General features: G+C 62.5%; 54 protein-coding genes and 1 other RNA gene (2 of these 55 cut by a window edge). 32 read left to right on the top strand and 23 right to left on the bottom strand.

The annotated features are described in order from the left end of the window. Positions 1 to 1098, top strand: the 3' portion of a protein-coding gene (locus tag QQJ96_RS20915; protein WP_284333963.1) for a TonB-dependent receptor domain-containing protein. Its footprint begins 1752 nt before the window's first position; 1098 of the gene's 2850 nt are visible here — the last part of the coding sequence; the start codon falls outside the window, past its left edge; it ends in the stop codon at positions 1096 to 1098. Positions 1099 to 1202: 104 nt separating this feature from the next. Here QQJ96_RS20915 and rpiA read toward each other — a convergent pair whose 3' ends face one another. After that, the gene (gene rpiA, locus QQJ96_RS20910) at positions 1203 to 1841 is read right to left on the bottom strand and encodes a ribose-5-phosphate isomerase RpiA (protein WP_284333962.1); all 639 of its coding nucleotides are present in this window, start codon (positions 1839 to 1841) and stop codon (positions 1203 to 1205) included. 197 nt (positions 1842 to 2038) lie between these two features. On the opposite strand from rpiA, the gene QQJ96_RS20905 reads away from it, so the two are divergent. Beyond that, a complete protein-coding gene (locus QQJ96_RS20905) occupies positions 2039 to 4378 on the top strand; it encodes a glycoside hydrolase family 31 protein (RefSeq protein WP_284333961.1) in 2340 nt (779 codons plus the stop codon). 81 nt (positions 4379 to 4459) lie between these two features. Here QQJ96_RS20905 and QQJ96_RS20900 read toward each other — a convergent pair whose 3' ends face one another. The 5 genes from QQJ96_RS20900 to QQJ96_RS20880 form a co-directional block, all read right to left on the bottom strand. Continuing rightward, a complete protein-coding gene (locus QQJ96_RS20900; protein WP_284333960.1) occupies positions 4460 to 4912 on the bottom strand; it encodes an EVE domain-containing protein in 453 nt (150 codons plus the stop codon). After that, positions 4909 to 5526: a 5-formyltetrahydrofolate cyclo-ligase gene (locus QQJ96_RS20895; protein ID WP_284334050.1), complete on the bottom strand. Its 618-nt coding sequence runs from the start codon at positions 5524 to 5526 to the stop codon at positions 4909 to 4911. Before QQJ96_RS20895 ends, QQJ96_RS20900 begins: the two co-directional genes overlap by 4 nt. Before the next feature lie 87 nt (positions 5527 to 5613). Next, positions 5614 to 5799, bottom strand: a non-coding RNA gene (gene ssrS, locus QQJ96_RS20890) — 6S RNA. Positions 5800 to 5806: 7 nt separating this feature from the next. Beyond that, positions 5807 to 6124 carry a cell division protein ZapA gene (locus QQJ96_RS20885; RefSeq protein ID WP_284333959.1) on the bottom strand — a complete coding sequence of 106 codons (318 nt, stop codon included), beginning with the start codon at positions 6122 to 6124 and terminating at the stop codon, positions 5807 to 5809. A gap of 10 nt (positions 6125 to 6134) precedes the next feature. Beyond that, entirely contained in the window at positions 6135 to 6356 is a 222-nt protein-coding gene (locus QQJ96_RS20880) for a TIGR02449 family protein (protein ID WP_284333958.1), read from the bottom strand. A 100-nt stretch (positions 6357 to 6456) separates the two neighbouring features. Here QQJ96_RS20880 and QQJ96_RS20875 point away from each other — a divergent pair, with 100 nt between their 5' ends. The 3 genes from QQJ96_RS20875 to QQJ96_RS20865 all read left to right on the top strand — a co-directional run bounded on the left by QQJ96_RS20875 (position 6457) and on the right by QQJ96_RS20865 (position 10571). Then, on the top strand, positions 6457 to 7020 hold the full coding sequence (locus QQJ96_RS20875; protein WP_284333957.1) for a UPF0149 family protein: 564 nt from the start codon (positions 6457 to 6459) through the stop codon (positions 7018 to 7020). Next, positions 6978 to 8327, top strand: coding sequence for an aminopeptidase P N-terminal domain-containing protein (locus QQJ96_RS20870; protein ID WP_284333956.1), 1350 nt, complete (start codon positions 6978 to 6980; stop codon positions 8325 to 8327). Before QQJ96_RS20875 ends, QQJ96_RS20870 begins: the two co-directional genes overlap by 43 nt. A 171-nt stretch (positions 8328 to 8498) precedes the next feature. Next, on the top strand, positions 8499 to 10571 hold the full coding sequence (locus QQJ96_RS20865; protein WP_284333955.1) for a phosphocholine-specific phospholipase C: 2073 nt from the start codon (positions 8499 to 8501) through the stop codon (positions 10569 to 10571). 32 nt (positions 10572 to 10603) lie between these two features. Here QQJ96_RS20865 and QQJ96_RS20860 read toward each other — a convergent pair whose 3' ends face one another. Further along, the gene (locus QQJ96_RS20860) at positions 10604 to 11443 is read right to left on the bottom strand and encodes a helix-turn-helix domain-containing protein (protein ID WP_284333954.1); all 840 of its coding nucleotides are present in this window, start codon (positions 11441 to 11443) and stop codon (positions 10604 to 10606) included. Positions 11444 to 11598: 155 nt separating this feature from the next. Here QQJ96_RS20860 and QQJ96_RS20855 point away from each other — a divergent pair, with 155 nt between their 5' ends. Continuing rightward, complete coding sequence (locus QQJ96_RS20855) at positions 11599 to 12567, top strand: alpha/beta fold hydrolase (RefSeq protein ID WP_284333953.1); 969 nt, start codon at positions 11599 to 11601, stop codon at positions 12565 to 12567. Positions 12568 to 12680: 113 nt separating this feature from the next. Here the strand turns inward: QQJ96_RS20855 and cydX are convergent, their stop codons facing one another. The 10 genes from cydX to rph all read right to left on the bottom strand — a co-directional run bounded on the left by cydX (position 12681) and on the right by rph (position 22596). Beyond that, entirely contained in the window at positions 12681 to 12806 is a 126-nt protein-coding gene (cydX, locus tag QQJ96_RS20850) for a cytochrome bd-I oxidase subunit CydX (RefSeq protein ID WP_284333952.1), read from the bottom strand. A gap of 10 nt (positions 12807 to 12816) precedes the next feature. Further along, entirely contained in the window at positions 12817 to 13938 is a 1122-nt protein-coding gene (gene cydB, locus QQJ96_RS20845) for a cytochrome d ubiquinol oxidase subunit II (protein ID WP_284334049.1), read from the bottom strand. Between the two features lie 20 nt (positions 13939 to 13958). After that, positions 13959 to 15530, bottom strand: coding sequence for a cytochrome ubiquinol oxidase subunit I (locus QQJ96_RS20840; RefSeq protein ID WP_284334048.1), 1572 nt, complete (start codon positions 15528 to 15530; stop codon positions 13959 to 13961). Then, positions 15530 to 15748 carry a hypothetical protein gene (locus QQJ96_RS20835; protein ID WP_284333951.1) on the bottom strand — a complete coding sequence of 73 codons (219 nt, stop codon included), beginning with the start codon at positions 15746 to 15748 and terminating at the stop codon, positions 15530 to 15532. Before QQJ96_RS20835 ends, QQJ96_RS20840 begins: the two co-directional genes overlap by 1 nt. A 168-nt stretch (positions 15749 to 15916) precedes the next feature. Next, positions 15917 to 17236 (bottom strand): Xaa-Pro dipeptidase, encoded by a 1320-nt coding sequence (gene pepQ / locus QQJ96_RS20830; RefSeq protein ID WP_284333950.1) that lies wholly within the window; start codon positions 17234 to 17236, stop codon positions 15917 to 15919. A gap of 66 nt (positions 17237 to 17302) precedes the next feature. Beyond that, on the bottom strand, positions 17303 to 17635 hold the full coding sequence (locus QQJ96_RS20825; protein WP_284333949.1) for a PilZ domain-containing protein: 333 nt from the start codon (positions 17633 to 17635) through the stop codon (positions 17303 to 17305). Beyond that, the gene (locus QQJ96_RS20820) at positions 17632 to 20007 is read right to left on the bottom strand and encodes a DUF1631 family protein (RefSeq protein ID WP_284333948.1); all 2376 of its coding nucleotides are present in this window, start codon (positions 20005 to 20007) and stop codon (positions 17632 to 17634) included. Before QQJ96_RS20820 ends, QQJ96_RS20825 begins: the two co-directional genes overlap by 4 nt. A gap of 97 nt (positions 20008 to 20104) precedes the next feature. Then, positions 20105 to 21268 carry a radical SAM family heme chaperone HemW gene (gene hemW / locus QQJ96_RS20815; protein ID WP_284333947.1) on the bottom strand — a complete coding sequence of 388 codons (1164 nt, stop codon included), beginning with the start codon at positions 21266 to 21268 and terminating at the stop codon, positions 20105 to 20107. Between the two features lies 1 nt (position 21269). After that, complete coding sequence (gene rdgB / locus QQJ96_RS20810) at positions 21270 to 21869, bottom strand: RdgB/HAM1 family non-canonical purine NTP pyrophosphatase (RefSeq protein ID WP_284333946.1); 600 nt, start codon at positions 21867 to 21869, stop codon at positions 21270 to 21272. Between the two features lies 1 nt (position 21870). Then, positions 21871 to 22596 carry a ribonuclease PH gene (gene rph, locus QQJ96_RS20805; RefSeq protein ID WP_284333945.1) on the bottom strand — a complete coding sequence of 242 codons (726 nt, stop codon included), beginning with the start codon at positions 22594 to 22596 and terminating at the stop codon, positions 21871 to 21873. Between the two features lie 76 nt (positions 22597 to 22672). On the opposite strand from rph, the gene QQJ96_RS20800 reads away from it, so the two are divergent. The 7 genes from QQJ96_RS20800 to QQJ96_RS20770 all read left to right on the top strand — a co-directional run bounded on the left by QQJ96_RS20800 (position 22673) and on the right by QQJ96_RS20770 (position 27786). Beyond that, complete coding sequence (locus tag QQJ96_RS20800) at positions 22673 to 23530, top strand: YicC/YloC family endoribonuclease (protein ID WP_284333944.1); 858 nt, start codon at positions 22673 to 22675, stop codon at positions 23528 to 23530. Next, the gene (gmk, locus tag QQJ96_RS20795) at positions 23527 to 24174 is read left to right on the top strand and encodes a guanylate kinase (RefSeq protein ID WP_284333943.1); all 648 of its coding nucleotides are present in this window, start codon (positions 23527 to 23529) and stop codon (positions 24172 to 24174) included. Before QQJ96_RS20800 ends, gmk begins: the two co-directional genes overlap by 4 nt. Before the next feature lie 87 nt (positions 24175 to 24261). Beyond that, positions 24262 to 25098, top strand: a complete 837-nt coding sequence (locus tag QQJ96_RS20790) for an ABC transporter ATP-binding protein (protein ID WP_284333942.1) — start codon at positions 24262 to 24264, stop codon at positions 25096 to 25098. Next, positions 25095 to 25868 (top strand): lipid asymmetry maintenance ABC transporter permease subunit MlaE, encoded by a 774-nt coding sequence (gene mlaE / locus QQJ96_RS20785; protein ID WP_284333941.1) that lies wholly within the window; start codon positions 25095 to 25097, stop codon positions 25866 to 25868. The genes QQJ96_RS20790 and mlaE overlap by 4 nt, the downstream gene beginning before the upstream one ends. A gap of 37 nt (positions 25869 to 25905) precedes the next feature. Further along, the gene (gene mlaD, locus QQJ96_RS20780; RefSeq protein ID WP_284333940.1) at positions 25906 to 26775 is read left to right on the top strand and encodes an outer membrane lipid asymmetry maintenance protein MlaD; all 870 of its coding nucleotides are present in this window, start codon (positions 25906 to 25908) and stop codon (positions 26773 to 26775) included. Between the two features lie 23 nt (positions 26776 to 26798). Beyond that, positions 26799 to 27491, top strand: coding sequence for an MlaC/ttg2D family ABC transporter substrate-binding protein (locus QQJ96_RS20775; RefSeq protein ID WP_284333939.1), 693 nt, complete (start codon positions 26799 to 26801; stop codon positions 27489 to 27491). Then, positions 27478 to 27786: an STAS domain-containing protein gene (locus QQJ96_RS20770; protein ID WP_284333938.1), complete on the top strand. Its 309-nt coding sequence runs from the start codon at positions 27478 to 27480 to the stop codon at positions 27784 to 27786. The genes QQJ96_RS20775 and QQJ96_RS20770 overlap by 14 nt, the downstream gene beginning before the upstream one ends. A 73-nt stretch (positions 27787 to 27859) precedes the next feature. Here the strand turns inward: QQJ96_RS20770 and QQJ96_RS20765 are convergent, their stop codons facing one another. Continuing rightward, positions 27860 to 28729, bottom strand: a complete 870-nt coding sequence (locus QQJ96_RS20765; protein WP_284333937.1) for an MlaA family lipoprotein — start codon at positions 28727 to 28729, stop codon at positions 27860 to 27862. A 345-nt stretch (positions 28730 to 29074) separates the two neighbouring features. On the opposite strand from QQJ96_RS20765, the gene rpoZ reads away from it, so the two are divergent. The 7 genes from rpoZ to QQJ96_RS20730 all read left to right on the top strand — a co-directional run bounded on the left by rpoZ (position 29075) and on the right by QQJ96_RS20730 (position 37235). Further along, positions 29075 to 29365, top strand: coding sequence for a DNA-directed RNA polymerase subunit omega (rpoZ, locus tag QQJ96_RS20760; protein WP_284333936.1), 291 nt, complete (start codon positions 29075 to 29077; stop codon positions 29363 to 29365). Positions 29366 to 29477: 112 nt separating this feature from the next. Beyond that, positions 29478 to 31670 carry a RelA/SpoT family protein gene (locus QQJ96_RS20755; protein WP_404649368.1) on the top strand — a complete coding sequence of 731 codons (2193 nt, stop codon included), beginning with the start codon at positions 29478 to 29480 and terminating at the stop codon, positions 31668 to 31670. 119 nt (positions 31671 to 31789) lie between these two features. Continuing rightward, positions 31790 to 32173: a RidA family protein gene (locus tag QQJ96_RS20750; protein WP_284333934.1), complete on the top strand. Its 384-nt coding sequence runs from the start codon at positions 31790 to 31792 to the stop codon at positions 32171 to 32173. A gap of 59 nt (positions 32174 to 32232) precedes the next feature. Beyond that, the gene (recG, locus tag QQJ96_RS20745) at positions 32233 to 34347 is read left to right on the top strand and encodes an ATP-dependent DNA helicase RecG (protein ID WP_284333933.1); all 2115 of its coding nucleotides are present in this window, start codon (positions 32233 to 32235) and stop codon (positions 34345 to 34347) included. Positions 34348 to 34393: 46 nt separating this feature from the next. Beyond that, the gene (locus QQJ96_RS20740; protein ID WP_284333932.1) at positions 34394 to 35326 is read left to right on the top strand and encodes a nucleoside hydrolase; all 933 of its coding nucleotides are present in this window, start codon (positions 34394 to 34396) and stop codon (positions 35324 to 35326) included. A gap of 125 nt (positions 35327 to 35451) precedes the next feature. Beyond that, entirely contained in the window at positions 35452 to 35697 is a 246-nt protein-coding gene (locus tag QQJ96_RS20735) for a type B 50S ribosomal protein L31 (RefSeq protein ID WP_284333931.1), read from the top strand. Between the two features lie 242 nt (positions 35698 to 35939). After that, positions 35940 to 37235, top strand: a complete 1296-nt coding sequence (locus QQJ96_RS20730; protein WP_284333930.1) for a citrate synthase — start codon at positions 35940 to 35942, stop codon at positions 37233 to 37235. A gap of 387 nt (positions 37236 to 37622) precedes the next feature. Here QQJ96_RS20730 and QQJ96_RS20725 read toward each other — a convergent pair whose 3' ends face one another. Beyond that, positions 37623 to 38306 (bottom strand): hypothetical protein, encoded by a 684-nt coding sequence (locus QQJ96_RS20725; RefSeq protein ID WP_284333929.1) that lies wholly within the window; start codon positions 38304 to 38306, stop codon positions 37623 to 37625. 45 nt (positions 38307 to 38351) lie between these two features. Next, positions 38352 to 40883 (bottom strand): penicillin-binding protein 1A, encoded by a 2532-nt coding sequence (locus tag QQJ96_RS20720; RefSeq protein ID WP_284333928.1) that lies wholly within the window; start codon positions 40881 to 40883, stop codon positions 38352 to 38354. 251 nt (positions 40884 to 41134) lie between these two features. Here QQJ96_RS20720 and QQJ96_RS20715 point away from each other — a divergent pair, with 251 nt between their 5' ends. From QQJ96_RS20715 to QQJ96_RS20665, 11 genes are all read left to right on the top strand, one after another. Further along, positions 41135 to 42193 carry a pilus assembly protein PilM gene (locus tag QQJ96_RS20715; RefSeq protein WP_284333927.1) on the top strand — a complete coding sequence of 353 codons (1059 nt, stop codon included), beginning with the start codon at positions 41135 to 41137 and terminating at the stop codon, positions 42191 to 42193. Next, positions 42193 to 42903: a PilN domain-containing protein gene (locus QQJ96_RS20710; protein WP_284333926.1), complete on the top strand. Its 711-nt coding sequence runs from the start codon at positions 42193 to 42195 to the stop codon at positions 42901 to 42903. The genes QQJ96_RS20715 and QQJ96_RS20710 overlap by 1 nt, the downstream gene beginning before the upstream one ends. A 2-nt stretch (positions 42904 to 42905) precedes the next feature. Then, a complete protein-coding gene (locus tag QQJ96_RS20705; protein WP_284333925.1) occupies positions 42906 to 43571 on the top strand; it encodes a type IV pilus inner membrane component PilO in 666 nt (221 codons plus the stop codon). Beyond that, positions 43568 to 44101 (top strand): pilus assembly protein PilP, encoded by a 534-nt coding sequence (locus QQJ96_RS20700; RefSeq protein WP_284333924.1) that lies wholly within the window; start codon positions 43568 to 43570, stop codon positions 44099 to 44101. The genes QQJ96_RS20705 and QQJ96_RS20700 overlap by 4 nt, the downstream gene beginning before the upstream one ends. 55 nt (positions 44102 to 44156) lie before the next feature. Beyond that, positions 44157 to 46319, top strand: a complete 2163-nt coding sequence (locus QQJ96_RS20695; protein WP_284333923.1) for a type IV pilus secretin PilQ — start codon at positions 44157 to 44159, stop codon at positions 46317 to 46319. Positions 46320 to 46563: 244 nt separating this feature from the next. Next, a complete protein-coding gene (locus QQJ96_RS20690; RefSeq protein WP_284333922.1) occupies positions 46564 to 47559 on the top strand; it encodes an AAA family ATPase in 996 nt (331 codons plus the stop codon). Further along, positions 47556 to 48488, top strand: coding sequence for a DUF58 domain-containing protein (locus tag QQJ96_RS20685; RefSeq protein ID WP_284333921.1), 933 nt, complete (start codon positions 47556 to 47558; stop codon positions 48486 to 48488). The genes QQJ96_RS20690 and QQJ96_RS20685 overlap by 4 nt, the downstream gene beginning before the upstream one ends. Beyond that, the gene (locus tag QQJ96_RS20680; protein WP_345782721.1) at positions 48485 to 48985 is read left to right on the top strand and encodes a DUF4381 domain-containing protein; all 501 of its coding nucleotides are present in this window, start codon (positions 48485 to 48487) and stop codon (positions 48983 to 48985) included. The genes QQJ96_RS20685 and QQJ96_RS20680 overlap by 4 nt, the downstream gene beginning before the upstream one ends. Then, a complete protein-coding gene (locus QQJ96_RS20675) occupies positions 48978 to 49955 on the top strand; it encodes a VWA domain-containing protein (RefSeq protein WP_284333920.1) in 978 nt (325 codons plus the stop codon). The genes QQJ96_RS20680 and QQJ96_RS20675 overlap by 8 nt, the downstream gene beginning before the upstream one ends. Further along, complete coding sequence (locus QQJ96_RS20670; RefSeq protein WP_284333919.1) at positions 49952 to 51892, top strand: tetratricopeptide repeat protein; 1941 nt, start codon at positions 49952 to 49954, stop codon at positions 51890 to 51892. Before QQJ96_RS20675 ends, QQJ96_RS20670 begins: the two co-directional genes overlap by 4 nt. Next, positions 51889 to 53625, top strand: coding sequence for a BatD family protein (locus QQJ96_RS20665; protein WP_345782720.1), 1737 nt, complete (start codon positions 51889 to 51891; stop codon positions 53623 to 53625). Before QQJ96_RS20670 ends, QQJ96_RS20665 begins: the two co-directional genes overlap by 4 nt. Here the strand turns inward: QQJ96_RS20665 and QQJ96_RS20660 are convergent. Then, positions 53612 to 54133, bottom strand: a complete 522-nt coding sequence (locus QQJ96_RS20660) for an O-acetyl-ADP-ribose deacetylase (protein ID WP_284333918.1) — start codon at positions 54131 to 54133, stop codon at positions 53612 to 53614. The genes QQJ96_RS20665 and QQJ96_RS20660 overlap by 14 nt on opposite strands. 44 nt (positions 54134 to 54177) lie before the next feature. On the opposite strand from QQJ96_RS20660, the gene QQJ96_RS20655 reads away from it, so the two are divergent. Next, complete coding sequence (locus tag QQJ96_RS20655) at positions 54178 to 54678, top strand: MarR family winged helix-turn-helix transcriptional regulator (protein WP_284333917.1); 501 nt, start codon at positions 54178 to 54180, stop codon at positions 54676 to 54678. 36 nt (positions 54679 to 54714) lie between these two features. Here the strand turns inward: QQJ96_RS20655 and QQJ96_RS20650 are convergent, their stop codons facing one another. Continuing rightward, a complete protein-coding gene (locus QQJ96_RS20650; protein ID WP_284333916.1) occupies positions 54715 to 56160 on the bottom strand; it encodes a M20/M25/M40 family metallo-hydrolase in 1446 nt (481 codons plus the stop codon). Positions 56161 to 56246: 86 nt separating this feature from the next. Further along, a protein-coding gene (gene mscL, locus QQJ96_RS20645) for a large-conductance mechanosensitive channel protein MscL (protein WP_284333915.1) crosses the window boundary here: on the bottom strand, positions 56247 to 56379 show its final stretch. It continues 269 nt past the right edge of the window; 133 of the gene's 402 nt are visible here — the last part of the coding sequence; the start codon falls outside the window, past its right edge — the gene reads right to left on this strand; the stop codon is at positions 56247 to 56249.

The raw sequence follows: 56379 nt of genomic DNA, 5'->3' as shown, positions 1-56379 counted from the left end.
TACGACGGTTATAACGTCGCCGGTGGTACCGTGAGCCACGCGACTTATAACCTTGGCGTTGAATTCCGCCCGTTTGGCGACCTGCTGCTGCTGCGCGGTACGTATGGTACGGCGTTCAAGGCGCCGACCTTGCCGGATGAGTTCCAGGGTCCCAGCGGCTCCTACGCGAGCACTCCCGACTACTACAACTGCGCAAAGCTTGGTTACAGTGCTGCCAATGTCGCTAACTGCCCGGGAATACTGAGCCAGGAAAGTTACTTCAGCCAGAACTCGGGAAACCCGAAGCTGCAGCCGATCATTGCCAAGACCTTCAGCTTGGGCTTCGTGCTCTCGCCATTCGAAGGATTCGCGCTGAAGTCGGATTACTATCACTACAACATCCGTAATGAAGTCGCGCCGCAGAATGCGGACTTCCTTGCACGGACCGAAGCCAACTGCCGCTTAGGCGCTCTCGATATCAACTCGCCGACTTGCCAGGAGGCATTGTCCAAGGTGATACGCACGGGTACTCCGATGCAGGCAGGCTTGCTGCCTCCGATTACCCAGATCAATACGCCGAAGGTCAATGTGGCGCGTGAGTATCTCAATGCGGTGATAACCGAATTGAGCTACAGCCATGGCATTGGTGCCTACGGCAGCATCAATGCGAAGACCTCCTGGAGCGACATCGTAACGCACCGGTCGCAGCAGTTTACGGGCGATCCCTACATCAATCTGCTGCGCTCGCCGTTCTACAGCACGGACTTCAAGAGCAGGGTCGATGGCTCGGTCTCCTGGCTCTCGCCGGCGCAAATGTGGGGCGTAACCGTCTATGGCATTCGGGATGGCGCTTCGCCGAACTACATAGCTACGCTGGACAACAATTACACCGGTCAGGGTGCGGGCAGGTTGGCGCCGTGGATCCGCTACAATATTTCGGCCAGCTATAGTCCGATCAAGAGCCTGGAACTGTCGTTGGAAATCGACAATGTCTTCAACAAGATGCCGCCGCTCGATCGCAGCTACCCGGGTACGCAGTCTCAACCGTATAACTCACTGAACTATAACGTCGAGGGCCGTGAGTTCATGGTGGAGGCGACCTACAAGTTCAACAAGTAAGCAAGAACGCGTGCACTAACAAAAAAAGCCCCGCTCATGGCGGGGTTTTTTTTGACATGATGTAGCAGGAATTCAGCCTGCGCCTGACGGCCAAACCAAAACCATCACATCAATTTATCGCCAATCAGCACCACGTCGGCCGGCCTTCGCGCAAACAAACCCACGGTGACAATGCCCGGAATCTGATTCAGCTCGACCTCCAGCGCTACAGGATCGGCGATCTGCCAGCCGTGTACGTCGATCACCCAGTTGCCGTTGTCCGTCACTACGCCATCGCGCCACACGGGGTTGCCGCCGCGCTTGACGATCTCGCGGCCGACCAGGCTGCGGGCCATGGGAATCACCTCGATCGGCAACGGAAATTTGCCCAGCAGGTTCACCCGCTTGCTGGAGTCGATGATGCAGACGAATTTCTGCGCGGCCTCGGCAATGATCTTCTCGCGCGTGAGCGCTGCGCCGCCGCCCTTGATCAGGCGCTTGTGCGGATCGCATTCGTCGGCGCCATCGACATACAGCGTGAGTGGGCCGGAGGCGTTGAGATCGAACACGGGGATGCCGTGCTTTTTCAGCTGGGCGGTGGATTGTTCGGAGCTGGAGACCACACCCTGGATGCGGTCCTTGATGCCGGCCAGCGCATCGATGAAGAATGCGACGGTGGAGCCGGTGCCGACGCCTACGATGGCACCGTCTTCGACGTATTGGATGGCGGCTTCGCCGGCTAGGCGCTTCTCATCGTTGCTCATGGCGGGGTCCTGGATGGCGAAAGGCGGAAATGATCGTTTATTTTGCGATTTTTCGCATCTTGCGCTGCGTTTTTGCAGGGAAACAACCATCGGCGTTGTGGCATGGCCTGCGGCTCGGGAAAAGTATGATAAATAGCCTCGTCGGCCGCCATTGAGGGTGGCCATGCAAAAGCCTGCCGTAGCAACCTTGATGGGGGATGAAAGTGCGCACGTCGAAGATGGCCTTGTTGTGCCTAGTCCTGCCTTTTGCGGTGGCCTGCGTGGCCGCCCGTGCCACACCCATTGCCACGCTCGATCGCAACGGCGCGTGGGTAAGTGTTGAAGCTTATGGCCCGAATGTCATCCACGTAACGATAGCCGCCGACAAGGCCGAGGCGCTGAAGGCGCCAGGCTATGGAATTCTGGCCGGGCATGCCGACGATTCCGCCTTTCATCACTCGGCCGGCCAGGGTGAGGACAGCTTTACTTCCTCAGCGCTCACGCTGCACGTCGATGCGGCGCCGCCGCCCCCCGCGGACGGACCGATCCAGCATTACTTCATTCCGCCCCTCGCGCCGGTCAGCCTGCAGGTCAAAAACGCCAAGGGCGACACCCTCGTCAACATGACCGGGTGGGAGATGTCGCCGCATGAGGTGGCAGGTGAAGCCACCTATCAGGTCGGTGCCAGCTTCACCGCGCCCGCCGACGAGCATTATTACGGCATGGGCCAGAACCAGGATTCTCTGGGCGCACTGGATCTGCGCGGTCGCGTCATCGATTGCCGGCACTGGTACGACGCACCAAGCGGTGAGACGGTATGCGTGCCGTTCATGGTTTCGTCCAAGGGCTACGGCATTGTCTGGGACAATCCGTCCGACACCCGTTTTGTCGCGGGTATTCGCGGGCGTACCAGCTTCCAGTCGAAAGTGGGCGAGCGCGTAAGTTTCTTCGTCATCACCGGCGATACCCCCGCAGCGATCTATTCGGCCTATGCGCGCCTGACCGGCAAGACGCCAATACCACCCAAGGCCGCCTTCGGCCTGATCCAGTCCAAGGCGCGTTACGACAGCCAGGCGGAAGTGCTGCGTGTCGCCAAGACCTATCGAGAGAAAGGCTATCCGCTCGATGTAATGGTGATCGACTGGTTCTACTGGACGCGCATGGGGCAGCTGGATATCAATCCGGCGGAATTCCCTGATCCCGACGGCATGAACAAGCAACTGCATGCCTTGGGGCTGCGTTCGATCATCTCGATCTGGCCGCGCTTCGAGAAGTCCGGGCGCTATTTCGGCGAGCTGGACGCGAAGGGTTATTTCCTCAAGGATAGGAACGGCAAGACGGTCGATGGCCTGCCGTTCCGTTCGGACCGTGCCGGCGCCCTGATCGACTCGACCAATCCAGCCGCACGCAAGTGGTACTGGGAGCATGCGCGTGACAACGTCCTGTCGCATGGCTTCGACTATCCGTGGCTGGACGAAACCGAACCGGACCTGGTGCCGGACGGTTTCTACTATTCGATCGGCTCGGGCGACCGCTATCACAACGTGTTCCCGTTGATGCACGTGGAAGGTTTCGCTGAGGGCATGCGTGCCTGGAAGCCCAACAAGCGGGTGCTGATTCTTGCCCGCGCCGCGTACTTAGGCTCGCAGCGCACTGGCGCGCTGTTCTGGTCCTCGGACATCGATCCCACCTGGGAAGCTCTGCAACGCCAGATTCCCACCGGGCTGAACATGACCGCCTCCGGCATCGCCTACTGGGGCAACGATATCGGCGGCTGGCAATCGCTGCCGCCGACCAGCAGCGCGACGAAGGTGCCATTGCTCGATCCGTCGGGCGCACGCGACACGGTCGGCCAGTACAACGACTATCCCGAACTGCTCACGCGCTGGTTCGAATACGGCACTTTCCTGCCAACCCTGCGTTTGCACGGTCAACGCAAGCACACCGAGATCTGGGCGTATGGCAAACCGGCCGAGGCGATCATGGCCCGCTACGATCGCCTGCGTTACCGGCTGATTCCCTATATCTACAGCCAGGCCAAGCGCACCTACGACACCGGCGCGCCCTTCATGCGGCCGTTGTGGATGGATTTTCCGAACGATCCCAATGTCGCCAACCTGGGTACGCAGTACATGTTCGGCCCAGCCTTCCTGGTGGCGCCGGTGACCGAGCAGGGTCAGACGGAAAAAGATGTCTACCTGCCGGCCGATAGCGACTGGTACAACTTCTGGACGAATGAAAAGCTCGCCGGGGGACGCTGGGTGAAGGTGTCGGCGCCGATCGACCAGATCCCGGTGTTCGTGCGCGCCGGCGCCATCGTGCCGCTGGGTACGGACATTCCGTCGACCGCATCGAAGCAGTCGATCGCCGAGATTCGCGTGTATCCCGGCAAGGACGGCGAATTTGCGCTGTATGACGACGACGGCAAGTCGTATGACTATGAGCAAGGCAAAGGCGCCACGACTACGCATCTGCACTGGAACGATACAGCGGGCGTATTGAGCGCAACGGGCGGCGACAAGGCTTTGACCGATAAGGTCAAGGTGATAGGGAAGTAGGTGCGCAGGCTGGGATGACAATCCCAGCCTTGCCATGCACGCCAGATCGCGATGCTGGGATTGTCATCCCAGCCTACGCTGTCATTCCAGCGTAAGAATGTACTTCCACTCGGCCGCATCCACCGGCATCACCGACAGGCGATTGCCTTTGCGCAGCAGCGTCATGCCTTCCAGCTTGGGGTGGTTCTTGAGCTCGTCCAGCGTGATGACGCGCTTGAGCTTGTTGACGAACTTCACGTCCACCAGCATCCAGCGCGGGTTGTCGCGCGAACTGGCGGCATCGAAGTACTTGCTCTTGGGGTCGAACTGGGACGGGTCCGGATACGCGTCACTGGCCACCTCGGCGAGACCGGCAATGCCCGGTTCGGCGCAATTGGAGTGATAGAAGAACACGCCGTCACCCACACGCATGTCGTCGCGCATGAAATTGCGTGCCTGGTAGTTGCGTACGCCGTCCCAGGCTTCGCGCTTCTTGCGCTTGAGGTCGTCGATGGAAAAGGTGTCCGGTTCGGACTTCATCAGCCAGTACTTCATGCGCCATGACCTCCTGGGGTGTCTGCGCGGCAATCGATAAGTTCGCGGTCGGTGGCGATGAAGTCCAGCGACACGTCCCAGCGCTCGGGGGCGATCTCGGGGAGTTCCTGGAAATCGTAGGCAATCCCCACCAGCAGGGGTTCGGTCGGGCGCAACTGATCCTTGAGGAAGGCGAAGCTGCGATCGTAGTAGCCGCCGCCATAGCCCAGGCGGTTGCCGTGACGGTCGAAGGCGAGCAGGGGGACGAACACCAGGTCGAGCTGGAACGGTGCGAACCATTCGTGCGGCGTCACCGGCTCGGGGATGCCGAAGCGGTTGGGCTGAACCGGGTCGCCGGCCGACCAGGGGGCGAAGCGCAGCAGGTTGTCCTGCCCGATGAGGGGCAGCAGGAATTGCTGGCCGCGTGTGGCCAGGGGCGGAATGACCAGGTTGAGCGGCAGCTCGCCGTCGCAAGCCCAGTAGCCGGCAACGCGCTTGTCAGTGTGGTATTCGGGCAGGTGCTCCAGGCTGCGCCGCAGGCCTTGGGCGGCGGCGATGCGCTGGGGAGGGGGGAGGGCGCGGCGGTGTTCGGCCAGGCGCTGGCGTAGTTCACGACGTCGTGCGGCGGTGTCCACGTCGCGCGTCTCCTCAGGGTGGGGTGCCATCCGGCGTCCCCCGTTGCCCGGACGCCGCCTGGGCGGCGTCCGGGTGGGAATGGGGTGGCGTAAACCGCGATGCCGCTGCCCACCAAACGACCTTGATCCAATGGGATCAGGTGGGAGGGAAATTAAGGCCTCGAGGCTTTCCGCACGCGGCGGACATGCGCAACAGCCTTAAGTAACCGTCCCGGGTCGTATATAGGAACAAGGCAATATGTAAGAGTGTGCTGGCGCACACCGCAGAAAACGCCGAGGACTATTTTAGTTGCGCATCCAGTGCGGCTTCAAGCTTGCGGCGCAACGTAGCCAGTCCGTCGGCGATGTCGGATTCGGCAACGTTCACGCTGGTGTTGCTAGGCTGCTTCTGCAACTGCAGGTATTCATGCGTGATGCTGATCGCCGCCAGCACCGCCAGGCGGTCGAAACCGGGCGTCTTGGCATGCGCGCGCAGCTCGCGCATCTTGCGATCCAGAAAACTGGCCGCTTCCAGCAGGCCGTCGCGTTCTTCCGGCGGACACGCGATCAGGAATTCGCGATCGATCAGGCGCAGCGAGACGGGTTCGTTGGTAGACATGCTGATGACGTCAGCCATTGTTCTCGAGTGCCTTGAGTCGTTGAATCATCGCTTCAACCCGACTGCGCGCCTGTTCGTTGCGTGCCAGCAGATTCGCGCGCTCGTTCGCCAACTGTTCCTGACTATGGCGCAGGCTGCGGTTTTCTTCGCTCAGCCGATGGACATGGTCGATCAGCCGGTCCAGCTGTTGGCTCAGGGCGGCTAGCTCGTGCTGGGCGTCGGGGGTCTTCATGCGGCGAACTATATCAGGACGCCGGAAGAAATCTGTGGGCTGGATGGCCCAACTATGGTGGTGCATTAAACTTGTGCCTTGAACGTTAATGGAGACCGCGATGACCGCCCCCGAATCCATCGGACACGACGAACTGGACGAGGTCGTTGCGCACCTGCGATTGTCCATCCGCGCCAGTGAGTTACATGGTTCTTTATGTGGCTTGCTGGCCGCCCATGGACGGCCGGGCAAGCGCTCGGTGCTAGGCGCCTTGCATCTCGAACCCGGCAGCGACAGTGTGTCCGATTACGACCAGGACGTGCTGGATCAAGTGGCCCGGCAAAGCGAGCAGGAACTGGCCGACCCGGAGCTGGGTTTCGAACCCCTGCTGCCGGCGGATGATCGCCCCTTGCCCGAACGTGCCGATGCCCTGGTGGATTGGTGCCGCGGTTTCCTGGGGGGCTTTGGCCTGGGCGGTCCGGGCGCGCATGGGCGCCTGTCCGACGAGGGCAAGGAAATTTTGCGCGACATCGGCGCCATCGCTTCCTCTTCGCTCGATTTCGGCAGCGAAGAGGAAGACGAGGACGCCCTGATCGAGGTGCACGAATTCGTACGCATGGGCGCCATGCTGCTGTTCACCGAATGCCATATTCCCGGCCCGTCTTCCCGCGGCAGCTTGCATTGAACATCGCCCCCGAGGAATTCACCCGGCGCCGCCGGCAGTTGATGAAAATGGCCGGGGACGACGCGGTGGTGCTGATCGCCACCGCCCCCGAGCGCATGCGCAATGCCGATGCTGCATGGCCCTACCGCCAGGATTCGGATTTTCATTATCTCTCCGGCTTTCCCGAGCCCGATGCGGTACTAGCGCTGCTGCCGGGGAGGCAGCACGGTGAGGTAGTGCTGTTCTGCCGCGAGCGCGATGTGGAACGCGAGCGCTGGCACGGCCCGTTCATCGGCACCGAGCGCGCGGTGGCCGATTACGGCATGGACGATGCGTTTCCGATCGACGACATCGACGACATCCTGCCCGGCATGATCGAAGGCCGCGCGCGCGTTTATTGTCATTTCGGGCGCGAGCCGCAATTCGACGCGCAATTGCTGGGCTGGATGCGCCGCTTGCGCCAGCTGCGTGGCGGCGGCGTGGTACCGAAAGAATTCGTGGCGCTTGGCCATCTGCTGCACGACCTGCGACTGTACAAATCGCGCGCGGAACTGAAGCTGATGCGCGCCTCCGCTGCCATCGCCGCGGAGGCGCATTTGGCCGCCATGGCGATGGCACGCGCTGGCCGGCACGAATACGAAGTGGAAGCAGAGCTGTTGCGTGTGATGCGCAGTCGCGGCGCGGTGGCGGCGTTCCCGCCTATCGTCGCAGGTGGTGTGAATGCATGCACCATGCATTACCAGGCGAACCGCGCGGTGCTGCACAACGGCGATCTGCTGTTGATCGATGCGGGCGCGGAACTGGAATGCTATGCCTCCGATATCAGTCGCAGCTTCCCGCTCAGCGGTCGCTTCAGCCGTGAGCAGCGCGCACTCTACGAAATCGTGCTCACGGCCCAGCAGGCCGCGATCGACGAAGTGCAGCCTGGGCGTTCGTACAGCACGGCGCATGACGTAGCGGTGCACGTGATCACCGAAGGCTTGTGCGCGTTGGAGTTGATCAAGGGCGACCCTGCCGAAGCCGTCGTGCTAGGCAGGTACAAGCGGTTTTTCCCGGCCAAGACCAGTCATTGGCTGGGGCTCGACGTTCATGATGTGGGCGACTATCGAGTCGATGGCGAGCCACGCATGCTTGAGCCGGGCATGGTGCTTACGGTGGAGCCGGGTATCTACATTGCGCCGGATGACACGAGCGTACCGGAAGCATGGCGTGGCATTGGCATTCGCATCGAGGATGACGTGGCGGTGACGCGCGATGGCAACGAAGTGCTGACGGCGGATGTGCCCAAGCTGCCGGAAGAGCTTGAGGCATTGCTGGTTGGGCGATAGATGCGGCACTCGTGCAGCAATGTTCCGCCCTTTCACCGGAATGACGATAAGGCAAGATGTAGCTGTGATGGCATGCCAACTTCCCAGGCCGGTCCAGCGAATGTCGCACGCTTGCAACCTTGACCACGCAGCATCGTGCAGCGTCGTCCAAGCGCAAACAAGGAACGCAGCATGACCTCGATGAGCCGTCGCCGATTCCTGCAACTGCTGGGCAGCACCACGCTGGCCTCGATGCTCCCGGCCAGCATCGCGCGCGCCTTGGAGATTCCGGCCCATCGACGGACCGGCACGATCGAAGACGTCGAGCACATCGTCGTGCTGATGCAGGAAAACCGTTCCTTCGATCATTATTTCGGCTCGCTGAAGGGCGTGCGTGGCTTCGGCGATCCGCGGCCGGTGAATCTCACTACCGGCAGCTCCGTCTGGCATCAGCCTGACGGCACGAGTTACGTGCTGCCGTTTCATCCGACCGCGCCGGATCTGGGGCTGCAATTCCTCGAAGATCTCGCCCACGACTGGACCAGTACGCACGCGGCATGGAATGGCGGCCAGTACGATCAGTGGGTGCCGAGCAAAGGCACCACGACCATGGCGTATCTGACGCGCGATGACATTCCTTACCACTACGCACTCGCCGATGCGTTCACCATTTGCGATGCCTATCACTGCTCGGTGATGGGCCCGACCGATCCGAACCGCTACTACATGTGGACGGGCTGGGTGGGCAACGACGGCGCGGGTGGTGGCCCGGTGGTCGACAACGCCGAGGCGGGCTACGGTTGGTCGACGTATCCGGAAGCCCTGCAGAACGCGGGCATCAGTTGGAGGATCTACCAGGACGCCGGCACCGGTCTGGACACTGCCGGTTCCTGGGGTTGGACCAACGACGCTTACATTGGCAACTACGGCGACAATTCGCTGCTGTATTTCAACCAGTACCGCAATGCGCAGCCGGGCAGCCCGCTTTACCAAGACGCCAGGACCGGCACGAATATTTCCGCCGGCGGTTCGCTGTTCGATCAACTGCGCAGCGACGTGCTGGCCGACAAGCTGCCTCAGGTGTCGTGGATCGCTGCCCCGGAGGCGTACACCGAGCACCCCAACTGGCCGGCCAACTATGGCGCGTGGTACGTCTCGCAAGTCCTGGACGCGCTGACCAGCAACCCGGACGTCTTCAGCAAGACCGTGTTGTTCATCACCTATGATGAAAACGACGGCTTCTTCGATCACATGGTGCCACCCTGTGTGCCGCCTTCGGATAGCCAAGGGCAATCCACCGTATCGATCGCCAATGAAATCTTTCCTGGCAACATCTATTACCCGGCAGGACCGTATGGCCTCGGGCCGCGCGTACCGATGATCGTGGTGTCGCCCTGGAGCAAGGGGGGCTGGGTGTGCTCGGAAGTGTTCGATCACACTTCGATCATCCGTTTCATCGAACAGCGCTTCGGCGTAGCTGAAGCCAACATCACGCCCTGGCGCCGTACCGTGTGCGGCGATCTGACTTCGGCGTTTGATTTCTCCAAGCCGGATCGCGCGCAAACAGCGCTGCCGAGCACCCAAGCCTATGTGCCACCGGATGATCTACGCCATCCCGATTATTCGCCAATGCCGCCTGCGAATCAGGTGCTGCCGGCACAGGAGCAGGGCGTAAAGCCCTTGCGAGCGCTGCCTTACGACCTGCACGCAAACGGTCGCTGCGGGGATGGGGCGCTGCACATCGATTTCCAGAATGAAGGACGCGCGGGCGCCTGTTTCCACGTTCGTTCCGCGCATGCTTCCGATAGTCCTGGCTACTACACCGTCGAGGCGGGAAAAACGCTTGCCGCCACGTTGGCTGCACAAGGCGCTTACGAATGGAACGTGTATGGCCCCAATGGCTTCATGCGCAGCTTCAAGGGCGACAGCACCTCTCGCAAGACCAGCCTGCAGGTCGCATGCCGCTTTCAGCGCGAACAAGGCGGCTTGATCCTCGTCCTGGCCAACGCAGGCCATGACTTCTGCAACGTGACCGTTGAAAACCTATATAACGGCCAAGCCCTGACCTACCAGCTCAAGCCAGGCGAACATGCTGAGAGGCATTGGTTCTTGGGCGACAGCTACGGCTGGTACGACCTGATCGTGCGGGCCGATGCGGAAGCCGGGTTTGTGCAGCGCCTTGCGGGGCACGTGAAGACAGGTGAGTCGAGCGTGACCGATCCGGCGATAGGGCAGACGCGCTGGCTGAAATACCAGCGGCTTTGAGGGCCGGGGAGCAGCTCTGCGCCTTCCCCTATCTATGCAGTGGAGGGTGCAGTGTCATCGCGCTGCGTCAGCTCGCGGCAAAACACTGCTGTCTGTTCGTCCATCGGAAAGCATGACTCGATATGCAAGTCTTCAATCGTCACGTCGCGTGGCGTGCCGAACGTGGTGATGGCCGAAAAGAAGCTTAGCTGCTGATCGTCCACCCGAAAGATGGTCGTCAGCAGTGGCGAAGGTGCTGCGCCGAGGTCCCGTATGCGCCAATGCATCGGTACCCCGGGATAGGCGAGCGCTTCGTCCAGCAAGTCGCGTGCGACCTTGTCGGAGGGGGCGGCGGAAACCACGTCGTGCAGATGTCGGATCAAATCACCCGCCACGTCTTCCCAGTTGACGATAGCCGAGCGCAGATCAGTGGGGTCGAAGATCTGCCGGATCATGTTCGCATGCGGGCTCGCGGCGCCGCGCAATACGAAATTCGCCACGCGTGCGGCGGCGCGGTTTGCCATCAGGATGTCCCAATGGCGGTTGAGCAAAAAGGCGGGGTAGGGCTCCTGCTGTTCGAGCATCAGTTCGATGGCGCGACGCACCTGGGCCATGGCCGGTGTGCTTAGCGAGGTTTCCGGAAACTTCGGTGCGTAGCCCGCCGCCATCAGCAAGGCGTTGCATTCGCGCAGCGGCATGTCCAGCGCGTCCGCCAGGCGCAGCACCATTTCGCGGCTGGGCTGCGCCTTGCCGGTTTCCACACAGCTGAGGTGGCGTGCCGATACGTCCGTTGCCAGCGCCAGGTCCAGCTGGCTCAGCCGCCGGCTGGCGCGCCATTCGCGTAACAGATGGCCGATGTGGGGAGCATTGGTGCTGATCGTTTTGGCGTCCAAAGCTGCGGCACTGGTGGGGATGTAGCCGGATGCTAAACCGCGCCATGCTGGAAAGCCATGACCTCTCAGGTCATGCGGACATGACCTTACGCGTCATTGATCGACTGCACTGGGGAGCAAATCATGTCGCCATCCAATCACCGCGGGAACATGACATGCAACGCAGAGCCTTCTTGCAACTCAGTGCCGGTCTGATCGCTTCGGGCGTGCTAGCTGCCTACGCACCTCGTAGCCGGGCAAGCAGCCAGGTCACGGATGAAAAGCGCTTCCACGCCAGCCGGAGGTTCCTGCAGACATCGTTTGGCCGCATTGCCTACATGGACCGTGGCACGGGTGAAGCCGCGCTGTTCCTGCATGGATTTCCGTTGAACAGCTTCCAGTGGCGTGGCGCGCTGGATCGCCTTTCGCCTTACCGCCGCTGCATCGCTCCGGATTTCATGGGCCTAGGCTATACCGAGGTGGCCGAGGGACAGAGCGTGGCGCCCGACGCGCAAGTTGCCATGCTGATAACACTGCTGGACTCGCTCGGTATTACCGCGGTGGACTTGGTTGGAAGCGACAGTGGCGGCGCTGTCGCCCAGCTGTTCGTAACGCGGCACCCCGAACGAGTCCGCAGCCTGCTGCTCACCAATTGCGATACGGAACACGAAAGTCCACCGGCAGCCATGCAGCCAGTGATCAAGCTGTCGCATGAGGGTAAGTTCGTGGATCAATGGCTTGCACCCTGGCTGGCGGACAAGCGATTGGCGCGTTCGCCGCAAGGTATCGGCGGCATGTGTTTCGCCAATCCGGCTGATCCTACGGATGAAGCCATCGACTGCTACTTTGCGCCGCTGGTGAGCTCGCCGCGCCGCAAAGCGCTGGTGCATGCCTACGCGATCGCTCTGGAGCACAACCCGCTGCAGGATATCGGTCCTGCGCTGCGTCGCTGCAAGGTTCCTACACGCATCGTGTGGGGTGTGGACGACACGATCTTTTCGCTCGCCGGAGCCGAGTATCTGGACAAGACGATGGGCAATTCGCGCGGCGTACGGCGATTGCAAAATGCGAAGCTGTTTTATCCGGAGGAGCGGCCGGACGTGATTGCCGAGGAGGCGAAGAAGCTCTGGGGGATTGCCGCCTGATGAGTATCTAGCCCAGTTCCGATACACCCCCAATAGACCTTATCGTCATTCCGGCCTCCGCCGGAATGACGATGGGGCAAGGTCCGCATTTTTAGTATGTGACGAAACTAGGCTTACGGCGGCAACTGCTCTTTCCTCCGATGCGCCTCATCCGTCGCATGCACTTCGTACCACATCGCATTCAACACGGCGAAGGCGCAGGCCAGGCCCAGTCCCAGTACCCAGGTGAAATACCACATTGTTGGCTCCTCAGTAACCGTTATGCGAATGCTTTACGTCTTCCAACAGTACGCGCCCACGCATCACGCGATAGACCCAGCTGGTGTAAACGATGATGATGGGAAGGAATATCACCGCCGCCGCGAGCATCAGCATCAGGGTGCCATGGCTGGATGAGGCATCCCAGATAGTGAGGCTGGAACCTGGGTCGAGCCTGGACGGCAACAGAAAGGGAAACAGTGAGAAGCCGGCGGCAAGGATGGTGCCGGAGACCATCAGGCTGCTGCACAGGAATCCCAGCAGGTTCAGCTTGCCTACCGTCCACTGCACGCCGATCGCACCGAGAATGCCCACCATCGGCGCTGCCCAGAACCAAGGGTGCAGCATGTAGCTGGTAAACCAGCTGCTGCCTACGGTTACATGCTTGAGCAGCGGATTGGATACGCCGTCGGTCACGACCGGGCCGATGACAGTGAAGCCGGGAATGCCGTAACCCAGCCAGATGCCGGCGCCGACGAAAGTGATGGCATAGGTCAACGCCATCCAGCGAGCGATCCTTGCAGCGCGTTCCGCGATGGTGTGGTCGGCACGATATGCCACCCAGCAAGCGCCGTGCGTGAGCAGCATGGCGATGCTTACCAGGCCGGCGAGCAGGGCGAAGGGATGCAGCAGGTCGAAGAAGCCGCCCTGCCAGCTCATGTATAGATCGTCATCGAAGCGAAACGGCAGGCCCAGGAACAGGTTGCCAAAGGCGACGCCGGTGATCAGCATCACCACGAAGCCGGAAAAGATCAGCGCGCCATCCCATACTGCGCGCCAGCGTGCATCGTGCACCTTGCCGCGAAAATTGAAACCTACCGGCCGCAGTATGAAGGCGAGCAGCACCAGCGCGAGCGCCAAATACAAGCCTGAAAATGCCGTGGCATACAGAATCGGCCACGCGGCGAAAATGGCGCCGCCGCCGACAATGAACCATACCTGGTTGCCTTCCCAGGTCGGTTCGATGGTCTGAAGCAGTACGTGCCGTTCGTGCTCGTTGCGACCCAGCACGCGTAGCAAGGCGGCGACACCGAAATCGAAGCCGTCCATGAGCGCAAAACCGATCAGCAAGGCACCGAGCAGTACCCACCAGATCACCCGCAAGCTCGTCATATCGAACACAAGCGTTCTCCTTAGTGCGCGCTTACCGTGCTTTCAAGCGGTGCCGCCGCGGCCGGCCAGATGCCGAGTTCGTCCGGTCCCTTGCGCGCGTACTTCAGCATCAGCATGACATCGACGATCGCGAGCAGGGTGTAGAACAAAACAAAGCCACCCAGTGAAGTCCATACTTGTCCGGCCGATACCGAGGACACACCCAGGGCCGTCGGCAGAATGCCTTCGATCGCCCATGGCTGCCGACCGTATTCGGCCACGATCCAGCCAAGTTCGGTGGACAGCCACGGTAGCGGCAGGCTATACAGCGCCAGTCTCAGATACCAGCGGTAGCTGTCGAGCCGCCGCTTGCTGGCCAGCCAGAATGAGCACGCGAACAGCGCAATGAAATAGAAGCCGCAGGCGACCATGATGCGGAACGCCCAGAACAGCACCGGTACGTTGGGAATGGTGGATTCGGCCGCCTTGTCGATGTCGCTGGAAGTCGCCCGGCGCGGGTCGGCAACGTAGCGCTTGAGCAGCAGGGCATAGCCCATATCCCGATCGAATTGCGCCAGGGTGGATTTTGCCGCGGCATCGTTGGGATCCTTGCGCAGCGTCAGCATGGCATCGTAAGCCTGGATTCCGTTGCCGATCTTGCCCTTGGTATCTTCCACCAGGTTGTTGATGCCGAGGATGGGCTTGTCCAGCGAACGCGTGCCGATCAAGCCCATGAGCCAGGGGATGTGCACGGCGTAATGGGTGGTGCGGTTGGGCACATCGGGTACGCCGAACAGGGTGAACGAAGCCGGCGGCGGCTCGGTTTCCCACATGGCCTCGATCGCCGCCATCTTCATCTTCTGGTTTTCGGAGACGGCGTAGCCGGACTCGTCGCCCAGCACCACCACGGACAGCGCCGCGGCAAGGCCGAAGCTTGCAGCAACCGTCATGGAGCGACGCGCGAAATCCACATTGCGTCCGCGCAGCAGGTACCAGGCGCTGATCGACAGCACGAACATGGAGCCGATCACATACCCTGCGCTCACGGTGTGCACGAATTTCGCCTGGGCTACCGGATTGAACAGCACGTCGGCAAAGTGGGTGACTTCCATGCGCATCGTCTGCGGATTGAACTGGGCGCCGACCGGATTCTGCATCCATGCATTGGCGATCAGTATCCACAACGCCGAGAGGTTGGTGCCCAGTGCAAGAAACCACGTCACCAGCAGGTGGCCCAGACGCGATAGACGCTTCCATCCCATGAAGAACAAGCCGACCAGCGTGCCCTCCAGGAAGAACGCCATCAAGCCTTCGATGGCCAGCGGAGTACCGAAAACATCGCCTACATAGTGCGAGTAATAAGCCCAGTTCATGCCGAACTGAAATTCCATGGTGACGCCGGTGGCGACGCCCATGGCGAAGTTGATGCCGAACAGCACGCCCCAGAACTGCACCATGCGCTTCCACACTTCGCGGCCGGTCATCACGTAGACGCTTTCCATGATTGCCAGGATCCACACCAGGCCCAGCGTGAGCGGCACGAACAGGAAGTGATACAGCGCCGTAAGCGCGAACTGCAGGCGCGAGAGGGTGACGACGTCCGGATCGATCATCATGGCTTGGCTTCCGATGGGGTGTGCGCAGCAGGGGCGAGCAGCCGCTCGACCGCGGCGGGGCGGGTATCTGCGTGCGGATAATGCGTAGACACGTACCAGCCAAGCAGCGAGAGCAGTACCAGTTTGGCGATGACGATGAGAACGAGTTCGGCACTCAGCCGGCGCAGCGGATTGCGCGGCGAAGCAGGGTGGATGCGTTGCGGCGGCATGTGCATGATGCAGGCTTGCTACCAGCTATGACATCGGCGTCAAGCATAGCGCCGTTTGTTGGCTGGCGTCGTGCGCTATCTCGCCGCAGCGGCGTTCTCAAGCCTCGGGGAATGGGCACGCGGGATCTAGTTTCAGTAGGCTGGGATGAAATCCCAGCCTATGCGGCTCTTAGCTCAGCTCAGCGCTGCGAATGCATTGCGAGTAAGGTTTTCCGGGGCGCCGTCCGTGCACGCCACATCGTCTTCGATGCGAATACCGCCATAGGGGCGCAACGCTGCCACCTTGTTCCAGTCGATATCGTTTGAAACCGGCTGGGCGCGCAATGATTCCAGCAGCATGTCGATGAAGTACAGGCCAGGTTCGATGGTGACCACCATGCCCGGCTCCAGTACGCGTGTCATGCGCAAGTAGGGATGGCCTTCCGGCCGCGCAATGAAACCGCCGCTTTCATCCACCTGGAAGCCGGCGACGTCATGCACCTGCAAGCCGATGGGATGGCCAAGGCCGTGTGGGAAGAATGCGGAACTTACCCCGGATTGCACGGCGCTCTCCGCACTCATGCGGATCAGACCATGTTCGCGCAGCACCTCGGCCAGCGTGTGGTGCGCATGGATGTGCAGTTCCGAGTAGCTCTGGCCCGCTTGCACCTTGGCCGCGAAACCCTGCTGGGCGCGCTCGACGCTGTCGATCAGGGCTTGGAATTCCTGGTGGCCGGCGGAGGCATGCGTGCGCGTGATATCGCTGGCGTAGCCGGACTTGCTGGCGCCGGCATCGATCAGAAACGAACGATGCTGTTGCGGCGGCGTGCGGTCGAAATGGGTGTAATGGAGCACGGCGCCGTGTTCGTTGAGGCACACGATGTTCGAATAGGGCAATTCCGCCTCGGTCTGGCCGGCCGCGGCGAGGTAGGCCAGCTGGATGCCGAATTCGCTTTCGCCTGCGCGGAAGGCTTGTTCTGCCGCGCGATGCGCGCGTGCGCCGATGCGGTTGGCTTCGCGCATCAGCTCCAGCTCGTACGGCGTCTTGTAGCTGCGATGCCAGTGCAGGTAATTGACCACGGCGGGCGGATTATTGGCCTCCACGCCTTCGATGCTCGGGCATTCCGGTGCGATCACCGCGCGCCTGCCCTGAGGAAGCAGCGCCACCGCTTCGGCGTTAGTGCGCACGGTGGTGATATCGAACTGGTCCACCCAATAGCCGCTAGGCGCTGCTGGCACTACGTGCCAGTAGTCGTGTGGCTGCACGAAGATCAGCTTCGGCTTGCCGCCCGGCGTGTACACCACCCAACTGCCTGGCGCATCGGTCAGCGGCAGCCAATGGCGGAAATGCGGGTTGGCGACAAAGACATAGTCCTGGTCGTCGAGGAATTTTCTGAGCGGCATGCTGGCGGCAATCAGCAGATGGTCGAAGCCGCCGAGCGTCAGCGCCTTGTCCGCGCGCTGGCGCAAGCTGATGATGTGTTGGGCATACAGGGGCGCGAGAGCTTGGCTCATGCTTTTAAGTCCGGGGATCAGGCTCGAGCCCGAGAGTGTAATCCCCAAGCTGCGTTCGCTAAGCGATCAAGCTTGCCGCAGCCAGCGTTCCAGCTGCGTTGCGTCGGCACTGGCGATGGCGATGATCCGGTAGCCGGACCAGATCTGCCCGGGCGTGGCGGCCGGCTCATGCCACTGCTCCTGAATGCCGATCTCGATAGTCGGCATGCCGCCGTCATGCGTGGGCAGGGGCAGGCTTACCTGGTAGACGACTTCGCTGCGCGGTGCGTGCCGGCTGATCAGTAGCATGCCGTTGCTGGAAAGGTTGCCCAGCTGGCCGAACGGCTGGCCGGTGATCACATCCGTGACGTTGACGATATGGTTGGGCCGTTTGCGCGGGGCGCGGCGCTGCTCGTTCATGAGTGGGTCTCGGGCAGCAACGGCGCGGGACGCCGCAAGTTGCTGGTCAGGGCGTGCCAGGCGCGGTCGAGCAGGTTGTCTTCTTGCGGCGGCAGCTCTCGCACGCGGCCTTCCGCAATCGCGCGTGCCAGTTCCTGCAGGTTCATTACATCGCTGCGTTGGCCGCGGCGATTCACGAACAGGCTGTTGCCTGAGATGGGCGAGAACCAGGCCAGCTTTTGTTGCGCGGCAGCGCCGCCAGCCGGATCGGTGAATTCGAACCAGGTGCCGAACGGCAGCTGGCGCAAATGGTTGAAGATGCGGGCTTCGCGTAGGCCAAGCGGCGGTACGACCGCAGCCTGGGTGGCTGGCGAGGCTTCCTGGTTGCGCTGCTCGCCCAGGCGCTGGCGCTGTTTGAGCCGGATCGCCAGATCCGTCGCGCTGGGTGCATCGACGAGACGCGAGGGCGGTGGCTGAGGTTTGGCTTCCTCCAGCGCGGGAGTCGCCATTGGCGGTGCTGCCGGCTCGGACTTCTCGTCGAGGGCGGCCTCAGCGGTGACGGCTTCGGCAATCTCCGCGGGCGGCGGCGAGGGCGCGATCGAGGCAGGCATCTGCGCGCTGATCAAACGCTGCGCGACCTGCTCGGCTTCATCCGCCGGCATGCCGATCTGCTGCAGGCCGTTTTCCACTTCCTGCCGCAGTGCCAGCGGGTCTTGGATCGGGAACTGTCCCAGCAGCTGATCGGTTATGCATAACTGATGCAGGAAGGCTTCGCTGTGTTCCTCATGACGTAGCAGGCTCAAGGCGAGCACGTCCGTCCAGGCGCGCTCAAGCAGCGTGCGCAGCAAGCCCCGGGGTGAGACGACCGCAAAGCGTTCGGCCATCAGCTCACCGGCACGTCGGCGAGCCTGCTCCAGCCGTTCGCGGCCTTGCATGGCTTCGACATGCCGGCGTTCTGCCGTCTGTGCCTTGCGCATCAGCTGCGTCAGGTGATGGTCGATATCGGCCAGCAAGGTGGTGTAGAGCCCGGCAGTCGGCGGCTCCTGCTGGGCGCGGTCGACGAGCTGGCTGAGCTTGGCCAGCAGGTGTTGATCGGTTTCGCCGTTCGGACCTTGCAGCCAGGTGTCGATGGCGTCGGCCAGCTTGCCCAGCAGTTGGCGTGCTGGGTGTTCGCTTAGATTGAAAAAGTCGCGATCGGCGACCGCCATCCGCAATAGCGGCAGTTGCAGGTTGCCTAGCAGGGCGTGCGCATCCGGGCCATGGTGCAGTTGCTGGACGAGTTGTTCGAACAGCATGGCTACCAATTCCACCGTGTCGCCTTGCTCGGCCGTCAACTGCATCGGCGCGGCGCCGGGCGGCAGGCCGAGGTTGAGCTGGTACAGCAGTTCTTCTTGCAGACGCTGAGCGCTGCGCAGTTCGCGGCTGGTACGGTCGGTGACTTGCACCATGTGCTGCTGCAACGCGGACAGCGCGGTCTGCAGTTCTTCTGGTGTCGCAGTGCGATCAGCCGCGGCAGGTGTCATGCCCGAAGCTGGCATGCGCTGCCGTGTCAGCATGTCGCGCAGTGTTTCCAGTACGGCGATCGGCTCGCTGCCATGCCGCTGCTTGGCGGTATTTGTAGGGGCTGCAGCAGGACCTGCGCCGATGCTTTGTGAGCCTGCGTGGGTGGGACCGTGTGCGATCCGCGTAATGGCGAACGCGCGCAACCGGGGCAGAATCCCTTCTTCCAGCAGCTTGGCGTTGATGCCTTCGTACAACGAAACCAGGGTACGGCCGACGCTGCCGTCGAATTCCTGCAACAGCAGCAGGCGATGCTCAATGGGCAGGTTCAATGGTTCGCTGGCGGCACGCAGGATGCGCGCCATGTTCTGCGGCCCGGGGGGCAATTGCGTGCCCTCCAGTGGTGGTGCGCCCACCAGCACTGCCAGGCGATAAGACAGCTCAGATAGGATCGGCCCATTTTGGGCCTCTGCGCGCGCTGCGAGCGTATCGAGCGCGGCAGTAAGTTCGTGTTCGGTGCGATCCAGCAGGGTCAGCGAGTGCAGATTCAGCGCGCCCGAGGCAGCTTGCTCGTCTTCCTGCGGGCTCATCCGCTCGAAGCTTTCGCGCAGCCTGGCGGCGAAGGATTCGATGAAGGCCGTGCGCCCTTTGCGTAGCAAATGGCGGCTGTCGAAGCACTGCTGTTGATCGAAATGATTGCGTGATTGTTCGGCCCGTTCGTAGAGACGTTTGTCGAAGCGGTCCAGGCATAGCCGCAGGGTGGGTTCCGCCCAGTGGTCGCACAGCATGCAAGCGGCTTCGATCAATTTGCGCGCGCGCAGGGGCATCTGTTCGAGGTCGATAGGGCGACCTCCAGACGCAGGCGACGGACTGACCCTCGGCTCGACATCCATGACCTGAAATCCCCACGAGTTCCCCGTAAGGCAAGTGTAAGCCTGTTCCGAGGCGCTGGTATAGGTTTTGTGAAATGCACCACATTTTTTACACCGTCTAAGCCAGGAAGCCTCCGATGACGTCGTTGAGAAAGCGTTGTCCCAGGGGGGTGGTCCTCAGATGATCGGGGTCATCTTCCAGCCAGCCCTTGCGGCGGCTGGCCGCCAGGCGCTCGGCAATTTGCTCCAGCGGCAGCCCGGTGCGGGCGCTGAAATCTTCCAGCGGCACCCCGTGGATCAGGCGCAAGGCATTGAGCATGTATTCGAACGGCAGCTCATCCGTCGGCACCGCCGTGTGAGCGCCTAGGCGCTCCGGCTGGCTGGCGGCCTCCAGGTAGGCATTGGGATGGCGGACCTTCCAGCGGCGCCAGATCTGTCCGGATGAGGCGTCGGTGAGCTTGCCATGGGCTCCGGCACCGATTCCCAGGTAATCGCCGAAGCGCCAGTAATTGAGGTTGTGCTGGCAGCGCCGATCCGGCTTGGCGTAGGCGGAAATTTCATACTGGACGTATCCCGCTTCGGCCAGCCTCGTTTCGCAGGCTTCCTGCATCGCCCAGGCGTCGTCGTCGTCGGGCAACGGCGGCGGGTGCGCGGCAAACACCGTATTGGGCTCCAGCGTGAGCTGGTAATGCGAGATGTGCGCCGGCTGCAGGGCCATGGCGCGCTCCACGTCGTCCAACGCGCCGGCCAGGGTCTGCTCCGGTAGCGCGTACATCAGGTCCAGATTGATATTGCCGATGCCGGCATCCTGGGCCGATTTCACCGCGGCCTCCGCCTCGGCCGACGAGTGGATGCGACCCAGGCGCTTGAGCTTGGCGTCATCAAAGCTCTGGACACCGAAGGAAATGCGGTTGACGCCCGCGGCCAGATAGCCGTCGAAGCGCCCATGTTCGACCGTGCCGGGATTGGTTTCCAGCGTGACTTCGCATGCGTCGGCAAACGGAAGCCGCACACGCGCGCCGTCGAGGAAGCGGCCGATCAGTTCCGGTGTGAACAGGCTGGGGGTGCCGCCGCCGAAGAACACGCTGATGATCGGCCGATCCTGCAGCGCGCCACCGAAGTCGCGCAGGTCGGCGTCCAGATCCGCCAACAGCGTGTCCACATACCGTGCATAAGGCGGTTCACCGCGCAAGCCGTGCGAATTGAAATCGCAATAGGGGCATTTCTTCACGCACCACGGCATGTGGACGTACAGCGCCAAAGGTGGTGCGATCAGGGGCATATCAAGCGTGTCGTTCAGCGATGCGTGCGTGCAGTTTTGCCAAGGCCTGGCCGCGGTGACTCAAGCGATTTTTCACCTCGGGCGCCAATTCGGCGGCGCTCAGGCTCTGGTCGTGTGGCAGGAATAGCGGGTCGTAGCCGAACCCGCGAGCACCGCGCGGCCCCTCCAGCACGCGCCCCTGCCAACGGCCTTCCGCAATCAGTGGGGCGGGATCTTCCGCATGCCATAGCAGGGCAAGTACGCAGATAAAGAAAGCGCCGCGTTGTTCCCCCGCGACGCCTTCCAGTTCGCGCAGCAGGCGTACATTGTTCGCCTGCGCATCGCCATGGCCGCCGCTGTAGCGCGCGGAATACAGGCCGGGCGCGCCGCGCAGATGCGCCACGCATAGTCCGGAATCATCCGCTAGCGCCGGCAAGCCAGTGACCTGCGCAGCGTGGCGCGCTTTCAGCAGCGCGTTTTCGACGAAGCTGAGGCCGGTTTCCTCGGCGTCTTCCACGCCCAGTTCGGCTTGGGGAATCACCTCGAACTGGCTGTCGGCGAGCAAGGTGTTGAATTCGGCGAGCTTGCCGCGGTTGCTGCTGGCTAGAACGATGCGTTGCATATCAGGGAGCCAGCGCCGCACGCTGCAGGCCGACCAGCTCGGCGATGCCTTTCTCGGCGAGGTCCAGCATGGCGTCCATCTCGCTGCGACGGAACGCGTGGCCTTCGGCCGTGCCTTGCACTTCGATGATGCCGCCGCCGTCGTTCATCACCACGTTCATGTCGGTATCACAGTTGGAGTCTTCGTCGTAGTCGAGGTCGAGCACCGGCATGCCCCGGTAAACGCCGACCGAGATCGCCGCGACCGCGCCGATGATGGGGTTGCGTCGCAGGTTTTCGCGTTTCATCAGCACGTTCACCGCGTCGACCAGCGCCACATACGCGCCGGTGATGGCGGCGGTGCGTGTGCCACCGTCGGCCTGGATCACGTCGCAATCGAGCGTGATCACGCGTTCGCCCAGCGATTGGCGATCCACGCAGGCACGCAAGCTGCGGCCTATCAGGCGCTGGATCTCCATGGTGCGCCCGCCCTGGCTGCCGCGTGCGGCCTCGCGCTGGGTGCGGGTGGAGGTGGCGCGCGGCAGCATGCCGTATTCGGCCGTTACCCAGCCCTCGCCTTTGCCGCGCAGCCAGGGTGGCACGCGGTCTTCCACGCTGGCGGTACACAGCACGCGCGTATCGCCGAAAGCGACCAGCACGGAACCTTCGGCATGGCGGGTGTAGTGGCGCTCGATGGTGACCTTGCGTAACTGGTCACTGGCGCGGCCGCTCGGACGGGACACTGTCATAGGTTTATTTGGGCAACGGGAGGCAGGACAGTTTACCATTGCCCCCTTTCATCACCTTCCAGCCCTAGGGTTTTCCATGATTCGCAGCATGACCGCCTATGCCTCCGCCGAAGCCGTCTCCGCCGCCGGGACGCTGACGTGCGAATTGCGCGCGGTCAACCATCGCTACCTGGAACTCAGTCCGCGCTTGCCCGAAGACATGCGGGTTTTCGAATCCGCGCTGCGTGAACGCATTGCAAGAGGGCTGTCGCGGGGCAAGGTGGATGTGATCGTGCGCCGGGGCGAGTCGCGCGGAGAATCGCTGCAGGTGGACGGCGTGCTGGTAAGTCGCCTGTCCGAGCTGGCGCTGGAAATGGAAGCGCGTTTCCCGCGCATGCGCATCGAATTCACCGAGCTGTTGCGATTTCCGGGTGTGCTGCAACACGCCGAAGCGGATCAGGACGCACAGCAGGCTGCCCTGCTGGAAGTGCTCGATCGCGCTTTGCAGGGATTGACCGCCACGCGCGAACGCGAAGGCGCCAAACTGGCCGACATCCTGCGCGAGCGATTGGACGCGATCGAGCGCATCGTGGCCGATGTGCGGAGCTGGATGCCGGAGATCCGCGCCGCATTGCGCTCGCGGCTCGATGCGCGTCTGGCCGATCTTAAGCAGCCCGCCGATCCGGGGCGGGTGGAGCAGGAATTGGTGCTGCAGGTCACGCGCTCGGACGTGGACGAAGAGCTGGATCGCCTGAGCACGCACATCACCGAAACGCGCCGTGTGCTCGGCCTGAAGGAACCGGTGGGCCGGCGCCTGGACTTCCTGATGCAGGAATTCAACCGCGAAGCCAATACTCTGGGCTCCAAGTCCGTGGACGCACGCACCACCAATGCCGCCGTGGAATTGAAAGTGCTGATCGAACAGATGCGCGAACAGGTGCAGAACATCGAATGAGCGCGCCTACTTTCACCACGCAAAGCGCCGAAGGCACGCTATTTATCGTGGCGGCTCCCTCCGGCGCGGGCAAATCGACGCTGGTGAACGCGCTGCTTGGGCGCGAACCGGGGATTTCGCTGTCGATCTCCCACACCACGCGCCCGCCTCGCCCGGGTGAGCAATACGGGCGCCATTACTACTTCGTCGAGCGCGCGGATTTCCAGCGCGAGGTGGCCGAGGGCATCTTTCTGGAGCACGCCGAGGTGCATGGCAACTTCTACGGCACCTCGCGCACGACCGTTCAGGAGCTGCTCGGGCAAGGGCGGGATGTCTTGCTGGAGATCGACTGGCAGGGCGCCGCCCTGGTGCGCAAAGCCAAGCCGGATGTGGTGAGCGTGTTCATTCTGCCGCCGTCGCGAGCTGAACTGGAACGCCGGCTGCGCGGGCGCGGCTCGGACAGCGATGAGGTGATCGAGCGGCGGCTGCGCAATTCCCGCGGGGAGATCGCCCATGCCCACGAATTTGACTACATCATCGTCAACGACCGGTTCGAGGACGCGCTGGACGGCCTGCAGGCCATCGTGCGTGCTGTGCGCCAGGGCAGTGCGTTGCAATGCCAGCGCCATGAGGGCCTGCTCCGGGAACTCTTGACCGAAAGCTGAACGCTAACCCTGGATTACTGTACCGGCTAGGATAGCATTGGTTCGCCAGTTCAGTTAACTTCTCCCTTTTCCCGCCTCCCCCCGGCCATGATCGATACCGTCCAAGCCCAACCCGAGGATCGTGCACTGGTGCGTGTCCGTGGCCTTACCACCAGGCTCAACGGCAAGACCGTGTTCGATCAGCTGGACCTGGATATCCCGCGTGGCAAGGTCACCGCCATCATGGGCCCCAGCGGTACCGGCAAGACCACCCTGCTCAAGCACATCACTGGGCAGATGCGCGGCGATGCGGGCGAAGTGTGGGTGGATGGAAAGAATGTGGGAGAGCTGTCGCGCGACGCGCTGTTCGAGCTGCGGGAGCGGATTGGCTACCTGTTCCAGAACTCCGCGCTGCTTACCGATTTCGACGTGTTCGAAAACGTGGCGTTTCCGTTGCGCCAGCACACCCGGCTGCCCGAGGTGCTGATTCGCAACATCGTGCTGACCAAGCTGCAGGCGGTGGGCTTGCGCGGTGCGGCTTCGCTGATGCCCAGCGAGCTGTCCGGTGGCATGGCCCGACGCGTGGCGCTGGCGCGTGCGATCGTGTTCGATCCCATGCTGATCCTGTACGACGAGCCGTTCGTGGGCTTGGATCCGATTGCGCTCAATCAAGTGCTGAAGCTGATTCGCACGCTCAATGAAACCCTGGGCCTGACCAGCGTGCTGGTGGCGCACGAGTTGGAGGCGATCAAGCAGGTGGCCGACGTGGTTTACCTGATCGCCAACGGCAAGGTGGTGGCGCAGGGCGATCCGAAGACGATTGCCGGCAACGGTTCGTCCTGGACCCGCCAGTTCTTCGGCGGCGAAGCGGACGGCCCGGTGCCGTTCCAGTATCCGGCCGACGATTACGGCCAGGCCCTCGGTTTCAAACAAGGTGCTGTATGAGTGCGCGACTAGGGCACGAAAACGTCGTGGTCGGCTCGCTGGCGCAGATCGGCCGCTGCGGCCTGTTCTTGCTGCGTATCCTGACCGCCATTCCGCGCAGTTTCCGCCATGTGCGCGAGACGGTGCGCCAGCTGTGGTTCGTCGGCGCCATGAGCCTCACCATCATCATGACCTGCGGGCTGTTCATCGGCATGGTGCTGGGGCTGCAGTTGTATCACGTGCTGTCCATTTTCGGCGGCACCTCGGCCACCGGTTCCGTGGTCGCCCTGGCGGTGTACCGCGAGCTGGGGCCGGTGGTGACTGCCTTGTTGTTTGCGGGGCGTGCGGGGACCTCGGTTACCGCCGAAATCGGCCTGATGCGTGCGACCGACCAGATCGCTGCGATGGAAATGATGGCGGTGGACCCGATCGCCTACGTCGTGGCGCCGCGCTTCCTGGCCGGCCTGATCGCGATGCCGCTGCTGTGCTGCGTGTTCTGCGGCCTGAGCATTTTCGGCGGCCACCTGGTCGCCGTGGATTGGCTGGGCGTGGACAATGGTACGTTCTGGTCGAACATGACGGCCAACGTGAAAGTCTGGGACGACGTGATCAATGGCCTGATCTGGAAGAGCCTGGTGTTTGGCGGCGTGATATCGCTGATCGCCGTATTCCAGGGCTACACCACGCCGCCGACCAGCGAGGGCGTGGCCTATGCCACCACCCGCACCGTGGTGGCTTCGTCGATCGCCGTGCTTGCGCTGGACTTCGTGCTCACCGCCTTCCTGATGTGACCTTTATGACCCATTGCTTTTTGCTGAGGACTTTGCCGTGAGCCAGAGAAAATCCTATGCCGCCGGCACCGGCCTGTTCATCGTGCTCGGTTTCGCTGCACTGGTTTACCTCGCTACGCAGACGACCTCGGTCGTCAACAGCCACCAGGGTGCGAGCTACACCGTCGACGCGCAATTTGCGAACGTCGGCCAGCTGAAGGAGCGCGCGCCGGTGAAGGTGGCGGGCGTGCGCGTCGGCCAGGTGCAGTCGATCACCCTGTTGCCGGGCAAGGACGTGGCGGACGTCAAACTCTCGATCGACCGGAAATTCAACCAGGTTCCGGCCGATTCGACCGCGGTGATCTACACCAGCGGCCTGCTGGGCGACCAATACGTGGGCCTGCAATTTGGCAGCGCCAAGAACTACCTGGCGGACGGCGGGCATATGACGCTGACCAAATCGACGCAGCCGCTGGAGGAGATGCTCGGCAAGTTCTTCGGCGCCGGCGGCACGGCCGATGCTTTCGGCGGCAGCTTCAAGGTCACCGCGCACTTCACCAACATCGGCACGCTGTCGGTGGGGGCGCCGGTGAAGATGGCGGGCGCGGCCATCGGCAGTGTGTCCGAGGTGAAGGCCGATCCGGTCAAGCTCGACGCTACGGTGACGATGGCCATCAACAATCGATACAACCAGATCCCGGACGATTCGGCCGCCGCCATATTCACCAGTGGTTTGATCGGCGGCCAGTATGTTGCGATCCAGCCCGGCGGCTCGCCCAATTCGCTCAAGGACGGCGACCAGCTCGTGCTGACCCAATCGGCGGTGCAGCTGGAGGATTTAATCGGCAAGTTCCTGGTCAATGGTTCATCCAGCGGCAATAACGCCGGTGGCAACGGTTCATCCAATCAGCCTGCCGGCAAGCACTGAGCCGGCTTTACGAGGAGTCATCCATGTTGCGTCATCTGGCTATTGCCACCGCCATCGCTCTGGGCAGCGTTGTAGCCGTCGCGCCGGCTTTTGCGCAGAGCGCATCCAGCGCGCAGCCGTCCAGCGCTTCGTCGCCGCAGGCCGTCGTGGAGGACATCACCCATCAGCTCGATACGCAGATCGCCGATCACAAGGGACAACTGCAGAACAACAAGCCCAAGCTGGTCGCCGTGATCAACCAGATCTTCCTGCCGCATTTCGACACCGACTGGGCGTCGATCCTGGTGCTGGGCATGCATGCGCGGGAAGCATCGCCGGAACAGCGTGCGCGCTTTGCCAAGGCGTTCTACACCTCGCTGACCAACCGCTATGCGGAAGGCCTGCTGAGCTACACCAAGGGCACCGTGAAGGTCCTGCCGTTCAATGGCGAGGTCAATCCGAAGTACACGGTGGTGAAGACCCAGGTGACCACCGACGACCAGAAGCAGATCGCGGTGAACTACGTGTTCCACCAGACCAATGATGGTCAGTGGAAGGCGTATGACGTGATCATCGAAGGTATTTCCTACATCACCAACTACCGCAACCAGGTCGATGCCGAGATCAAGAAGGAAGGTCTCGACAAGCTGATCGCCGAGCTGGAAACGCAGGGTGACAAGGCGTTGCAGCAGATGGAACAGCAAGACAAGGGCAGCAAGGCCCATGGCGCCGACTAAGTCAGGTGATTTCCGGGTGAATGCCGACGTGCCGGGTACGGTATCCGTAGCCGGTACGTTGAATTTCGCCACGGCGGCGAATGCGCTGGCGGCGATGCGCAGTGCGTTTGCCAAGAACGACCGCAATACGCTGGATCTAGCGGGTGTGGATAGCTGCGATAGTGCGGGTTTGGCTTGCGTGCTGGCGGCCCTGTCCGAAGCCGATCAGGGCGGGCGCCGAGTGGTGGTATCCCATGTGCCGGCTGGCATGAAGGCGCTTGCGCAGGTTTGCGGGGTGGAGCCGTTGTTGCACTGACGCCGGCGCTGCACGGACAGACATGAAAAACGGGGCTTGCGCCCCGTTTTTCATGTCTGTAGCCAATGGCCGTTTATTGGTTGCCGCTGGAAGGCTTGCCGGAGTTGTTCTGCTGCTTTTGCTTCTGCTCCCACTGCTGCTGTTCCTTGAGCAGTTCGGCAGGATCGAAGTTTTGGTTCTGGTTGTTCGAGCCTTGGCCTTGCTGCAGCTTCAGCATGACATCGGCCGGCGGATTGCCGTCGTAAATCTTGTTCAAGCGGTTCTGGCGCCAAGCATCGCGTACGAAGGCGTAGGGATCGTAGGCGGTTTGCAGGAAGCTGTCGGCGTCGAGCAGCTGCGCACGCATCTGGATGAAGTAGACCGCCTCGGGAATGTAGTACTGGCCCCAGTGGATCTTGTGGTTGCGCTCGAAATAGCTGATCGGGTCGAACAGGTAGCCGTCCACCGGATACTGCCAGACGTCGCGGAAGGTCGAGGGGCCCAGCAGGGGCACCATCAGGTAGTCGCCCTCGGGTACACCCCAGCGGGCCAGGGTGATGCCGAAGTCGGTTTCCTTGAGTGGAATCTGCATCTTCGTGGCCGGGTCGAAGAAGCCGGCCACGCCCACCGTCATATTGATCAGGAAGCGGCCGGTGTCCGTCATCGCATCGCTGGGGCGGGCCTGCAGCAGATTGTTGGCAATGCTGATCGGCAGCTTGATGTTGGTGAAGAAGTTGCTGACCGAGGTTTGCACCGGCTTGGGCGTGACCTTGGTGTAGCCCACCGCCACCGGCCGCAGCACGTGCTTATCCAACGCCATGTTGAAGGCATAGCTCTTGCGGTTGAACTTCTCCAGCGGATCGTCGGTACGAGGCGGAGCAATGGCGCAACCAGCCAGCAACGTGAGCATGGCGAGCGCAGGTACAAGACGGCTGAGTGCGGCAAGACGGGGCAGGGCAGGCATCAGGGGGTCCGCTGCAAAAGGTGGGGGGATGACAAATGTGTACTTCCTAGTTCTGTATTGTGCACGGATTACCCAAAAGTTTCGAGCTGGCGTGCGACGGGCGGGCATGATAAGAGTGACTCGCATTGCCAGCCAAGTGGCTGACCGATAAACTGTAAGGCCGTATAAAGGAAGCGTTGATGAATTCAGGGCTTCCGCGATGCAAGGATGCATCGCTCAAAATCAAGTGCGTAAGTGCTTGATTTTTGTGAGTTGGGTGCGGACATGTGCTGCACACAGCGAGTCTGGGAGAGTCCAGGACGGATTTTTCAGACCTTCCAAAGTTCATAAGTTTAAGGATTTCCCATGGCCCGTATCACCGTGGAAGACTGCCTCGACGTGGTCGACAACCGTTTCGAACTGGTTTTGATGGCGACCAAACGCGCCCGCCAGCTCGCCAAGGGTGCCGAACCGGCCGTCAACCCCGACAACGACAAGCCCACCGTGTTGGCTTTGCGTGAAATCGCCGATCGTCGCATCGATCAGGTCACCATCGACGAGATCGATCGCGCCGAACGCGAGCGCGCCGAGCGCGAGGCGCTGGAATGGGCTGCGCAGGAAGTGGACGACGATCTCTCCAAAGGCGGAGATGACTGATGGATGGCGGCGGTTGTCGACCGTGCAGTAAAAGTCGAACCGGTCGTACCGGATCGGCAAGCTGCGGGTCGCGCCTCCGCTCTCTGCTTTTCCAGTCCAGCGAGGCGATTGCCTGAACGGGCGTCGTGACTCCATGACTACCGCGGCCACGCATCCGGCTACCGAGGATACGTCCGCCATGCCCTCCTACGTGCTGGCGCTGAAAGAGCGCCTTGCCTACTTGCCCGAGCAGCAGGTCGCGCGGGTCTTGCGCGCCTACCAGGTGGGTGCGGCGGCGCATGAAGGGCAGACGCGCAAGAGTGGTGAGCCCTATATCACCCATCCTATTGCCGTAGCCGGCATCCTGGCCGAGTTCGGCATGGATGCCGAAACCATCATTGCGGCGATCCTGCACGACACGCTGGAAGACACCGAGCTGACCCGTACCGAATTGGCCGGCGAATTCGGCGAGCCCGTGGCGGAGCTGGTCGATGGGGTCACCAAGCTGGACAAGATGCGCTTCTCCAGCCGCCAGGAGGCCGACGCGGAAAGCTTCCGCAAGATGCTGTTGGCGATGGCGCGCGATCTGCGCGTAATCCTGATCAAGCTGGCCGACCGCTTGCACAATATGCGTACGCTCGGTGCGAAAGATCCACCATCGCGCCGCCGCATAGCGCGCGAGACGCTGGAAATCTACGCGCCGATCGCGCAACGGCTCGGCATGAACAAGATCAAGGCGGAGCTGCAGGACCTGGGTTTCCGTGCGTGGCATCCCGATCGTTATCGCGTGATCAGCGAGCGTATCCGCGCTGCGTTGGGCAATCGCCGCGAAGCGATGGGCCGTATCGAAGGCGCGCTCACGGCGCGTCTGGTCGAAGATCGCATTCCGGTGCGCGTGGTCGGACGCATCAAGTCGCCCTGGAGCATCTATTCGAAGATGCGCAGCGAGCACAAAAGCTTTGCCCAGTTGATGGACGTGTACGGTTTCCGAGTAGTGACGGACACCGCGATGAGCTGCTACATGGCGCTGGGCGTGGTGCATGCCTTGTACAAGCCGGTTGATCGCCGCTTCAAGGACTTCATCGCCATTCCCAAGGCGAATGGCTACCAGTCGCTGCACACCGTGTTGCTCGGGCCATTCGGCGCACCCATTGAAGTACAGATTCGTACCGAGGAAATGGACTCGGTGGCCGAGCGCGGGGTAGCGGCGCACTGGGCCTACAAGACGGAAAGCGGCCCTTCCAACAGCGCGCAGGCGCGTGCTCGTGAGTGGCTTTCCGCGCTGGCCGACAGCCAGGCGAACACGCCGTCCGCGGCGGAGTTCATCGAGAACGTCAAGATCGACCTGTTTCCGGACGAGACTTATCTGTTTACGCCGCGCGGCGACATTCTTTCGCTGCCGCGCAACGCGACAGCGTTGGATTTTGCCTATGCAGTGCATACCGACGTGGGCGATCACGCGGTGGCAGCGCGGGTCGACAAGAAGCTGTTGCCGCTACGTACACGGTTGGAATCCGGGCAGCTGGTCGAAATCATCACGGCGCCTTCGGCGGTGCCCAACCCGGCCTGGCTGGAGTTCGTGGTCACCGGCAAGGCACGCACTGCGATCCGCCAGTACCTGAAGCATCTGCAGCATGAAGATGCGGTCGATTTCGGCCACCGCATGCTCGATCGAGCGCTGGATGCACTAGGTACCAGCCTCGATGCGATCCAGCCGGCGGCACTGGAGAAATTCCTGCACAAGGCCAAGCTCAAGCGCCTGGAGGAGCTGCTGGCTGATATCGCGCTGGGCAACCGCATGCCCGACCAGGTCGCCGGCCAGCTGGTGGCGGCGCGCGGCACCGGCTCCGCGCGTGGCGCGCCGATGACGCACCCGACGGAAAAGATTCATATCACCGGCGCCGAACGCGGCGTGCTGAGCTTTGCCAACTGCTGCCATCCGCTGCCGGGCGACGAGATCGTCGGCTACCTGTCGCCGGGCAAGGGCATCGTCGTGCATCGCGCCGAATGCCCGAACATGAACGAGCTGCGCAAGTCCTCGCCGGAGCGCTGTGTGGACATCGAATGGGATCGCGACGTGCAGGGCGATTACCGCGCTGAACTGCGCATCGAGGTGATCAACCGTCCGGGCGTGCTCGCCACCGTGGCAGCTGCGATCGCGGCCGCCGATTCCAATATCGAGAATGTGGAATACGTCGAGCGTGACCTGTCAGCCGCCACCCTGCTGTTCACCATCGAGGTGAAGAATCGCAAGCACTTGGCCGACGTGATTCGGCGCGTGCGGCGGACGGGCGTGGTGAGCGGAGCGTATCGGTATCCGCTGTAGCTTGGGATTGGCAAATAATGTGCTTTTCGCGTTCGCCCCCGCTCCCCTCCGGGGAGCGGATTGAAGTGAGGGGCCAGAAGCGAGCTACACTTTCGGTTCCGCTTCCATGGAAGATCCCCATGCCCCGCACCATCATCGCCACTGACCAAGCCCCCGCTGCCATCGGGCCATATTCGCAAGCCGTACGCGCGGGCAATACCGTGTATTTCTCCGGCCAGATTCCGCTCGATCCGTCCAGCGGCGCGCTGGTGGAAGGCGACATCAGCACGCAGACGCGTCGCGTATTCGACAATCTCAAAGCGGTGGCTGAAGCGGCGGGCGGCTCGCTGGCAAAGGTCGTGCGCGTCGGCATCTACGTGACCGATCTGGCGAACTTCGCCGCGGTCAATGCCGTGATGAGCGAGTATTTCCAGCAGCCGTATCCGGCACGTTCCACCATCGAAGTCTCCGGCTTGCCCAAGGCCGCGCAGGTGGAAGTGGACGCCGTCATGGTGCTCGACTGAAGCTAATCCGCGAGGACTGCTGACAGCCTGCGTCGGCGCGCTCGGCTAGTCTTGTCGCAATGGCCGCTCCTAACCCCCAAATTGCCGTGGTGACGACCAGCGATGTAGGCAAGCTGCCGGTGACCGCGCTCGGCGGTGTCGGGCCCGCCTTGCTCGAGTCGCTGGCGCGACTCGGCCTGCATCGTGCGCAAGATCTTTGGTTTCATCTGCCATTGCGCTACGAGGATCGTACGCACCTGACGCCGCTGGCGGATTTGCGTCCGGGCATGCGCGCGCAAGTGGTGGGCGTGGTGGAGGCCGTGGAGAAAGGCTTTCGCTATCGCCCGCAACTGAAGGTGGCGATCGGCGACGACGCGATGCAAACGCTGCTGCTGCGTTTTTTTCATTTCAATCGGGCGCAGGCAGAGCAGTTCCGCGTGGGTGCGCGTGTGCTTTGCTACGGTGAGGTCCGCCAGGGTAATGCCGGCCTGGAGATGGTGCATCCGCAGTATCGGCGACTTGCCGAAGATGCACCGGTCGAACTTGATGAACGGCTCGCGCCGGTCTATCCGGCCACCGAAGGTTTGGGGCAGAAGCGCTTGGGAGGGGTCATCGACAAGGCCCTGCAACGCTTGCCTGCCGAAGCCGAACTGGAGCTGATTCCAACGGCGTTGTGCGCGAAATTCGGTTTGACTTCGCTGCGCGAGGCGTTGTTGTACGTGCATCGGCCGCCGCCCGACGCACGCATCGACCAGCTGCTTCAAGGCCGTCATCCCGCCCAGCAGCGCTTGGCGTTCGAAGAGTTGCTCACCCAACACATGAGCTTGAAGCGCTTGCGCGCTGCCGTGCGCGAGCGCCGCGCGCCGGTATTGGGCAGTGACGGCATGCTACGGCAGCGCTGGCGGCAATCGCTGCCATTCCAGCTGACCCAAGCGCAGCAGCGTGTCATCCAGGAAATCAGCGCGGACATCTCTCAGCCGCGCCCCATGCTGCGCCTGGTACAAGGCGATGTCGGTTCCGGCAAGACGGCGGTGGCCTGTGCGGCGGCTCTGGCCGCCGTCGAGGCGGGCTTCCAGGTGGCACTGATGGCCCCCACGGAATTGCTGGCGGAACAGCATTTGCGCAATTTCCGTCACTGGCTGGAGCCGCTGGGTATCCACGTCGAATGGTTGGCGGGCAAGCAGCAGGGCAAGGCGCGCCAGCAGGCCATGCGGCGTGTGGCCGAGGGCGCGCCGATCGTCATCGGCACCCATGCCTTGATGCAGGAGGAGGTCGCGTTTGCGCGGCTGGGTCTGGTGATCGTCGATGAGCAGCACCGTTTCGGTGTGCAGCAGCGCCTGGCCTTGCGTGACAAGGGCTTGGAAGGGGAGCTCGCACCGCATCAATTGGTGCTTACGGCGACCCCTATTCCACGCACGCTGGCCATGAGCGCGTATGCCGATCTGGACATTTCCGCCATCGACGAGCTGCCGCCTGGCCGTACGCCGGTGCAGACCATCGCCATTTCCAATGCTCGCCGTACCGAAGTCATTGAACGCATTCGCTTAGCTTGCCTGGAGGGGCGCCAGGCCTACTGGGTGTGCACCCTGATCGAAGAATCCGAGCAACTACGCGCGCAGGCTGCCGAGGCAGCGCATGCGGAACTTTCGCATGCGCTGGATGAGCTGCAGGTGGGGCTGATCCACGGACGCATGAGGCCGAAAGAAAAGCAGGCGGTGATGGATGCGTTCAAGGCCGGCGAGCTCTCGGTGCTGGTGGCGACTACGGTGATCGAAGTGGGTGTGGACGTGCCCAACGCCAGCCTGATGGTCATCGAGAACAGCGAACGCCTCGGGCTGGCGCAACTGCATCAGTTGCGTGGGCGGGTGGGTCGTGGTGCGGTTGCCTCCAACTGCGTGCTGCTCTATCAGCCGCCGCTGGGACAGCTCGCGCGCGAACGCTTGCAAGTGATGCGTGAAACCAATGATGGTTTCCGTATCGCCGAAAAGGACCTGGCGTTGCGCGGCCCTGGCGAAGTGCTGGGCACGCGCCAGACCGGCCAGCTGAGTTTCCGCATGGCCGACCTGGCGCGCGATGCGCATTTGCTGCCGGCGGTGCAGCAGGTGGGCGAATACATGCTGGCGCACCATGCGGAGCATGCGGCGCGCCTGATCGAGCGCTGGATCGGCGGCGCGGCGCGCTATGCAGGCGCCTGAGAAGCAGGTAGCTTGCGACAGTTCCAACACGAGCATTGATGCTTAGATGAGCAAGCCGCAACTCCTGATCGACACTGATCCCGGCGTAGACGACGCCCTGGCCATCCTGATGGCGCACGAGCATGCCGACGTACTCGGTCTGAGCATCGCGGCCGGCAATGTTGGTCTTGCGCATACCGCACGTAATGCGCGTACCTTGGTGGACCTGCTTGGAGCGACCACGCCGGTGTTTGCCGGTTGTCCAACGCCGTTGGTGCGTTTGCCCGAGGAAGACGCGGCCTTCGTGCATGGCCATGACGGTTTGGGCGACGTCGGTTTTCCGGAGCCCAGGACTGCGGCGGCCAACGAGCATGCTGCGCTGGCGATCCTGCGCCTGACGCATGAGCGTCCGGGCGAGATCACCCTGGTGGCGTTGGCGCCGCTGACCAATCTTGCACTGGCATTGCGGCTGGATCCTTCGTTGCCGCAGCGCGTGAAGCGCCTTGTGGTCATGGGCGGCGCGGTCACCGGGCACGGCAATACTGGTCGCATACCGGCTGAATTCAATATCGGTTTCGACGCCGAGGCCGCGCATGTGGTGTTCGAGAGTTTTCCCGACTTCGATCTGGTCGATTGGGAACTCACCTTGCGGCATGCCTTCGACGAGGATGAGTTCGACCATTGGCTGGCCGCTGGCGACCATCGTGCCGGGTTCTTCGGCAGCGTATTCGGGGTGGCTCGCCAGACCAATCGCGAACGTGGGCGGCGCGGCGTGATTGCCGCTGACGCGCTGGCGATGGCGGTGGCCATCGACCCTTCCGTGGTGGTGCGCAGCGAGCGCCACTGGGTCGGCGTGGAGCTGGATGGCCGCCTGACCCGTGGCGCTACCGTGGTGGATTGGGGCGACCGCCTGGGCCGGCCGGCCCAGGCCAGGGTGGTGCTCAAGCTCGATCAGCCCAAGTTCGCGACCATGGTGCGGCGGGCCCTGGGGAGCCTTTGATTTCCCCTGAGCGTAGGCTGGGATGACAATCCCAGCCTACATGCTGGAGGCCGCAGGGAGATCTTGACCCATCCTTCTCGGGGCCGATACAATGCCGCTCTTTTCACGCAAGCTTTGAGTCCGTCATGAAGCCCGATATCCATCCGAATTACCGCCAGGTGGTGTTCCAGGATCTTTCGTCCGACTTCGCGTTTCTGACGCGTTCGACGATTGCCACCAAGGAAACCATCAAGTGGGAAGACGGCAACGAGTACCCGCTGATCAAGGTGGATATCTCCAGCCACTCGCACCCGTTCTACACCGGCAAGCAGAAGGTGCTTGACGCTGGTGGTCGCGTGGACAAGTTCCGCCGTCGCTACGCGCAGAAGTAATTATTCCGTCAACCCGCTCGAACTGGGCGGGCTAAAGACATCCCAAACAGGGCAGGCCTAGCGCCTGCCCTGTTTGTTTGTGCCTCTCCGTAGGACCATGCGTGCTCGGATGTTGCGCAGATGATGTGCGATAATGGGTGGGATACATCGCGAATTTTCCCCAAAACGATGTGCCTTTCCCTCGCCGGCTGGTTGCCGTTTTGCGGTTGCCCCCGGTGGCGACCCATGCGTAGGAGGTTTCCGTGTCCGATCCCAAGTCCGTCAAGCTGGTAGACGAGTCCAATGGCCGCAGCAGCGAGCTCCCGCTGCTGAGCGGTACGATTGGTCCCGCCTGCATCGACATCGCACCGCTGTACAAGGACACCGGGCACTTCACCTACGACCCCGGTTTCGGCAGCACTGCCAGCACCAAGAGCGCCATTACCTACATCGACGGTGATCAGGGCGTGTTGATGTATCGCGGCTATCCGATCGAGCAATTGGCGGAGAAGTCCAGCTTCCTTGAGGTGGCATATCTGCTGCTGCACGGCGAGTTGCCGAACAAGACCCAGTTCGCCTCGTTCGAAAACGACATCACGCATCACACGATGATGCACGAGTCGCACAAGAACTTTTTCCAGGGCTTCCATCACGACGCCCATCCGATGGCCATGCTGGCCGCCTCGGTGGCGTCACTGTCGGCCTTCTATCACGACGATCTGAACGTCGATAATCCGGAAGACCGCCAGCTGGCCGCCATCCGCCTGCTGGCGAAGATGCCGACCATCTCCGCCGCCTGCTATCGCTACTCGATCGGATGGCCGTTCCGCTATCCGCGCAACAACCTCGAATACGTCAATCGCTTCCTGCACATGATGTTCGAAGTGCCGAGCGAGCCGTTGGAGCTCAGCCCGGTGTGCGCGAAGGCCTTGGACCTGCTGTTCATCCTGCACGCCGATCACGAGCAGAATGCCTCGACCTCCACGGTGCGCCTGGTCGGCTCCACCGGTGCCAATCCGTATGCGTCGATCGCCGCCGGCATCACCGCGCTGTGGGGTCCGGCACATGGTGGCGCCAACGAGGCCGTGTTGAAGATGCTCGAAGAGATCGGCTCGCCCGACAAGGTGGAAACCGCCGTCAAGCGTGCGAAGGACAAGAACGACAACTTCCGCCTGATGGGCTTCGGCCATCGCGTCTACAAGAACTTCGACCCGCGCGCGAAGATCATCCGCGAGATGTGCCACAAGGTGCTGGCCGAGCTGGGGGTGAACGACCCGCTGCTGGACGTCGCGATGAAGCTGGAAGAGGCCGCGCTGAAGGACAGCTACTTCGTCGAGCGCAAGCTGTACCCGAACGTCGATTTCTATTCCGGCATCATCTACAAGGCGTTGGGCATTCCCTCCGAGATGTTCACCGTAATGTTCGCCATCGCGCGCACGGCCGGCTGGATCGCGCACTGGATCGAACAGCACGAAACCCCAGGCTCGCGTATCGGCCGCCCGCGCCAGCTGTACGTGGGTGCTGACAAGCGTGACTACGTGGGCTTGGACAAGCGCTGATTAGCGCATTTCAGTATCCACAAAAAAACGCCCGGCTAGCCCGGGCGTTTTTTTGTGCCACTCATTAGGGAGTCTCTGATCTATTTCTACGTACCCGTCGCCGCACTGTATGCGCGCCTCGCCTTGCCCCGTCAGCGCACGCGGGGAAGGCACAAGGATGTGCCTGGTTTGAGGAGCGAGGAAGGCACAGGGCGTATGTCTAGACGGCGGGGCAAGGCGAGGCGCGCATACAGTGCGGCCCCCACATTTTGAATTTCAATGACGGGGTGACGTCCAGAAGGTCCGTAGACTGTGCCCCGCGGCTTGAACAGACGGCCTTATCTGCCCTGTGCCGCGCGACACACCCTGCGGGCCTTCTGGACGTCATGCCGGGCACGTAGAAATAGATCAGAGAGTCCCTAGCGCTGCAGCTAACTTCCGCTCGAAATCATCCTGCAGGTCAGCTTCCTCCGCCAGCATGATCTCCACCGATGCCAGCGCTGCGCGTCGCATCGGCTTTTCATCGACACGATCAAGCGGTGCCTGGCGCAGGGCGTCATGTGGCAGCACGGTAAGGTCAAACGGAAGATTATCGGCAGCGAACAGCAATACCGGGTATTCGACCTGCTCGTCGCGTGCGATGCGCAAGCGACGCGTCTGCATCTCGAACGGCACGCCTTGTTCGCGCAGATAAATGCCTACGGCTTCGGGATCGTCGCTGAAAACGTGCAGGCATACGGCCGAGTGCGCATCGGCGGTGCCTTCGAGTACCGCGCCGACCAGGCGCGGTTCAAAGCGCTCAAGGAAACGCATCGCTTCGACGGCGGCTTCGCGCCGGGCTCTGAGCAATTTAGGCTGGCTTTCGGATTGGAATAGGCGTTGATGCTCGCGTAGCGCCTGTTCGATTTCATGGTTGCGGGGAAGCGCCTGCTCGTCTTGCACGCCGAGCCGTTCGGCGGCCTTGCGCTTGGCGCGGTGGAAGTCGCGGATGCCGTGTTCGCTCATCAGGCGCGCCGCCTCCTGGGCGACGCGTAGCCGGGTACGCTGCACACGGTCTTGCGCGTGGATGCGGTGGTGTTCACCTCGTGCCATGCTGCAACCCTCTTGCGAAGTGCAAGGCAAGATTAGCGGAAAGCCTCAGAAGATGTCGTTAGTCTGCTGCTGGTCCTGGTTCTGTTGCTGCTGCGTGGCCTGGTTGTGCAAGCGGTCGATGTCTTCCACCTTGAAGATTTCCTGCATGGCATTGGGGTCTCCCTCTGCGGTCGGCAGGCCGTTCTCGCGGTTGATCGGCATGGTGGTGATGCCTGGTGGCATGGGCAGGCTCTTTTCGGGCAGGCCCTTCAACACCTCGCCCTCGTAGTCGATCCAGATCGGCAAGGCCGCCTTGGCGCCGAATTCACCCTTGCCCAATGAGCTGAAATCGTCGAAACCGACCCACACGGCCGTGGATAGATCGCCGTTGAAGCCCACGAACCAGGCATCGCGATGATCATTGGTGGAGCCGGTCTTGCCGGCCAGGTCGCCGCGGTTGAGCGCTTTGGCTGCGTATCCCGTACCCATCGGCGACTGGATCACGTCCTTCATGAGCGACGTGACCAGGTAATCATTGCGAATATCGATCACGTGCGGCGCCAGCACAGGTGGTGCCTTGCCGCCGTTGTGCACATCGACGGGCAAGGCCGTTTCGCCGGCCATGGCCACGCTCGTTGCGGGGGCGGGGGCGTTGGACGAGTTGGCCGACACACCGTTGGTGAGCATGTTTGCCGGCGGCGGGCCGGGCGGGCTGTTCTGCAGCAGGCGCTCGGAGCAGTCCGCGCACGCACGGGCTGGGTTGGCCACGTACACCGGCTTGCCGCTGCGATCGTCGATTTCGTCGATGAAATACGGTGTGATCAGATAACCGCCATTGGCGAATACGGCGAAACCGCGCGCCATGCTCAGCGGCGATACGGAGGCCGTGCCCAGCGCCATCGAAAGATTGTTCGGTAGCGCATCGGGCGGAAAGCCGAAGCGAGTGGCGTAATCGCGCGTGTAGCGTACGCCGATGGCATCGAGCAAGCGCACCGACACCAGATTCTTCGATTCAATCAGCGCCTCGCGCAGACGGATGGGGCCGGAGAATTTGCCGTCGTCGTTGCTAGGTGTCCACAGTCCGTTCGGTTGCGAGGGATCCGGCAGCGCGATCGGCGAGTCGTTGATGATGGAGGCCGGCGTATAGCCGCGCTCGAAGGCTGCCGAATAGATGAAGGGCTTGAAACTGGAGCCGGGCTGGCGGGCCGCCATCACCGCGCGATTGAACTTGCTGCGCTGGAAGTTGAAGCCGCCGATCAGCGACTGGATCGCTCCGTTCTCCGGATCGAGCGACACCAACGCGACCTGTGCCTTCGGGATCTGCGTAAGCTGCCAAATGGCCTTGTCATCGCGGATCACGCGAATGATGTCGCCTGGCTTGAGGACGGTGTCGACCTTGGTCGGAGCGGGGCCGGTCCGGCTCTCATTGATATAGGGGCGCGCCCAATCCATGGCCTTGAGGTCGAGCTTGATCACCTGCTTGCCTGGCAGGAAGACCGAGGCTTCGGTGGCTGAGGAGGCGATGACCAGGCCCGGGGTGAGCCCGGCAACATCCATATAGCTGGAAAGCAGGTTGCTGTAGTCGGCATCGCTGGCGTTCGGCGGCAATTGCTCATGCGCTTCCGGGCCACGCCAGCCGTGGCGGTGGTCATAAACCGCCAGGCCGTCGCGAACCGCCGCGACTGCCGCTATTTGTCGGGTACTGACCAGCGTGGTCTTGACCACGTAGCCCTCGGTCAATGCGTCGTTGCCGAGGCGATCCAGCGCCTGCAGCCTTGCCATTTCGGCCAGGTAGGGGGCATCCACCTGGATCGGCTGTTCGTGCGGGGCGGCATCGTCCGGGGCGGCGATCGCCTGGTCGTACTGCGCCCGGGTGATGTAGCGGTGTTCCAGCATCTGGCCCAGCACCCAGTTGCGGCGGGCCACCAGGCGTTGGGTGTTGGTGAGCGGGTTGACCGCCGAAGGCAATTGGAAGGTGGAGGCGATGGCTGCGCATTGGGCTACATCGAGCTGGTCCAGCCGCTTGCCGTAGTAGTACTCCGCCGCTGCCGCCACCCCATAGGAGCGATGGCCGAGGAACATCTTGTTGAGGTACAGCTCCAGGATCTGGTCCTTGCTGAGCGCGCTCTCCATGCGCAGGGCGATGAACATCTCGATCAGCTTGCGCGAGTAAAGCTTTTCCGGGCTCAGGAAGAAGTTGCGCGCGACCTGCTGGGTGATGGTGGAGCCGCCTTGGGTCTTGTTGCCGCCGGATGCCAGGACGTGCAAGCCCGCGCGCATCACGCCGCGCCAATCCACCCCTGGGTGCTGGTAGAAGTCGGCGTCCTCGGCCGAGAGCACCGCGTGCTTGAGCATGTCCGGCACCTGGTCCATGGAGACCGGGACACGCCGCGTCTCACCGAACGTTGCGATCAGCTTGCCGTCCGCGCTCACGACCCGGAGCGGAACTTGCATGTGGTAATCCTTGAGCACGTCCACCGACGGGATGCGTGGGGAGACCAGCCAGTAGGCCACCCCGATGGCGGCGGCGATCAGCAAGAGTCCGCTGAAGCCCAGGATCAGCAGCCAGCGCAAGAGGGCTTTAAAAATTCGCGACATGTGGTTGTTGTAGCGAGACTTGAGTCAAAACAGACCAAAGTATAGATGTAGCAGTATGTATGCCATCAGCAGCGGGTTAGCAAAACCTTAATCGCGGCACCGGCGGGTTGGTCCAAATGTGCAGGGGATCACGTCAAAAGTCTCGAAGAAGATCGCGTAGGCCGTTGCTATTGCATTAATTTTTGGTTTTAATGGCCCGGCAATCCTGCCAGTAACTGGCGGAAGCGCCAGGGGTCAAGGGGGAAGTCATCGTGGGGCTCTTTACACCCAAGAAGCCGCCGCTGGTCGGCGTCGACATTAGCTCGACCGCCGTTAAGCTGCTGCAGCTCAGCCAAGCAGGCGGACGCTATCGCGTGGAGCACTACGCGATCGAGCCGCTGCCCCCCAACGCGGTGGTCGAGAAGAACATCGTCGAAGTCGAGGCGGTGGGCGAGGCAGTGCGCCGCGCACTCTCGCGTTCCGGTGCGAAGGTCAAGCACGCCGCTGCGGCGGTCGCCGGCTCGGCCGTGATCACTCGCATCGTGCCGATGCCGGCGGAACTTTCCGATGAGGATCTGGAGGGTCAGATCCACGTCGAGGCGAACCAGTACATTCCCTACCCGATCGAGGAAGTGAGCCTCGACTTCGAGGTACTCGGACCGGTCCGCGACAACCCTGAAATGAACAATGTGCTGCTGGCCGCCTCGCGCACAGAAAACGTGGACATGCGCGTGGCCGCGCTCGACCTGGGCGGACTCGCCGCGCAGGTGGTCGACGTCGAGGCCTTCGCGATGGAGAACGCCTTCGCGCTGATCGCCGACCAGTTGAATGTCGGACGTGATGCGCTGGTGGCAGTGGTCGACATCGGCGCCACCATGACCACGCTGTCGGTACTGAAGAACCAACGCACGATCTACTCGCGCGAACAGGTGTTCGGCGGCAAGCAGCTCACGGATGAAATCATGCGTCGCTACGGCCTCTCCTATGAGGAAGCCGGCCGCGCCAAGCGCAAGGGCGGCTTGCCGGAATCCTACGAGACCGAGGCGCTGCAGCCGTTCAAGGAATCGCTGGTGCAGCAGATCAGCCGCCTGTTGCAATTTTTCTACGCCGGCAGCGAGTTCAGCAAGGTCGACCAGGTCGTATTGGCTGGCGGCTGCGCCTCCATTGAAGGCATCAACGCGATGCTCGAGGAGCAGCTTGGCTTGCCGTGCGTAGTGGCCAATCCGCTGGCGCGCATGTCGCTCTCCAGCCGCGTGCAGGCGCAGTCGCTGACCCAGGATGCGCCGGCGTTGATGATTGCGGTCGGGCTTGCCATGAGGAGTTTCGACTGATGGCACGCATAAACTTACTACCCTGGCGCGCCGAGCGCCGCAAGCTCCGCCAGCGCGAGTTTTTCGTGCAGCTCGGGGCAGCGGCCGTGGCGGCGATTTGTGTGATGTTCCTGTGGTGGTTCTGGATGGACATGCGCATCGACAACCAGAACGAGCGCAACGCCTACCTGCAGGATCAGATCAAGCAGGTGGATGTGCGCCTGGAGAAGATCAAGGATCTGGAAAAGGTGCGTGCCCAGTTGCTGGCGCGCAAGCAGATCATCGAGCAGCTGCAGGCCAACCGCGCGCAGATGGTGCACTTGTTCGACGAACTGGTGAAAACCATTCCCAGCAGCGTGCGCATGACCTCGATCAAGCAAAACGGCGACCACATGGTGTTGGACGGCGTGGCGCAATCCAACGCCAGCGTGGCCGAGTACATGCGTAACATCGAAACATCGCCGTGGATGGGGCAGTCCGATCTCAGCAAGACCGAAAACAGCCACGATGCCACGCGCATGCCCTATAGCTTCGGCCTGACGGTCGCGCTCTCCAAGCCCAAGGATGACAGCGCCGGCCAGGGCGCGTCCGGTTCCGCCCCGGCTTCATCGAGCACGGGCGCGGCTACCCCGGCCAAGCCAGCCGTCGCCAAGCCTCCTGTTGCGAAACCCCCTGCAATGGCGCCCGTCCCGGCCAAGCCGAGCGGCGTTCCGGCCAAGGGAGGGGTTTAACGATGAAACTCTTCGACGATCTGCGCAGTCTGGACCGCAACAACATCGGCGGCTGGCCGAAGTCGGTCAAGACGTTTTTCACGGTGCTGTTGTTCCTGGTGATCATGCTGGTCGGCTGGTACATGGTGGTCAGCGACCAGCAGGACACGCTGCAGAACCTTGCCGGCAAGGAGGAGACCCTCAAGCGGGAGTTCTCCGAGAAGCAGGCCAAATCGGTCAATCTGGAAGCCTTGCAACAGCAGCTGGATGAAATGAAGGACATGCTGCGCCAGCTGCTGCGTCAGCTGCCCAGCAAGACCGAAATGCCCGAACTGCTGGTGGACGTATCGCAGACGGCGCTGTCGGCCGGCCTGCAGCAGGAGCTGTTCCAGCCTGGCACGGAAGTTCCGAAGGACTTCTACGCGGAAAAGCCGATCCAGCTGAAGATGGTCGGTACCTATCACCAGTTCGGCGCCTTCATCAGCGGCGTTGCGTCATTGCCGCGCGTGGTGATCCTCACGATGCATGACGTTTCGTTGACGCCGCTCAATCCGCCGGCCAAGGGTTCCGAGCCCGCTTCCAATCAGTTGCTCGTGCTGCAGGGCACGGTGAAGACCTATCGCTACCTCGAAGACTCCGAAACCAGCGAGGCAGGTAACAAAGCGAAGAAGCCGGGGGGGCAGAAATGAGAGCCATGACTGCCTTGAAGCCGGCCCGTCTGGCAAAGCTGTCGCTGGTGGTCGCTACCGTGCTCATGCTGGGCGGTTGCACGCGCGGCATGTCCGATCTGCGCGACTGGGTTGCGCAGGAGAAGGCCAAACGCGGTGCGCCCATCCCGGCCTTGCCGGTCATAAAAACCTTCGAAAGCTTCACGTACAACGACCAGGACAAGCGCGATCCGTTCAGCCCCAGCCAGGACGAATTGAACCAGGGCGCCGGTCCGCGGCCGCAAGAAGGCCGCCCGCGCGAGCCGCTCGAAGCCTACTCGCTGGATAGCTTGAGGATGGTTGGCACGATCGGTGCGGGAGCTGCCACGGAGGCACTCGTCAAAGATCCGGGTGGTGTGATCCACCGTGTGCATATCAACGAATACATGGGCCAGAACTACGGTCGTGTCACCGCCATCACCGGTGACCACCTCGACCTGGTCGAATTGGTTTCCAACGGCAATGGCGGCTGGATGGAACGTCCGGCCAGCATCGCGCTTGAGGCGAAATAGGAATACAGGGGCTGATGCTATGACTAATTCCAACCAACCCTTCCGGAGTCGCGCCATGCACCTGGCCAGCCGTTGCCTGATGACTGTGATGGTGCTGGGCGCTGCCGCCTGGGCGACCTCCGCCGCTGCGGCCACCACGTTGCAGAACATCACTTACAAGCCTTTGTCGGGCGGCAAGGTCGAAGTGCGCATGAACTTCGACAGTAGCCAGGTGCCGCAACCCAATATCTTCACGACGGAAACGCCGCCGCGTATCGCGATTGATTTTCCCGATACCACCAATGATGCGGCACGCCACCAGGACATCGGGGTGGGCACTACCACCGGCGTGTCGGCAGTAGCGGCAGGTGGGCGCACCCGTGTCGTGGTCGAACTGATGCAGGCCTCCTCGTACAAGTCACGCGTGGAAGGAAACAGCCTGGTGCTGGTGGTCAATAACGGCATGCAGTCGCAGCCGGTAACCACGGCTGCCACCATCGATCCTTCCAAGGCGCTGCCATCGGCGTTGAATGGCCCGGCGATCAGCAACATCGATTTCCAGCGGGGCGCAAACGGTTCCGGCCGCGTGCTGATCAACTTCAATGGCACCGGCGCGAATGCGAACATGCATCGCGAAAACGGCAACATCACCGTGGACGTCACCAACGCACAGCTCCCCGCGGGCCAGGCGCAACGCTTGAACGTGCTCGACTTCGCCACGCCGGTGCAGTCGATTTCGCCGAAGTCCACGCCGAACGGGGCGCACATCGACATCGCCTACAGCGGCGACGTGGAGACCTCTTCCTACCAGACCGGCAATCAGTACGTCATCGAGGTGACGCCAAGGAAGCAGGAAGCCAAGAACACCAATCCTGCCTCCCAAGCGCAGCCGGTCTACTCGGGCAACCGCGTCACCTTCAACTTCCAGGACATCCCGGTGCGTTCGGCGCTGCAATTGCTGGCAGACGTATCGGGCGTGAACCTGGTTGCTTCCGATACCGTGGGCGGCAGCGTCACGCTGCGCCTGGTCAACGTGCCGTGGGATCAGGCGCTGGATGTGATTCTGCGCGCCAAGGACCTGGACAAGCGCCGTGACGGCAACGTGATCTGGATTGCGCCGCAGAAGGAGCTGGCCGATTACGAGCAAAGCGTTGCCGACGCGCGCTTCAAGGCGCAAGACAACGCGCCTTTGATCACCACCTACATTCCGATCAGCTATGGCAAGGCACAGGAGATCGTCAAGCTGCTGACTTCTGGTGCACAGCAAAGCCAGGGTGGTGGTGGTGGTGGTAGCGGGGCAACCCAGCATCGCGGCTTCCTTTCGCCGCGTGGCAGCGTTACCTTCGATCAGCGCACCAACACCTTGCTGCTCAACGATACGGCCGAAAAAACCGCCGAAATACGAGCGATCGTCGCCGAGCTGGATCGTCCGGTGCAGCAGGTGCTGATCGAATCGCGCATCGTGATCGCGACCGACGACTTCGAGCGTGACCTGGGTGTGCAATGGGGTATCAACGGCAGGCACATCAATCCGAGCGGACAGACGATGTCGCTGGGTAGCGGTCTTCTGCCGGCGACCACGAGCGGTACCACCACCTCCACTTACAACGGCTTGCAGAATTACCAATCAGTCAATCTGCCGGCGACGCCGACCACCGGTACGGCCTCGACCATCGCAGCCGCCATCCTCGGCAAGAACTACGCCCTGGATCTGGAGCTGTCCGCCGCGCAGTCCGAGGGACGCAGTCAGCTCGTCTCCAGCCCACGCGTCATTACTGCCAACCAGCAGGAAGCAGATATCCGCCAGGGTCAGGAAATCGGCTACGTCACCTACCAGAACTCCCTGGGCGGCGGCGCCAGCGGTACAGCCACGGTCGCGTTCAAGGACGCCGTGCTGGAACTGAAGGTCACGCCGACCATCACCGCCGACAACCGCGTGTTCCTGGCCATCAACGTGAACAAGGATTCGCTGCATAACTACATCACTGTGCCAGGGAGCGGCCAGGTTCCGGTAATCGACACGCGCTCGCTCAACACATCGGTATTGGTGGACAACGGCCAAACCGTGGTGCTGGGTGGCATCTACGAAATCAGCAAGACCGACAACCTGAACAAGGTGCCGTGGCTGGGGGACATTCCCGGTGTAGGCTTCCTGTTCCGCAATACGCAGCGTGTCAACAACAAGGGCGAACTGCTGATCTTCGTGACGCCGCGCATTCTCAGCGACAGCCTGCAGTAAGCGTGCGATTCACATAAAAATGAGGGGCGGCCAGCGTGCCGCCCCTTTTGTTTTGCAACAGGCGCTTGGCCAAACTTTCCTGCAGCGTTGTGGTCTTAAGGAGCCTCTGATCCCGCTGCAGCCCCGGGTGTAGGCTGGGATGGCAATCCCAGCTGACGCGTAGCCAAGCGCGCATTTGGCGCGGCGACGGGTGCAGCGGTGAGATCAGAGGCTACTCAACCCTTAAGTAGTACAGGATTTTCGGATGGACATGCCCCACGCCCCCGCTCCTGGGCATTTGCAAACCGCGTTTTTCCGTCTCCGCGACGAGTTGCGGGAACAGATCATCGGCCAGCCACGGCTTATCGACTGCCTGCTGATCGCTTTGCTGGCTGACGGACATCTGCTAGTCGAAGGCGCGCCAGGCTTGGCCAAGACCACCGCGGTGAAAGCCCTGGCCACGCGCATCGACGCCGATTTTCATCGCGTGCAATTCACGCCGGACCTGCTCCCGGCAGACCTCACCGGTACCGACGTATTCCGGCCGCAGTCCGCGACTTTCGAGTTCGAACGGGGGCCGCTGTTTCACAACATCGTGCTTGCCGACGAGATCAATCGCGCGCCCGCCAAGGTGCAGTCCGCTCTGCTGGAAGCGATGGCGGAGCGGCAAATCACGGTGGGCCGCAATACTTGGCGCCTGCCGGACCTGTTCATGGTGATGGCGACGCAAAACCCGATCGAGCAGGAAGGTACCTTCGCGCTGCCCGAGGCACAGCTCGACCGCTTTGTCATGCATGTGACGATCGGCTATCCCGACGCGGCGGCCGAATTGGCGATATTGCGCCTTGCGCGCGAGCAGGCAGCCAAACCGGCGCACGCACCCGTTGCCCTCGCGCCGTCAGTGTCGCAGGAAGACGTCTTTGTCGCGCGCCAAGCCGTGCTGGGCGTGCATGTGGCGCCGGCCTTGGAGCAATACCTCACGCAGCTGGTGTTGGCCACGCGCGACGCCGGCCAATATGGCCCCGAGCTAAAACGCTGGATCGCCTGGGGCGCGAGTCCGCGCGCCACGATTGCATTGGACCGCTGCGCCCGTGCTCACGCATGGTTGGCCGGACGGGATTTTGCGTTGCCGGAAGACGTGCATGCCATCGCCCATGAAGTGCTGCGTCACCGTGTGCTGCTCAGCTATGAAGCCGAAGCCGAAGGCATCCGCAGCGACAAGGTGATCAACCGTTTGCTGGATCTAGTTCCGCTGCCGTGAACGCTGTCGTGACCAATCAGGCAGATGGCGACGGGCGCGTCCGCGTTTCCTTGGCGGAACTGATCGCCCTGCGGGGTCGAGTGGCGCGCCTGGCATTGCCTCCACAAGACAGCCGCGCGACACGGGTAGGTACCCAAACCAGCCGTCTCTACGGCCGTGGCATGGATTACGCCGAATCCCGCGCCTACCAGCCAGGCGATGACGTGCGCCGGCTGGATTGGCGCCTGACCGCGCGCAGCGGCCGCTTGCACACCAAGTTGTTTCAAGAGGAGCGCGAGGGGCAACTGCTGCTTTTGTTCGATCAACACCCGAGTATGCGCTTTGGTACACGCGTACGCTTCAAGTCGGTGCAGGCGGCACGCGCCGCCGCCCTTGCTGCGTGGCATGCAGTCAAGGCAGGTGAGCGCGTGGGCATGATGGTGTTTGGTGAAAGCAGCTACCTGCAACGTCCGCGCGGCGGCCTGCGTGGAGCGTTGGATGTCTGCGGGGCCCTGGCAAAATGCGATGCCGCGACTCGCGGACAGAACCAGCCACTGTCGCAGGCATTACAGCACGTGATCAAACTCCAGCATGGCGCCAATCGCGTGCTGCTGATCAGCGATGGGCAGAGCAGTGATCAAGCGTCACGTGACCGTCTGTTGGAAATGCTGCGTCATACGGCAGTACGCGTGTTGATCGTCGCAGATGCGCTGGAGCTGCAACTGGCGCCGGCGGGAAGCTATCCCGTCGAGCATGCAGGCCAGCGGCAGCGCCTGGGCCTGCAATCGCAGTCGCAACGCGAAGCGTTCCGGCAAAACCTGGGCGAAGGGCAGGCGAGGCTCGCCGCGATGGCGGCATCGCTCGGCATTCCCCATCGCATCATCGACACGGCCGCCGATCCGCTGGATGCGATCATCGCGCTGCTGCGCAATGGCGGAGGGCGGCGATGACCATGTGGTTTTCGCTTCCGGATAGCTTGCCGTTGCGCGACATCCATCTGCCCCCCAATCCATCCTGGTGGCCACCGGCGCCTGGATGGTGGCTGTTGTTTGGCGTGATCTGCGTGGCTGTGGGGATCGGTTGCTTGGGCTACCGCCGGATGCGCAACGCGAGAATCTGGCGTGCACGAATACTGGCCGAAATACGGCAGTTGGCGAATCGTCATGCACACGATGATGTTGCCTATGCCACTGCCTTGCATCAGCTCTTGCGTCGGGCTGCCCTGCGTTATGCAGCCGATGCGCACCATTTGCAGGGCGAACCATGGCGACGGGTTTTGGCACGGGTGTCCGTCAATGACGCCACGCTCGATACTCTGATGACCCTCGAAGCGCGTATGTATCAACCGCGTGCCGGGTTCGATCGAGCCGCCGTCGAAGCCGCGGCTCAGTGCTGGCTGCAGGCCGCGTGGCGACAGGTGAAGCCGATGGAGGCGGGGCATGCCTGAATTCGCGTGGCCCTGGGTATTCGCATTGCTGCCGCTGCCGTGGCTGGTCTGGCGCATCCTGGGATCGGTAACGCCAGGGCAGGCATTGCGCTTGCCGCATGCATCTCTGTCGTGGAACGTGGGCAGCCAGGTCTCCACGCGCAGCGCAGCTCCCTGGCTGCTGGCGTTCGGTTGGCTGAGTTTGCTTGCTGCCGCTGCGCGGCCGCAGATCGTTGGACCGCCGCAATCGCATGCGCATAGCGGTCGAGCCATGATGCTGGCGGTCGATCTTTCCGGCAGCATGGAGACGCCTGACATGCTGCTGGGTGGCCAGCAGCTCAGCCGCTTTGGTGCCGTGGAAGCGATCGCGAGCGACTTCATTTCACGTCGCAGCGGTGACGAACTCGGCCTGGTGCTATTCGGCACTCGCGCATTTCTGGTGACACCGCTGACTTACGACCTTGGCGCAGTGCGTGCGCAGTTGCAGAGCGCCGAGGTGGGATTGCCGGGTACCGAGACTGCCATCGGCGATGCGATCGCCGTGGCGGTGAAGCGCCTGGCCGCCTTGCCCGTCCAGGCCCGGGTACTGATCCTGCTGACGGACGGCGTGAACAACTCCGGCAGCATCTCGCCGCAGGATGCCGCACGCGCCGCAAAGGCCGCCGGTGTGCGCATCTATACCATCGGCATCGGTGCGAACCGCTTGGTTGTTCCGGGGCTGTTCGGCGACAGGGTGGTCAATCCTTCGGCCGATCTGGACGCGGACATGCTCACCTACATTGCGCATGAAACCGGCGGCCAGTTCTATCGCGCCACCGATGGCAGCCAGCTCACCGATGCCTATCGCGCCATCGATGCGCTGGAGCCCATGCCTCAGCAGGGGCGCGAGTTCCGTTTGCATCATGAATTGTTTCGCCTGCCGCTGGCGTTGGCTGGTACCTGTTTGTTGCTTGGCTTGCTGTGGCCTCGCTGGAAAGGGGCAGGCGCATGAGCGAGGCATTGCGCCAATTCCATTTCCTCCAGCCCCTATGGTTGCTGGGGCTGCTAGCATTGCCGCTGCTGATATGGATCGGTACGCGTGGCGATGCTGCGCAGCGCGCGCTCAGTCGACTGGCCGACCCGGAACTGCTGCCACATTTGCTCAGCGGTAATGAGCGTCATACGCGCGTTCCTTCGGGTTTGCTTGTGCTCGGATGGACACTGGGCGTATTGGCGTTGGCGGGACCGACCTGGAGCCGGGTGACCGAGCCGATGTTCAACGATCGCGCTGCACAGGTGGTGGCGCTGTCCCTGTCGCAACACACGTTGGCGCGCGACGTGCTGCCAAGCCGCATTGAACGCGCGCGCTACAAGGTACGCGACCTGCTGCAGGCCAACCAGGACGGTTTGAACGCACTGATCGGCTATGCCGGGCAATCCTTTGTGGTGGCGCCGCTGACCAGCGATGCCCACAGCCTGGATGCGCTGCTGGAGGCGATGTCTCCGGATGTGATGCCGGTTGACGGCGACAACGCCGCGCAAGCCATCGAGCAGGGCGTGAAACTGATTCACGACGCCAAGCTGGATAGTGGCTCGATCGTGTTGGTGACCGACGACGCCGATTCCAATGCCCAGGCAGCGGCACGTGCGGCGCTGTCCGCCGGTGTCCACGTATCCGTGTTGGGTATCGGTACCACGCAGGGCGCGCCAGTCGCCAAGGCCGATGGCAGCTTCGCGCACGACGATCAGGGCAATATCGCCATCGCCCGCCGCAACGACGCGGACTTGCGTGCCCTCGCCGAAGCGGGTGGCGGCCGCTATGTGACGATGAACGCGGACAACCAGGACATCGCCGCGTTGCATGCGCAATTGCAAGCCACACGGCACGCATCTGTTGCCCGGGGGCAGGAAGCGGATGTGTGGCAAGACCGTGGCCCCTGGTTGCTGCTGCCACTGCTGCTGGTTGCGGCCATGGCCTTCCGCCGTGGCTGGGTCTTGCTGCTACCGCTGGTTTTGCTGCCGCTATTGCCCACTAACGCCAAGGCCACGGGTTGGCGGGATTGGTGGCAGCGCGCGGATCAGCAGGCGGCCAGTGCATTGCGTCAGGGAGACGCCGGCAAAGCACAGCAGCTTGCTCGGGATCCCGCGTTGCGAGGTGCAGCCGCCTATCGTGCCAAAGATTACGCTGCGGCAGCAGAAGCCCTGCAGTACGCCAAGGGCACGGATGCGCAATACAACTTGGGCAACTCGCTTGCCCAGCTGGGGCGTTATCAAGATGCCATCAAGGCTTACGATCAAGCTTTGCAACTCGGTCCGCACAACGCGGATGCCCAAGCCAACCGCAAGTTGGTGGAAGCGGCGCTGCGCAAGCAACAGCAGCAGGCGCAATCGTCGTCGCCACAACAGCAGTCGGGCGGACAGAGCGGCCGGAACAACCCCAACGGTCAAGCCGGGCAATCACCCGGTCAGCAGCATGGCCAAGGACAGCGCAGTGGTCAGTCTGGTCAGCAGCAGTCATCCGCAGCGGGCGATGAGTCTAGGCAAGCGCAGCAAGGGCAGGACCGGCAAGCGCAAAGCGAGTCCAATGCTGCCAATGGCAAGCCCTTACAAGACAGTCAGCGCGATATGAGTGCCTCCTCGCCACAGAACGCATCGAAGCAAGCCCCCGCTCCTGCGTCCAGTAGCGAGCGAGCGCAGTCAGCCAAAGCGCAGCAGGGTTTGCGGGCTCAGATGGATAAAGCCTTGGCTGACGCGCAACGGAAATCCACAGCGCCCGTGCATGAACTGGGAGCGGTCGATAGTGACGATCCGCTGTCCAGGCTGCCCAACGACGTGCGTCGCGATTTGCAGCGCGTGCCTGACGATCCGGGCGCGTTGCTGAGAAAGAAGTTCGAGCTGGAATACCGCGCCCGCATGGGCGGCCAGGCGGTGGAAGGAGAGCAGCCGTGAAACGGTGTTGGTTGTTGGGTGTTTTTTGCCTGCTATGGCCGTGGATGGCGGTGGCCGCCAAGGTGCAAGCCACCTTGGATCGCACCGATGTGCATCTCGGCGAAACAGTTACGCTCAACTTGCATATCGGCGACGCGGTCAGTGTAAATACGCCGGACCTCAGTGCACTGGATCGTGATTTCGACGTGCTGCGTACTTCCACCAACAGCTCGCTCAGCATTGTCAATGGCCGGCAGAGCGCCGAGCTGATCATCGGCATCGCATTGCGTCCCAAACACGAAGGCGATCTCAAGATTCCGGCCTTGACGATCGCCGGCAGCCAGACCAGTCCATTGAGCCTGCATGTCGGACCAGCGGATAACTCGGCCGGCGCCGACGCGGGCAAGGACGTATTCGTTGAAGCCGCCGCAAGTTCCAATCGCGTCTACGCCGGGCAGCAGATTCTTTATACCGTACGGCTGTTTTACAGCGGCGATCTTGACGGCGGCAACCTGCCCAATCCGGATGCTGGCGACGCGGAGCTGCGTCAGCTTGGCAATGACATCAGCTACGAAGCCGTTCGCAACGGCCATCGCTACCATGTCGTGGAGCGCCGCTATGCGCTTACGCCGCGTCATGCCGGCGTGCTGACCATCCCGGGCATTGAATTTCAGGGCGAGATGATCGATCGCGGTAATCCCAACGACCCGGGCGGCTTTTTCAATCCTGGTGGTCTGTTCGGCAACACTACGCCGGTTACGGCCGATTCGCCGCAAGTGAAGATCCAAGTACAGGCGCCGCCCGCGGATTGGGGCAAAACCAGCTGGCTTCCCGCGCGCTCGCTGTCGCTCAGCCTGCAAGGCTTGCCCAGCGACGACAAGATCTCCGCCGGGCAGCCGCTCAATCTGCGCCTGAGCGTGAATGCGCAAGGCCTGTCAGGTGATGCGCTGCCTTCGTTGAGCTTGCCGGCGATTGACGGTGCCACGGTTTATCCCGATCAGCCCAGCACCAGCACCCATGACGATGGCCAATGGCTGACCGGTCATAGCGAGCGTGGTTTTGCGATCTTCCCACAACATGCCGGCGTGCTGACCATTCCAGAAATCACCCTTACCTGGTTCGACGTGCAAAGCGGGCAGAAGCGTATCGCCACCATTCCGTCGCACAGCTTGACCGTGCTGGCGGCAAACGGTGCCCAGGCGGCAGCTGCCCCGAGCCCCCAGCCTGGCTTGGCCGCTTCGTCTGCAGCACCCGTCAGTGCGCCTTCGCCAGTTACGGAGCAAACCGCGTCCACTGCATCGTCCACGCCCTGGCGCAGGATCGCTCTATGCAGCATCGCGTTGTGGTTGATCAGCTCAGCAGTATTCGCATGGCTTTACTGGCGCAAGCGCTCTCCGGCGCCAGCCAAGGCGAAGCAGCGTCTGGAACCGGTCGATTCCGCGCGAGCGCTACGCCAGGCCTTTCTGGATGCGGCACGGGGGGATGATCATCCTGCCCAGGCGCGCCGTTTGCTCGCCTGGGCACGTGGCGAGCGGCCAGAATTGCGGAATCTGGGGCAGGTTGCCGAGTTGCTGGCCTCCGATGAGCAACGTGTGGTCATCGGGCAGCTACAGCGCGAGCAATATGCCGGCGGGCCGGCCGAACGCCGCATCGACCTCGCCACGGTTTTCGCCCATGGGTTCGCATGGCGGCAGGATAAGCAAGTCGAAACGGAGTCGCCGCTGCCGCCGCTGTATCCGTTCAAGCTCGATTGAGCGCTTCCCGCCAGATGGCGGCCATGCGTTCGTCAAAGCAGCACAGCTGGACGTCCAACGCGGCATGGGCGGTCAGAGCGTCACGCAAAGCGGCTATTGCCACGCGTGCGGCTTGCTCCGGGGGATAGCCATACACGCCACAACTGATGGCCGGAAAGCCCATGCTCCTGACCTCATGCCTGACTGCCAGCGCGACGGACGAGCGGTAGCATTGAGCCAGCAATTCGGGCTCGCCGTGATGGCCGCCCTTCCACACCGGTCCCACCGTATGGATCACATAGCGTGCGGGCAGCAAGAAGCCTGGCGTGATGCGTGCCTCGCCCGTTGGACAGCGCACGCCCGGTGCGACCTGCGGCAAGGCTTTGCAAGCTTCCAGCAGGCCTGGACCGGCGGCACGGTGGATAGCGCCATCCACCCCGCCTCCACCCAGCAGGGCGGAGTTGGCGGCGTTCACGATGGCATCCAGAACCAGCCGGGTCAGGTCGGAGGTGACAACGCTAATGGGCATATTTGGGCTTATGCTTGCACAACGTGGCCCTGGGCGCTTGCATCATGCCAAAGACGGAAGACATTTCCTTCGGTTACCTGTTGAACGACATCACCTTGCTGTTTCGCAAGCATTTTGATCGGCGGGCGGTGAAATTCGGCTTGACGCGGGCCCAATGGCGCGCCACCAAGATGCTGTACCACCGCGAAGGCCTGCGGCAGACCGAGCTGGCCGAATTCCTGGAAATGGAGCCGATCGCGGTCGGTCGCGTGATCGACCGCCTGCAGGCCGCCGGCTTTGTGGAGCGGCGGCCGGACCCCAAGGATCGTCGCGCCTGGCGTCTGTACACCACGGCGCAGGCGAGCGAGGTGATCGATGACATGGAGCGCATCGCCCGTGAGCTGCGGCGGGAGTGTACCGGGGGCATCACCTACGAGGAAATGACGCAGGCGATGAACGTACTGAATCGGCTGAAGGAAAACCTGCAGGCGCTGGATACCGCAGAAGCGCCCGTGGAAGGCGAGGGGAATGCAGCCGTCGCAGCTCCCCTCGGCGAGGGCGGTTAGGCTCCCCCTCCCCACGTGGGGAGGGGGAGCAAAAGCTCAGTCCTCGGCCCCGTCATGCGCAAACGCGCCCGGCGCTGAGCCGAAATCGCCGTTCGCCTGCGCAGCCATATACGAGAACACGGCGTACACCGCCACGTTCTGCGCCAGCTGCTTGGGGTCGATCTTGTCCAGCGTGTCGTTGGCGGTGTGGTGCCAGTCGAAGTAGTTGGTGCCGTCTTGCATGAGGGTCAGCGCCGCCATGCCCTTGCCGTGCATCTGCGATAGATCCGAACCGCCGCCGCCGGGCTTATTGGGGTCATAACTCACGCCGATGGGGGCCAGCACTTTGGCGATCTGCTGGATGGCGCCACGGGCCTCGGGCTTCACGCTGGCGGTCATGCGCCACACCGGGCCGGCGCCGAAATCCGACTCGGTGCCGAGCTGGAATTTGCTCACCTCCGCCGCATGCTTGTCAGCGTAGGCGCGACCACCCCACAGGCCCATTTCTTCGTTGGCGAACGCAATCACGCGGATGGTGCGTTCGGGCCGTTGCGGCAGGTCATGGATCAGTTTGGCCGCGCCTACGGCGATCGCCACGCCGGCGCCGTCATCGATGGCGCCCGTGCCCGGATCCCAGGAATCCAGGTGGCCACCGATGGCGATCACCTGGTCGGGATACTTGCTGCCGGTGATCTCGCCGATCACGTTCGCGCCGGTGTATTGGCCTTCGATGCCGCAATCCAGATCGAGCTTCACCGTGACCGGCTGGCCGTGGGCGAGTACGCGTTCCAGCTGATCGGCGTCCGGATTGGACAGCGCGGCGGCGGGGATCGCCTTGGTCGGATCCGTGAAACCGGTAACGCCGGTGTGTGGCGTGCGGCTATTGGCATCCGTGCCGGCCGAGCGCAGCAGGAAGCCGGCTGCGCCTTTTTGCTGTGCCAGCACCGGACCCTCGACGCGGATCGGCGAGCCGATGCGGCCGTAGTCCAGTCCATCCTTGTGCCGCTGCATGCGTTCGCCGATGTACACGATCTTGCCTTTCACGCTGGCCGGATCGGCTGCTTTCAAGGCATCCAGATCGGCGAACTGCACCACTTGCGCGGTGAGCCCGCCCTTGGGCGTAGCGGGCGAATAACCCAGTGCAATGAGCGTAAGCGGTTGCGGGAACGGAGCCACGATGGCGCCATGCTCACTACGGCGCACCCACAATGGATAGGTCACCGCTTCGGTATAGACCTTGTCGAATCCCAGCGTCTTGAACTTCGCTACCATCCAGTCGCGCGCGCGTTGATCATTCACGCCACCAGCCAGGCGGGCCCCCACTTCGGTGGTCAGGCCTGCCACCACTTTGTACGCGGTGTCGTCGTGCATCGCCTTGTCGCGCAATTGTTCGGCGGTCTGTACGGCGGAGGCGGGAATCGTGGTGGGTGCCTCCTTGGCGCAAACAAGTCCGGTAGCCAGCATGAGGCTGGCGGCGAGCAGGGTGAGGGAGGGGCGATGCATGGGCGGCTCCTGGTGACGAACCCCGCATTATGGGGCTCGTCTCCAGACGCGCTTAGGCCGAAAGTCATGCCCGTTGAGGCAATGCGCTATTGCTTGCTCTTCAACAGATCGCGGATTTCCGTCAGCAGCACCACTTCCGGCGGTGTGGCAGCGGCGGCTTTGGTGTAGAACCGGTTAATGAACTTCACCAGCATGAAGATCGCGAAGGCGACGATCAGA

The organism is Dyella flagellata, from assembly GCF_030160275.1.
Taxonomy (GTDB): domain Bacteria; phylum Pseudomonadota; class Gammaproteobacteria; order Xanthomonadales; family Rhodanobacteraceae; genus Dyella_B; species Dyella_B flagellata.
The sequence above is the reverse complement of the archived record's forward strand: the minus strand, read 5'-3'. Positions and strand labels throughout refer to the sequence as shown.

What these genes read in the sequence shown, in the direction of transcription:
- QQJ96_RS20880 (WP_284333958.1), bottom strand. Translation starts at nt 6,356, where the DNA reads ATGAAGACCCCCGACGCCCAGCACGAGCTAGCCGCCCTGAGCCAACAG.
- QQJ96_RS20865 (WP_284333955.1), top strand. Translation starts at nt 8,499, where the DNA reads ATGACCTCGATGAGCCGTCGCCGATTCCTGCAACTGCTGGGCAGCACC.
- QQJ96_RS20800 (WP_284333944.1), top strand. Translation starts at nt 22,673, where the DNA reads ATGATTCGCAGCATGACCGCCTATGCCTCCGCCGAAGCCGTCTCCGCC.
- QQJ96_RS20710 (WP_284333926.1), top strand. Translation starts at nt 42,193, where the DNA reads ATGGCACGCATAAACTTACTACCCTGGCGCGCCGAGCGCCGCAAGCTC.
- pepQ (WP_284333950.1), bottom strand. Translation starts at nt 17,236, where the DNA reads ATGAGCCAAGCTCTCGCGCCCCTGTATGCCCAACACATCATCAGCTTG.
- gmk (WP_284333943.1), top strand. Translation starts at nt 23,527, where the DNA reads ATGAGCGCGCCTACTTTCACCACGCAAAGCGCCGAAGGCACGCTATTT.
- QQJ96_RS20825 (WP_284333949.1), bottom strand. Translation starts at nt 17,635, where the DNA reads ATGAACGAGCAGCGCCGCGCCCCGCGCAAACGGCCCAACCATATCGTC.
- QQJ96_RS20840 (WP_284334048.1), bottom strand. Translation starts at nt 15,530, where the DNA reads ATGATCGATCCGGACGTCGTCACCCTCTCGCGCCTGCAGTTCGCGCTT.
- hemW (WP_284333947.1), bottom strand. Translation starts at nt 21,268, where the DNA reads ATGCCCCTGATCGCACCACCTTTGGCGCTGTACGTCCACATGCCGTGG.
- QQJ96_RS20670 (WP_284333919.1), top strand. Translation starts at nt 49,952, where the DNA reads ATGAGCGAGGCATTGCGCCAATTCCATTTCCTCCAGCCCCTATGGTTG.
- QQJ96_RS20705 (WP_284333925.1), top strand. Translation starts at nt 42,906, where the DNA reads ATGAAACTCTTCGACGATCTGCGCAGTCTGGACCGCAACAACATCGGC.
- QQJ96_RS20720 (WP_284333928.1), bottom strand. Translation starts at nt 40,883, where the DNA reads ATGTCGCGAATTTTTAAAGCCCTCTTGCGCTGGCTGCTGATCCTGGGC.
- QQJ96_RS20870 (WP_284333956.1), top strand. Translation starts at nt 6,978, where the DNA reads ATGCCATATTCCCGGCCCGTCTTCCCGCGGCAGCTTGCATTGAACATC.
- mlaE (WP_284333941.1), top strand. Translation starts at nt 25,095, where the DNA reads ATGAGTGCGCGACTAGGGCACGAAAACGTCGTGGTCGGCTCGCTGGCG.
- QQJ96_RS20820 (WP_284333948.1), bottom strand. Translation starts at nt 20,007, where the DNA reads ATGGATGTCGAGCCGAGGGTCAGTCCGTCGCCTGCGTCTGGAGGTCGC.
- QQJ96_RS20905 (WP_284333961.1), top strand. Translation starts at nt 2,039, where the DNA reads ATGAAAGTGCGCACGTCGAAGATGGCCTTGTTGTGCCTAGTCCTGCCT.
- QQJ96_RS20740 (WP_284333932.1), top strand. Translation starts at nt 34,394, where the DNA reads ATGAGCAAGCCGCAACTCCTGATCGACACTGATCCCGGCGTAGACGAC.
- QQJ96_RS20855 (WP_284333953.1), top strand. Translation starts at nt 11,599, where the DNA reads ATGCAACGCAGAGCCTTCTTGCAACTCAGTGCCGGTCTGATCGCTTCG.
- QQJ96_RS20655 (WP_284333917.1), top strand. Translation starts at nt 54,178, where the DNA reads ATGCCAAAGACGGAAGACATTTCCTTCGGTTACCTGTTGAACGACATC.
- cydX (WP_284333952.1), bottom strand. Translation starts at nt 12,806, where the DNA reads ATGTGGTATTTCACCTGGGTACTGGGACTGGGCCTGGCCTGCGCCTTC.
- QQJ96_RS20735 (WP_284333931.1), top strand. Translation starts at nt 35,452, where the DNA reads ATGAAGCCCGATATCCATCCGAATTACCGCCAGGTGGTGTTCCAGGAT.
- QQJ96_RS20660 (WP_284333918.1), bottom strand. Translation starts at nt 54,133, where the DNA reads ATGCCCATTAGCGTTGTCACCTCCGACCTGACCCGGCTGGTTCTGGAT.
- QQJ96_RS20695 (WP_284333923.1), top strand. Translation starts at nt 44,157, where the DNA reads ATGCACCTGGCCAGCCGTTGCCTGATGACTGTGATGGTGCTGGGCGCT.
- QQJ96_RS20680 (WP_345782721.1), top strand. Translation starts at nt 48,485, where the DNA reads ATGACCATGTGGTTTTCGCTTCCGGATAGCTTGCCGTTGCGCGACATC.
- cydB (WP_284334049.1), bottom strand. Translation starts at nt 13,938, where the DNA reads ATGACGAGCTTGCGGGTGATCTGGTGGGTACTGCTCGGTGCCTTGCTG.
- QQJ96_RS20835 (WP_284333951.1), bottom strand. Translation starts at nt 15,748, where the DNA reads ATGCACATGCCGCCGCAACGCATCCACCCTGCTTCGCCGCGCAATCCG.
- QQJ96_RS20765 (WP_284333937.1), bottom strand. Translation starts at nt 28,729, where the DNA reads ATGCCTGCCCTGCCCCGTCTTGCCGCACTCAGCCGTCTTGTACCTGCG.
- rph (WP_284333945.1), bottom strand. Translation starts at nt 22,596, where the DNA reads ATGACAGTGTCCCGTCCGAGCGGCCGCGCCAGTGACCAGTTACGCAAG.
- QQJ96_RS20775 (WP_284333939.1), top strand. Translation starts at nt 26,799, where the DNA reads ATGTTGCGTCATCTGGCTATTGCCACCGCCATCGCTCTGGGCAGCGTT.
- QQJ96_RS20700 (WP_284333924.1), top strand. Translation starts at nt 43,568, where the DNA reads ATGAGAGCCATGACTGCCTTGAAGCCGGCCCGTCTGGCAAAGCTGTCG.
- QQJ96_RS20875 (WP_284333957.1), top strand. Translation starts at nt 6,457, where the DNA reads ATGACCGCCCCCGAATCCATCGGACACGACGAACTGGACGAGGTCGTT.
- recG (WP_284333933.1), top strand. Translation starts at nt 32,233, where the DNA reads ATGGCCGCTCCTAACCCCCAAATTGCCGTGGTGACGACCAGCGATGTA.
- rpoZ (WP_284333936.1), top strand. Translation starts at nt 29,075, where the DNA reads ATGGCCCGTATCACCGTGGAAGACTGCCTCGACGTGGTCGACAACCGT.
- QQJ96_RS20790 (WP_284333942.1), top strand. Translation starts at nt 24,262, where the DNA reads ATGATCGATACCGTCCAAGCCCAACCCGAGGATCGTGCACTGGTGCGT.
- QQJ96_RS20675 (WP_284333920.1), top strand. Translation starts at nt 48,978, where the DNA reads ATGCCTGAATTCGCGTGGCCCTGGGTATTCGCATTGCTGCCGCTGCCG.
- rdgB (WP_284333946.1), bottom strand. Translation starts at nt 21,869, where the DNA reads ATGCAACGCATCGTTCTAGCCAGCAGCAACCGCGGCAAGCTCGCCGAA.
- QQJ96_RS20770 (WP_284333938.1), top strand. Translation starts at nt 27,478, where the DNA reads ATGGCGCCGACTAAGTCAGGTGATTTCCGGGTGAATGCCGACGTGCCG.
- QQJ96_RS20725 (WP_284333929.1), bottom strand. Translation starts at nt 38,306, where the DNA reads ATGGCACGAGGTGAACACCACCGCATCCACGCGCAAGACCGTGTGCAG.
- QQJ96_RS20650 (WP_284333916.1), bottom strand. Translation starts at nt 56,160, where the DNA reads ATGCATCGCCCCTCCCTCACCCTGCTCGCCGCCAGCCTCATGCTGGCT.
- rpiA (WP_284333962.1), bottom strand. Translation starts at nt 1,841, where the DNA reads ATGAGCAACGATGAGAAGCGCCTAGCCGGCGAAGCCGCCATCCAATAC.
- QQJ96_RS20690 (WP_284333922.1), top strand. Translation starts at nt 46,564, where the DNA reads ATGGACATGCCCCACGCCCCCGCTCCTGGGCATTTGCAAACCGCGTTT.
- QQJ96_RS20750 (WP_284333934.1), top strand. Translation starts at nt 31,790, where the DNA reads ATGCCCCGCACCATCATCGCCACTGACCAAGCCCCCGCTGCCATCGGG.
- QQJ96_RS20885 (WP_284333959.1), bottom strand. Translation starts at nt 6,124, where the DNA reads ATGTCTACCAACGAACCCGTCTCGCTGCGCCTGATCGATCGCGAATTC.
- QQJ96_RS20900 (WP_284333960.1), bottom strand. Translation starts at nt 4,912, where the DNA reads ATGAAGTACTGGCTGATGAAGTCCGAACCGGACACCTTTTCCATCGAC.